Genomic DNA, 56,995 nt, shown 5'->3' with positions numbered 1-56,995 from the left:
TGGCGTCCGGGGATGACTCTTGAGAAAATCAAAGAGGAATTAAAAGCTCGTTTGCAATTACCGGGGCTATCCAATGCTTGGGTGATGCCGATTCGTACCCGTATTGATATGTTGGCAACTGGTATTAAAACGCCTGTGGGAATTAAGGTTGCAGGTCCTGACTTAAATACTATTCAGACCCTAGGTGAGCAAATAGAGCGTATTCTTAAAACAGTTCCAGGAACGGCTTCAGTTTTTGCTGAGCGGGTTTCTTCCAGTCGTTATGTGACCATTGATATTAATCGACTTAAAGCAGCACGCTATGGATTAAACATTGCCGACGTGCAGGAGCTCGTTGAAACCGCAGTAGGGGGGCTTAATGTGTCGCAGACGGTGGAAGGACGAGAGCGCTACCCAGTTAATTTGCGCTACCCACGAGAGATTCGTGATTCATTACAAAAATTACGCCAGCTACCCATTGTGACAGCAACCGGTGCAACGATTCTTCTAAATGAAATTGCACGTGTCGACATCACGGAAGGTCCCGATATGATTCGAAGCGAAAATGCACGTTTAAATGGCTGGGTTTATGTGGATATTGCAGGACGGGATTTAACTTCTTATGTCGATGAGGCGAAACAAATCTTAGGGGAAAAGCTTAAATTGCCGGCAGGATATTCCTTAAGTTGGTCAGGACAGTATGAATATTTGGAGCGGGCCAAAGAGCGTTTGAGTTTCGTTGCTCCACTGACTCTTTTTATCATTGCCTTGTTGCTTTATCTTAATTTTAGACGTTTAGCCGAGGTATTGATTATTCTTGCAACCTTACCCTTTGCCTTAATCGGGGGGATTTGGTTATTGTACTTATTAGGCTATCATTTATCCGTTGCGGTTGGTGTAGGATTTATAGCTCTTGCAGGGGTGGCTGCAGAAACCGCCGTGGTGATGCTCGTTTTTCTAAATCACGCACTGTTGCGTTATGAAGCGTTAGCCGCCCAAGAACAACGTAAACTCAACATCAAAGACCTACATGATGCAGTGATTGAAGGAGCCTTGTTGCGTTTACGACCTAAACTCATGACCGTGTTTGCGATTATTGGGGGTTTGTTACCCATCATGTTCTTTGGCGGGACAGGTTCTGAAGTCATGCGGCGTATTGCAGCGCCAATGATTGGGGGTATGGTCAGTGCGACGATATTGACCTTAATTCTTATTCCGGCGGTGTATATATTATGGCAAGAACATCGACTTTCAAAAAATCATTAATTAATAAAAAACATTGTTGATGCAGGGCTATGAATTATCTGAATAAAAAATCAAGGTCTATGTAATTGATGCAAATTAAGTTAGATTTAAAGGGTGGTTTTAAATACGGAATGTTTAAAAGGGAAGAGATGTATTATTTTTTAAGATTAATTAGTGTAGTGCTCATGCCATTTGTTTTTAACGCTGGGCAAGCTGCCACAGCACTTACTTTTAAGCAAGCGCTGGCGATTGCCTATCGCAATAATCCTGAACTGCAGGCAGAGATGGATAAGGCGCAAGCCATGAGAGGAGCTTTTATTCAAAGTGGACTTTATCCTAATCCGCAACTGACTTTAACGGGTGAAAATTTTGGTGGTTCTGGCAGTTACTCAGGCTATGAATCTGCAGAAACCACCGCTTCTGTAACCCAGCCTATTCCTTTAGGCGGTCGTCTTAAGTATTTAAAAAGAGCAACCTATGCGGATTATTTAGCATCTCTAGCACAGATTAACGTTCAGAAAGCAAAACTTTATATGACGGTTGGAGCTGCTTACGTTGATGCTCTTTATGCCGGACAATGGCACCAAGTGACCAAAAAACTCATTTTCTTGAATCAAGATATAGTATCGGCGATTGAGCGCCGGGTTAAAGCAGGTGCTGGCGCGGAATTGGATTTACGGTTAGCGCAAGTGCGATTAGGCGAAGCACGTATTCAGGAAAAAAAAGCGCAGCGAGATGCCTTATCTCAACGCGCGAAACTTGCGCGTTTATTAGGTGATGGTTTAAGGGTTGAGCAGCCTTTAATCGACCAGGGCTTACCTGGCCTCACGCTAAATTGGTCTGATTTATTAAAAAAACTACCGCAAAGCCCACCGCTGATGCAGCTGCAACTGCAATTACAGGCCAAGCGTGCAACCATCACAGCCGTTAAAAAGTCTGTCTGGCCTGATTTAAACATTCAGCTGGGTGGACGCCATTTTTCTGATGATGACAGTAATGCCGCGGTGATGTCTGCTTTTGCAGAAGTTCCCGTGTATAACCGCAATCAAGGGAAAATCCTGACCGCAGAGGCACAATACACGCAGACGGCTCATGAATTTCAGGGCACTCGTTTTGATGTGCGCCAAAATGCCTATAATGCCTTTTTGCAAGCCCAACAAAGTAATTACGAGGCGAATTTAGTCACGAACTCCTTATTGCCTTTGGCACGAAAATCCATCAAATTAGCTCAAGAGGGCTATCAAATGGGACGTTACACCTATGTTGAATTATCCACCGCACTTAATAGTTTGTATGAAGAAGAGCGGCACTATCAACAAGCTCACGCGGATTATCATAAATCGTTAATTCAACTCATAGGGCTATTGGGATTACATCCTTCCAAGGAGAGTAAATGAGATTACTAAAATCAGTTTTTTCTATAATTCCATTGATTATTCTTTTATTGGGATTCAATTGTTCTTCTCTCTGGGCCAGTGACGCGTCATACGCTACAGAAGAAGAGGGGCATCAAGAAATGATTGCCAAAGGCCCTCAAGGTGGGCGATTATTAAAAGACAGCGATATTGCCCTGGAACTTTTAATTTTTGAAAGAGCCATGTCACCTCATTTTCGCGCCATTCTTTATAAGAATGGCGCGATTATTTCGCCACAAACAGCCCGATTAACGGTGCAATTGACTCGATTTAACGGGAAAAAAGAGACGATTACGTTTAACCGAATTGAAGATTTTTTACAAAGCAATCAAATCATTCAAGAACCTCATTCATTTGATGTGAGCATTCAATTGGAGTTTCAGGGAAAACAATATCAATGGCATTACTCAACTTATGAGGGGCGGGTAAAAATTGTGGCGGGTATTCTTAAATCGGCTGATATTCAAGTGGCAACAGCCCAAAGCCAAACGATAAAAACTCAATTAAAAGTGGTTGGAAAAATTGCACCAAATCGTGACACCTTGGCACCCATTTATGCACGTTATTCAGGTCTCATTAAATCGATGACCAAAAACCTAGGCGAAGAAGTCACTAAAGGGGAGGTATTAGCCACCATTGAAAGTAATGAAAGTCTGCAAAATTACACCATCACAGCCCCTATGACTGGAACCATTGTGCAAAAGTACGCAACCAATGGGGAACTTGCGCAAAATAATAAACCGATTTATGAGGTGGCTAATTTGGCTACTGTTTGGTCTGACTTTACCCTATATCGCAAAGAAGTACCCCTTGTAAAACAAGGCATGGAAGTCATTGTGACTGGCGATGAGGGAAAACCAGCGTCAATGAGTACTATTTCTTATATTGCACCTCTAGGTATCGAGGACAGTCAAACCACTTTGGCACGTGCAGTTCTATCCAATGCCAATCGTATTTGGCTGCCGGGGATGTACGTGAATGGCTCAATCGTCATTAAAGAGGAAAAAGTACCTGTAGCCGTATTAATTTCTGCGATTCAGAGGATGGACGATAAGGATGTTGTCTTTGTCCAACAAGGGGATTACTTTGAAGCAACCCCTGTTATTTTAGGGCAAAAGGATGACCAATGGGTCGAGGTGGTTTCAGGCCTTGATGCGGGTCAGCGTTATGTGAGTAAAAACAGCTTTTTTATGAAAGCGGAGCTTGGTAAAGAAGGGGCGAGCCATGAGGATTAAGGAATAGAGATGCTGGAACATATTATTCGCTTTTCTTTAAAACATCGTTGGTTTGTTCTTTTATTCACGCTGATTATTGCCCTTTTAGGCGTGTATAATTATCAACGCCTCCCTATTGATGCGGTACCTGATATCACCAACGTCCAGGTACAGATTAATACCCAGGCTTCCGGATATTCTCCTTATGAAGTAGAACAGCGTATTACCTTTCCAATCGAACTGGCGATGAGTGGTTTGCCCAATTTGGATTATACTCGCTCTTTATCGCGCTATGGGTTATCGCAAGTCACTGTGGTGTTTAAAGACGGTACCAATATTTACTTTGCCCGTCAGTTGATTAATGAACGTTTGCAAGAGGTAAAAGATAAATTGCCTCCAGAAGCAGAAACTACCTTAGGACCTATTTCAACAGGTCTTGGTGAGATTTTTATGTACACAGTTACCAACAAGCCTAATGTACCTGAAAGCCAGCGCTATAATCCAACCGAACTTCGTACCATTCAAGATTGGATTATTAAACCGCAATTACGTAATGTAGAAGGCGTTGCTGAGGTCAATACCATTGGGGGTTATGAAAAACAATTTCATATTACACCAGACCCTATGAAGTTAGTGCGCTACAGTTTAAGTTTAGATAATGTGGTGGAAGCATTAAAACGCAATAATGCCAATGTAGGTGCAGGTTATATTGAGACCAATGGGGAACAAAACTTAATCCGGGTACCTGGGCAGGTGCAAAACATTCCTGATATTGAAAACATTGTCATTGCCAGTTTTGAAGGAACACCGGTTCGTATTCGTGACGTGGCGGAAGTTGCTTTAGGTAAAGAATTACGCACAGGTGCTGCTACCGAGAACAGCAAAGAAGTAGTATTGGGTACTGTCTTTATGTTGATGGGCGAAAACAGTCGTACTGTATCTCAGCGTGTCGCTGCCAAAATGAAGGAAATTAACAAATCGCTTCCCGAGGGAGTTGCGGCGGTTACGGTGTATAACCGAACTTTATTAGTCAATGCGACAATTCATACAGTGACAAAGAACCTCTTAGAGGGAGCGCTCCTCGTTTGCCTCATTTTATTTTTATTTTTGGGAAATATTCGAGCAGCGCTCATTACGGCGATGGTTATTCCCTTATCGATGCTGCTGACGATTTCAGGAATGGTGACCAATCAAATCAGCGCAAACTTAATGAGTTTGGGCGCCTTGGATTTTGGTTTGATAGTCGATGGGGCGGTGATTATTGTTGAAAATTGCATGAAGCATCTGGGTGAACAACAGCATGCGCTCAATCGTATTTTAAATCTGGAAGAGCGGTTAAAGGTCATTGCTCATGCCACGACCGAAGTGATTAGACCCAGTATTTTTGGTGTGTTTATTATTACAGTGGTTTACTTACCCATTCTCACCCTGACTGGCGTTGAGGGTAAAATGTTTTTGCCTATGGCAGAAACGGTGATTATTGCGCTATTAGCCTCCATGCTTTTTGCATTAACCTTTGTACCTGCTGCCATTGCTATTTTTTTACGTGGCCACTTACAAGAAAAAGAAAATGCGTTAGTGCATTACCTCTCCTTAGTCTATGGCAAAGTATTACGTCGATGTTTTCATGCGCGAAAAATCGTTATAAGTGCTGCTCTTGGTTTAGTTGTCTTAAGTTTATTGATTGCCTTTCGCTTAGGTGGGGAGTTTATCCCGAGTCTTGATGAAGGGGACATTGCCATGCATGCGATGCGAATTCCAGGAACGAGCTTGACGCAAGCAATTACCATGCAGGATTTAGTTGAAAAACGAGTCAGGGAATTTCCTGAGGTAAAAACTGTTTTTGCCAAATTAGGGACTGCGGAAGTGGCAACCGACCCAATGCCGCCTAATGTGGCTGATACCTTTATTATTTTAAAACCACGCAAAGATTGGCCTAACCCTAAGAAAACCAAACAGGAGTTAGTTCAGGAAATTGAAAACGCCGTAAAACAAATTCCTGGGAATAATTATGAATTTACTCAACCGATTCAAATGCGTTTTAATGAACTCATTTCGGGAGTTCGTAGTGATGTCGCCGTAAAAGTTTTTGGTGATGACATGGATACGTTACTAAAAACGGCCGAAGCAATCAGTGTCCAATTAAAAAAGATACCGGGTGCTGCCGATGTGAAAGTAGAGCAGGTGAGTGGGTTACCGCTTTTAACCGTTGACATTAATCGCAATGCTTTGGCACGGTATGGACTACAAATTGGTACGGTTCAAGATGCCATAGTCATTGCCACGGGAGGTAAGAAGGGCGGGGAGCTTTTTGAGGGGGATAAGCGTTTTGATATCGTGGTACGTCTACCCGAATCTTTGCGAACCGACCCGAATGTGCTGCGTCAAATATTCATTCCGCTACCTCTTGCCAAAGATGGCGAACAACACTTTATTCCACTCAGTGAAGTCGCCTCGATGGTGCGCAGTGAAAGCCCGAACCAAATCAGTCGAGAAATTGGAAAGCGTCGTGTAGTGGTCACTTCAAACGTTAGAAACCGAGATTTAAGCTCTTTTGTGAATGAAGCCAAGCTTCGTATTGATGAGAATGTCAAAATCCCCCCTGGCTATTGGATCACCTGGGGCGGTCAATTTGAACAACTCCAGTCAGCATCACAACGATTACAAATCGTTGTACCCATCACGCTTTTAGGCATTTTCTTATTGCTTTTTATGAGTTTTGGCAGAGTTAGGGATGCGCTCTTGGTGTTTAGCGGAATTCCTCTTGCCTTAACCGGTGGTGTTTTTGCTTTGTGGTTGCGTGGAATTCCCTTATCTATTTCTGCAGGTGTGGGATTTATTGCCTTATCAGGAGTCGCCGTACTCAATGGATTGGTCATGATTACCTTTATTAATAAGCTTCATGAGCAGAAAAAATTCTATTTAAAAGATGCGGTGTTGCAAGGATCCCTCGCCCGTCTAAGACCCGTATTGATGACTGCCTTAGTTGCATCATTAGGTTTTGTGCCGATGGCGCTTGCGACAGGAACCGGCTCTGAAGTTCAAAGGCCTCTTGCTACAGTGGTTATTGGCGGAATTATTTCCTCCACCTTTTTGACTTTGTTGGTTTTACCCGGTTTGTATTATATCTTTCATGAGCGCCGAAAAAAGGGGGACAGAGGGTAAAAGAACAACAGGTTTAGACGCCAGAATAAAATCAACGAATTCTGGGTAAATAGCCCAGAAAAAGAATAACGGTGATTGCAATAAATCCAAAAAATGAAAACAGAAAACCCAGGGTTGCAATGAGACGTTTGTTTTTACTGCGTTCGTTCTTCATCGCTATCATTAAGAACAGTCCTAAGAAAAACGCAAAGACAGCGATTAAAAGCGGTTCATGGTCGGAGAAAAAGTTCATTAAATAATCCTTTACGTTTTAATCTCTTTAGTTTAGGCAAGTTTATTTTAAAAGCAAAGAGTATTGGCGTCTTTGAATGGAGCGTTTATTGACAAAGGAGATTTTTCTTCTATATTTATAGTTAAATACTTATTTAACTATTGAACTAATCATGATTACGCAAGACCAAATCATTGCCTTAAGTGATACATTGCATCTAATGGGTGAGGCCAATCGTTTAAAACTTCTTTTAGCCTGTCTTGAGGGGCCAAAATCAGTATCTGAATTGGCTGAGCAATTACACCTTTCAGTTCCCTTGACCAGTCATCATTTAAGCCTTTTGCGCTCGGCTCGTCTTCTTGTAGCTAAACGAGAAGGCAAGCATATTTATCACGGTATTTTTGATACGCACGTGCGTTGTATTCTCGAAGACATGCTGAAACATTTTACTGAAGATGAAGAGATGGAGAATTAACATGAGCTTTTTAAAACGAATTTTTGGGAGCGTTCTCAATGGTCACCATGGGGGTTACCGCAATTCGCATCGTGGCCAAAAGAACCATGATACGATTAATTCGCCCAATAATGAACCTCAAAGAATTCGTTGTCCCCAATGCCAAAACTATAATGCCCCAGGGGCTCGTTTTTGCGGCCAGTGCGGCCAAGGAATACAAAATACCCTATGCGCCTGTGGTGCTCTAGTTGCAGCGGGCGCTAAATTTTGTGGACAATGTGGGAAATTACTATGACAACGCCATTAACAGCAACCACCTTTTTTGTGGCTGGCCTTGATTGTCCAGCAGAAGAGCAGCTTATCAGAAAACAATTAAAAGACATGCCTGAAATTGAACATTTGGAATTTAATTTTATAGCAGAAGAAGTCACCATACATCATCGGCTTTCTGCTATTGATTCGTTGCAGCAGCACATTGAATCCTTAGGGATGAGTGTGCGTACTAAAGGCAGTGCTCATTTAACCAAAGAAGGAGAGCTGCCTGTTTCTGATTTTTCCTGGAAAATCATTTTATTAGCCGCTATTTTGGCGCTTTTTTCTGAATTGGCCTCATATTATTTGAATTCGGAACGCTCAAGCTGGACTATTATTCCTGCCTTACTGGCCATTGCATTAAGTGGGCCTCCTACTTTTAAAAAGGGCTGGTTGGCACTACGTACTAAAGCGATGAATATCAACAGCTTGATGCTGATTGCTATAGTTGGGGCGGTGTTCATTGGTGCCTGGCCAGAGGCTGCCATGGTCACTGTATTGTTTGCGCTGGCCGAGCGTATTGAGCGCTATTCTTTAGACAAAGCACGACTTGCTATTCGCAGTTTGATGCAAATTGCCCCTGAGGTTGCCCTCATAAAACAGGATAATGGGCAATGGCTTTCTCTACCTATAGCGAAAGTGCAGCCAGGGGCTGTTTTTAAAGTAAAGCCTGGTGAGCGTATACCGCTGGATGGGATGGTGGTTTCAGGACAGAGCACAGTGAATCAAGCCCCCATTACGGGTGAGTCCATGCCAGTGACGAAACAGATTGATGACGCTGTGTTTGCGGGTACTTTAAATGAGCATGGTGTGCTTGAGGTGAAAGTCACTAAAGCATCTGGAGATACACTACTTGCTAAAATCGGAAAGGCCATTGAGCAAGCCCAAGCAGAGCGCGCTCCAACGCAACGTTTTGTTGACCAATTTGCACGCTATTATACGCCGATTATGGTCCTCATCGCAGTTCTTATTGCGTTGATTCCTCCTTTGGTTTTTGGTTATCCTTTTTATGATTGGCTCTATAAGGCGCTCACTTTGTTGGTGATTGCATGCCCCTGCGCTTTGGTCATTTCAACTCCTGTCACGGTGGTGAGTGGATTAGCTTCTGCTGCGAAACACGGGCTTTTGATTAAGGGGGGAAGCTATTTAGAGACGGGATATCGCTTAAAATTAATTGCTTTGGATAAAACCGGTACCCTAACCGAAGGCAAACCTGTGGTTACTGATTTTATTATTTATGATAAGAATGAAACTAAGGAGGAGTTACTTTTATTGGCTGCAAGCCTTGATAGTCACTCGGAACATCCTGTGGCCCATGCTTTGGTATCATATTGGCAACAAGAACAACCCAATACCACACTGTTGGAGGTGGAACAGTTCTCAGCACTACCTGGACGCGGTGTAAAAGGCTTAGTGCAACAGAAACTGTATTTTGTGGGCAACCACCAACTTGCTGAAGACAATCGAGTCTGTTCGCCTGAGATCGAACAAATTCTTAAACAATTGGAAGAAGAGGGAAAAACTACGGTTATTTTAAGTAATAATACGACCGTACTTGCCCTTTTTGCAGTAGCCGATACGCTTCGTAAGACGAGTCAATGGGCCATCTCAAAACTCCATGAGCAAGGCATAAAAACTGCGATGCTAACGGGTGATAATGCAGTAACCGCTCAAGCGATTGCCAAACAAGTGGGTATTGATGAGGTGAAAGCCAATGTGTTGCCCACTGATAAATTACAAGCCATTAATCACTTATTGGAACAATACAAAAATGTGGGGATGGTCGGGGACGGCATTAATGATGCGCCTGCGTTAGCGAAAGCAAGTATTAGCTTTGCTATGGGTAAGGGAACCGATACTGCTTTAGAAACAGCCGATGTGGCATTAATGAATGATAATTTAGCCATGCTTCCTCTATACATCGAGCTAAGCCGCAATACCGCCCGAGTTCTTCGCCAAAACATCAGCTTATCCATTGCCATCAAAGGCGTATTTTTTATTTTAGCGCTTGCGGGAGTCGCAACCCTTTGGATGGCCGTTTTTGCTGATATGGGTGCCAGTTTAATTGTGGTGGCTAATGGATTGCGCCTATTGAACTCTCATAAAGGTCATTCTGAGATTCAAGAGGACTAAGGCTGGATGGACATAGTGATTTGATTTTATAGAATAAGGTTAAACATGGCTCATTCTTTATTGTTACTCATCGTGGATGACTCATTAGGTGAGCGTATTCTTATCCGTGCTCAACTGCAGCAATTAAACCACAGTGTCGATATGGCATGGGATGCTCATTCCGGATTGGAATTAGCATTAATGAGGCGTTATGATTATATTTTAATTGATAGAAATTTGACTGACGGTTTTAATTATCGTGAGCTTATTCTGCGTATCCAAAGTGACTCAGAACTTAATAAATCAACACCCATAGTCATTCTTTCTAAGGATCTTTGCGTGGATAAAATGAATCAAGGCTCTGAAACGTATGGCGTGAAACCGATTACCCAAAATGATGCGTTAAAATTAATGGAATTATTAAAAAAATTAAAATAAAGCGAAGAGGGAGAAAACGATGAGCAATTTAAGAGTGTTCTTTTTAATAAGCATCTGTTGTTTGGGACTGGGATTAATGTCCTGTGCTTCGACCCAATCAACTTCCACAGAAAAACATCCAGAAAGAGGATATGACGGCGGTTTTGGAGGTGATGGTGGCCATAACCATCAGCCATCAGAATAAATAATCCAGCACGTTAAGGATAAGAAATGTTAATGAATTTAACGGGATTGGCAGTTCTTTGTTTGTTGCTTGGTTTCTTGTTAGGTTTAATGATTTACTTTCGAAAAAAGAAGAAAACGTTATCCTTTTTTATTGCATTAATTGTTTTCTTTGCTTTATCGGCAATTTTTTTACATGGTGTTGCGTTCTATATGCATTTGACTTAATTGTGTCCGTAGATGGCATCGATTTTTTTAAGCAATGCTCTAAGCGTGTAATTTTTTATAAAATTGGGAAATATATTAGCGGATTAGATCATGTAGGCCAAAGAATCTGGACAGAATAGGAGAAGTTCATGAACGCCAATACAAATCAACGAGGTTTTGTGATTACAATACGAACTCGATTATTTATTGGATTTATGACCCTTAGTTTACCTTTGTTGATATTGATTATGCTTTTGTTGCCAAAAATAAATTGCATAGTCAATCTAAGCTATAAAATTCATAATGAAAATCTACCCCCAATTCTTGATAGCCAAATTTATCAAGCTCAAGATATTTTGGAGCATTGGGCAATGACTGGAGATCCAAAAGATAAGATTTATTTTGTCAATATATGGCATGAAATCAATAGGGTTAGAGGTCAGTGGGATAAGGTAATGCGAGTGTTAGATAATCAAAAAATACGGCACGAATGGGATAAGCTCCAAGAGCTTTATGGATCTTTATACCAAGCTCAAGCATTAATAATAAATGCTCCCAGGAATCCCAATAACTTAGATAATGTAGAAAATAGCCGAAACAAAACAAGAACTTTTCAAAAATCAATGATAGATATCATTGATGGTCCTTATTTGGAAGCAACGGGTAAAAGAGAAGGTGGCTTATTCAGTGATTTATCCAGTGAAATTGAATCACATGTTAATAAAATAGATAACAGTCTAATTTCCTTAAAAAAAGCAGCCTTATGGTTATTCATTTTAGCAATTATTCTAACACTTATTGTACCTTATATGACTCAGCGTGCCATATCAATCCCCGTAGATTATGCACGAAATATTGCCGAACGAATTGCGGCAGGAGCACGCGACGTAGTGATTGAAATCAAAACGGCAGATAAATTAGGTAAACTGCTTTTATCACTAAAAGCCATGCAAGAGGCGATTAAGAAAAACGAAGAAATTCTTCGTAATAAAGAAGAAGAATCACGAGAATTATTTGATAAATTAGTCAGTTCGTCGAAAAAATGTGGATTACATAGCAGTAAAGTTGCTGCAGGCGATCTCAGAGCGCGTCTTGAAATAGATCAGGAAGACATATTACAGGATCTGGGTAAAGATTTAAATTCGATGACCGATGGGTTGGCATCAATCACCAAAAAAATTACGAAAGTCAGCAATGACATCGTCACTATGGTTGGAACGGTACTCACTTCAGCAAACGAACAAGCAGAAGGGATTACAGCTCAAGCATCGGCTATTAATGAAATCAGTGCGTCATTGGAAGAAATAGATAAGAGCTCAAAACATACCATGGCTAAAGCACAAGCTCTGCGGGAAGTTGCTAAAAATACCTACGAGCAAGGAAAACTAGGCACAGAGTCCGTAGAACAAAGCATTCAAGGGATTAAAGCTTCAGAAGAAAAGATGAAGCTCATAGCACAAACCATTCTTGATTTAAGTAATCACACCCAACAAATTGGCGACATTACCTCTGTAGTAAATACCCTTGCCCAACAATCAAAGATGCTGGCATTGAATGCATCGATTGAAGCATCAAAAGCAGGAGAAGCTGGAAAAGGTTTTGCTGCAGTGGCAACAGAAGTAAGAAATCTTGCGGAGCAATCAGAACAGTCAACGATACAAGTGCAAAAAATTCTTGAGGACATTCGACGTACCACTGAAAAAGCGGTCGTAGTTACAAAAGAAGGGGCAAAGACCCTTGATTCAGGAACAAAGCTCATTGAGAAAGCAGGTGAAGTGATTCAAACACTCAGTAAAATGATTAATGAAGCGTCGATTTCAAGTCAACACATTGAGATAGCCATTCGTCAAGAAGCTACTGGGATTGAGCAAATTGTTGAGAGTATGAATGAAATTAATCGCACTACCTCTACTTTTTCCAGCGGAATAAAAGAGATGATGGCATTTATTCATAATTTGGATGGTATTGCTAAGCACCTAAAAGAAGATGTGAGTATTTATAAAGTTTAAAAAATATGTGTTAGTTATTTGTGCAGTAGAGAGTGTGATCAGGTTATCAATCCTTTGATTATTAATTAATATAAACGTTGCAGTTTGCTTTTGAATTGGTTGTGGCACAGTAGATTGGCGCAGACTCAAGGATTGGCTTGCTTTAGGGTAAACCAGAGGTATTTTTATTAAATAAACAGAATAAATTATTATACTCATTTAGTAAAAATGAGTATGCTATCCTAAGTATCTTAAATCATTTTATTAATCAGCTTGTTTACTTCAAGATAAGGAAAATGTTGCTGAGTCTAAAATTTGATAAAGAAACAGAGTAATTTATTCCATCAATTGAGATGAAAACAAAAGAAAAACTATCCAAGAGTAACGTTTCTCCTCAATATACGAAGCGATGTGATGGATTAAGTTGCAATGAGTAGCTTCTAAATGGACTTTTCTTCAGACGATTTTTTGAATTCAAATAGGGAATTTTTATCAAAAATGGAGGCATTATTCATGGAACAAAGGATTGCTGTCGTCACAGGCGGAACAGGTGGAACAGGTGGAACAGGTGGAATAGGTTCTGCCATTTGGCCTGGTGTGTAGCGAATTATTTGATTTTGATGAGAAACTGGCGCGAGCGTTAACTGATACAAATAATTTGTTGATTAATAGCAATCCTAACACCCCAATAGTATTCCTTCATTTATATGATCTCATTTTTCGCTCTAACTCAGATAGTAAGAAAAAACCGAACCTAAAGTTGGTTTCCATGTGACATTTTCATTTTGTTATGACACCCGCGACACCTTTCTTGAAATATAGAACTAAGTACTATATAATCACATAATATAATAAAAGAAATATGGAATGTTATTTTGCGGGTTTTTAAAAATAAATGGTTTACTAAATTTGCAAAGAAAGAGCATATTTTAGATTCTCAATTATGTAAATTAATAAAAGAGATTGAAAATGGGATAATCGATGTTGATTATGGTGGTGGAGTTATAAAGCAAAGGCTTGGCAGAGCAAACCAAGGAAAGTCTAGTGGGTATCGGTGTATTATTCTATATCGATATAAAGATCTGGCTTTTTTGGTGTATGGATTTCCAAAAAATGAACGTGACAATATAAGCCAGGAAGAAGAGCAAATATTTAAAGATTTATCTCGGCAGATGCTTAGTTTTTCTGGTGATGACATTGAGCGATTGCTCCAATCAGGCGCACTTGTGGAGGTACTATATAATGAGCACAAATAAAACATATAAAAGTGAAGTTTTTGAGGCCGTACATGAAACTGTCGTTGATATGTTTGATGCGGGTGTTATTGATAAAAAAACAATGCGGCAATTTGATCGCGCATGTTTAACCCCGATACATGAATTTTTACCTGTAGAAATAAAGGCATTGCGTGAACGAGAAAATGTGAGCCAACCCATATTTGCGTATTGTCTTAATGTATCTAAAGATCTTATTAGTCAATGGGAGAGGGGACTTAAAAAACCAGCGGGTACTTCTTTAAAATTACTTTCTTTAATTGAGAAAAAAGGACTAAACGCTATATTATAAGTGGTTGATAAAATTAAAGAAGCTTTCGGAAGGCGGATTTTTAATCACAGGTTTTTCATTGGTTAATTTAGTTTGTGATGACCTCTCATTTGTTATGAATTAGAGCCTGTCAGTTGTTTTAACAGGTATTCAAGGCCCAACTCAAAATCTCCTTTACCAAGGATGCTGTCAATAGTATTACCTTTAAATGAATTAGCTAAAGTTAAAATTTTATTATTCACCTCTGCAAGCTGATTAGTATTTTTTTCAACCTGAGCAATGAGTTTTAATTCTTCATTTGTGGGATTTTCATTGCGCCATTTTTTACATTGTTCGAAGAAGACCCAATTATCAGCATTTTGAGCGCTGTGCAGTTTAATGATTCGCTCAATGGTCTCGCTATCAAGTACATGGGGTTTCGATTGGACTTGGTTTAGATTATTGAGTTGTTCAACTGATGCTTCAAGTTGGCCTTCGCTTATCTCAATATACAAGGGCAGCATATTCAGGCCATACCAATTTGCGTCTTTATTCATGGTTCTTTTCTTGGGAACAAGGAAGTGGTGATTAAACCCTAATTAAACAGCAAAAACAATATGAGGCCTTATGCTCCATTTTTAAGGATTTCCTACAGAGCTTGTTTCATGCTGAGAATGTGCAAAGGATGAATTAATAAAAAATCCTGAAAATAAACCGTCCAAATAATTACTCTTTCTAATACAGTCATCTTAAATCCTATGTTAATCATAATGTGAATCAGAACTATTTTGCTACGAGATTTTTAGGAAAATGCACCACCTTTGGAATCTTGCCATTCGATTGAGAATAACGAAGCAAACTTCGTTCAACCTGGATGCAATCGCGTTATTCTAACAAAATTGTTGGCTTTTAGAAATTGTAGTGGCTCTGGAGTATGCAGAAATATAATATATATTATTTCTGTATCTTGTCTTTATTTCTCATCCAACGAGGTATAAATGCAGGTGTTTTATCAGCATAACGTTTGTATTCCTCTCCAAACTGAGCTAAAACTTCTTTTTCTTCTTGACGTGCAAGTTTAACATAGATGAAGACAAGAATAGGAAACATCACTAACGTTAAAAGGGTGGGCCATTGTAATAGAAAACCTATCATAATGAGGATGAACCCATCATATTGAGGATGGCGCACTCTGGCATAGAGTCCGCTTGTAGCCAATTGATTTCTTTGTTGCGCTTTGTACAGTATGTTCCACGCTGAAGCCACAATCAGAAAGCCAATCACAATCAAAACATTACTGGCAATATGAAATGGGTCGAAGTGAGGGTCTCCTTTTAAGCCAAAAAGAGTATGCAATAAGTGTCCATTTTCATGGGAATAAAAATTAACACCTGGATAGTATTTAGAAAGCCACCCGGAAAGGAGATAAATCGTTAAGGGAAAGCCATACATTTCGGTAAAATAAGCAATAACAAAAGCTGAAAAAGTTCCCCATGTTCTCCAGTTCGTTTTTGTCTTATATTGAGTAAAGCTGTAGGCAAATAAAATAAAAATAGCTGAATTGATGATGACTAATAACCAAAGTCCATAGGCATAAGATGAGTGTTCCATAAACGATTAGTCCTTTTCTTCCTGAGATTTTTCATTATGATGGTGATGATGTGTTCCATGCATAAAAAAATGCATCAGTGGGCAAAGCAATAATAGAACCAATGGCAATACATTAAAGAGATGGGCTCTATGTTTCTCAAATAGATAATAACCGATTGCGATAAGAACAATAAAAATGACGAACCCACGTAAAGAGAGCCACCAACTTTTTTCATGATTCGTGTTATGTTGGGTAATAAGATGTTCGCGATCCTGTGACATCATTCCTCCATTGTGCTTTCACAGTATAGCACATGGATTAATGCCTCATTGTCTTTGGGCGCTTGAAATTAATGTAATTGCAAGGTGGGCCACACTCATTTTTCTTTTTGGTGGACTTTTTTCTAAGAACCTGAAAACATAATCAATAGATTACCTATAAAATGGTTTAATAAGTGACAAGAACTTTTTATTATAACTTACTTTGAGTTCATGAACTTGTTGATGATTCAATGGAATAAAAAAAGGATGCAGTAAAGCTACATCAAGCAGATCTAGGTGATGTGGCGATTTTGCTTAAGAAAGTGAAGCAATGAATGGAGGCAACATGCAACTGACGTTTTTAGGTGCAACCCAAACCGTCACCGGATCTAAATATCTATTGACCTCTGATTCGAGAAAAGTGCTTATCGATTGTGGTCTTTTCCAAGGTTATAAAGAATTACGATTACGTAACTGGAATAAATTTCCCATCAATCCTCAAGAAATCGATGCGGTGATCGTGACCCATGCTCACATCGATCATACGGGTTATCTTCCTTTATTAGTAAAAAATGGGTTTAAAGGCACCATTTATATGACCCCTGGTACAAAAGCCCTCTCTTCTATTTTGTTGCCAGATAGTGGTCATCTCCAGGAAGAGGATGCACGATTTGCAAATAGATATGGTTATTCCAAGCATCAATTGGCACTACCGCTTTATACAGAAGAAGATGCACAAACTGCATTATTACACTGTGTCGAAGTTGATTTTGGTGTCTCTTTTCCGCTTTTTAATGAGTTAAGTTTCGAATTTAGCCGTGCAGGACACATTATTGGCGCTGCATTTATAAAGATTAAAAAAGGGGCCGCCTCAATTTTATTTACTGGGGATATAGGCCGTCCTCACGATCGGGTGATGAACGCGCCAACACCCATGGATGAGGCGGATTATATTGTGATGGAATCGACCTATGGTGATCGATTACATGATACAACTGATCCCTTGCCGCAAATGAGCCAGATCATTAATGACACGGTTCAGCGCGGCGGCTCACTCGTTATTCCGGCATTTGCGGTAGGTCGTGCACAAAGTCTTCTTTATTATATTTATCAACTTAAAAAGAGCGGCGCCATACCCAATGCGATTCCTGTTTATTTAGATAGCCCTATGGCCATAAGCGCCACTCATATTTTATGCACTTATAAGGCAGATCATCGCTTAAGCAGGGAGGAATGTATGGGCTTATGTGATGTTGCAACCTATACCAGCACGCCTGAAGAGTCGAAACAAATTGACAGGCAACAGATACCGCAAATTATTATTTCTGCAAGTGGAATGCTGACCGGTGGTCGTATTTTGCATCATTTAAAAGTGTTCGCACCCGATCCTAAAAGTACCATTCTTCTTGCTGGATATCAGGCGGGGGGTACGCGTGGAGCGCGGTTAATGGCAGGTGAGCACGCATTAAAAATTCATGGTGACCTAGTTCCTGTGCGGGCTCAGGTGGAAGTAATGAGCAGTGCTTCTGCCCACGCTGACTATCAAGAGTTACTGGATTGGTTAAAAAACTTTAAACGCACGCCCAAAAAAGTATTTATTACTCATGGTGAGATTCAAAGTGCGCGCTCTTTTAAAGAAAAAGTCGAACAACAATTGGGTTGGCAGTGCTCTGTTCCAACTTATTTACAAACAGAGAAACTGTTATGAATTCCATTTCCAGCCATTCACTAAAGATAAAGCGCCTTGGGATTAATACCTATCATGAGGCAATTATCTATATGCGACCCGATTGTCCGATTTGTTTCTCAGAAGGATTTGAAGTTCACACACGGATTCAAATAAGCTTAGGTCACTATTCAGTTATTGCCACACTTAATGTCATTGAATCCGATCTTATTCTTCCCGGTGAAGCCGGTTTGTCCAATTATGCTTGGGACACATTGCATGCTAAAGAAGGTGATGAAATCTACTTGTCTCATCCTACGCCACTGGAATCATTAAACTTTATTCATTCTAAAATTTATGGCAAAACACTTTCACTAGAAGAGATGAGGGTGATTGTCAGTGACTTATTAAGTGGTCAGCTGTCTGATATTCAAATCGCCTCTTTTTTAACCGCATGTGCTGGTGACCGATTGAATACTACGGAAATTAAGCGGCTTACTCAAGCGATGATTCATAGTGGTGAACAATTAACCTGGTCCTCTCCTCTTGTTGTGGACAAACACTGTGTCGGTGGGTTGCCTGGTAATCGTACGACCCTTATTGTTGTACCTATTCTTGCAGCATTTGGGTTGACGGTACCTAAAACCTCATCGCGTGCCATTACATCTCCTGCAGGGACCGCGGATACCATGGAAGTGCTGGCACCGGTATCATTAAATCCTAAGCAAATGCATCAGGTAGTTGAACAAGAGCAAGGCTGTATTGTGTGGGGCGGTTCGGTTGCATTAAGCCCAGCAGACGACGTACTCATTCGCGTTGAAAAGGCTCTTGATCTGGATAGTGAGGGGCAATTGATTGCCTCCATCCTTTCCAAAAAAATTGCTGCAGGTTCAACTCATGTCGTTATTGATATCCCTATTGGGCCAACCGCAAAAATTCGCAGTTTAAAGAGTGCTTCCGAGCTTAGTCGTTCACTTACAGCAGTGGGAAAACAGTTAGGAATGACTGTTCATACTGTATTTACTGATGGTTCACAACCCGTTGGACGAGGGATTGGTCCTGCTTTGGAGGCTCGCGATGTATTGGCGGTATTGCAAGGGACTCCCCACGCACCAACCGATTTACGTGACAGAGCGTTAACCTTGGCAGGAATCGCTCTTGAGTTTTCTCCAAAAGTAAAGACAGGTACCGGCAAGGAACTCGCTAAAGAACTGTTAGATACAGGGCAAGCTTGGAAAAAATTTCAAGCCATTTGTGAGGCTCAAGGCGGCATGAGAAAGCCGACAACCGCTCGATTTACACACACCGTCGAATCGCCACATTCAGGGATAGTGGTTGCAATAGATAATCACTTATTAGCTAAAATCGGAAAACTGGCTGGAGCACCTTATGCAAAAGCAGCTGGGGTTGATTTCCTTACCCCAATTGGCACGTCCATTGAAAAAGGACAGCCACTTTTTACCATTCATGCAGAATCAGTAGGTGAATTAAATTATGCGCGACATTTCATTAGTGGGAAAAAGGACATTATCTCGATAGGAGAAGGACATTGAAACCCATTCTTTTTTCATTATTTGAGCGCTCAGAACTGAGCAAAACATTAATCGAACGTCTTGATGTTGAGGTAGGTGATGTGACAGTACATCGTTTTCCAGATCAAGAATGGTATATCAAAATCAATTCGGAAATTAAAAATCGTGACATTATTGTGGTGACCAGTTTCAATCAGCCGGATGAAAAAATTCTACTGTTATACTTTTTTGCACACACTGCAAAAGAGCTTGGAGTCGCTCAAATGGGTTTAATCGCCCCTTACTTAGCGTATTTACGACAAGATACGCAATTTCATCCGGGTGAAGGAGTAACCTCGCGTTATTTCGCCAATCTTTTATCCCAATCATTTCATTGGCTCATGACTATTGATCCCCATTTGCACCGCTATAAATCATTAAGTGACATCTATTCAATCCCCACTTTTGTGGTGCATGCAACCGATGCGATATCGGGATGGATTCAAAAACATATCAATCATCCAGTGATTATTGGACCTGATATGGAAAGTGAACAGTGGGTCGCTGAAATCGCAAAAAAAGCACATGCACCCTATACTATATTGGAAAAGGTAAGACATGGCGATAAAAAGGTAACGGTTTCAATTCCTAAGATACCCAATATTCACTCTGTTTCACCGGTGTTAGTGGATGATATCATCTCTACTGGAAGAACCATGGTTCAAACGGTACTGCATTTAAAAAATATGGGCATAAAATCGGTTACGTGCATTGGTGTACATGCTCTTTTTGCAGAAGATGCCTACACGATTTTATTAGATACTAAGATAGCGCAAATCATCACGTGTAATACGATTCATCATGAAACCAATGAGATCGACATGAGCAGTATAATTGTTGATGCATTAGTAAAAAGTAAGCTTCTTGTAGGGTTAATAAAGAAGTAGGGGTTTAGAGCAGGGCTAAAAGAATTGCTAAGGGAGGAGCGAGAGCCAACATGGAGAATAAAATGAACCCCACTAATTTCGGTGATATTGTCTCAGTGCGTGGCAGTGTTGTGGATATTCGGTTTAAGCATTATTTGCCTCCTATCTATTCTTTGTTACACGCAGGGGATGAAGGACATATTGCGATTGAAGTTTTGGCGCATCTTGATGCGCATCGTGTGCGAGGGGTAGCGCTTACCCCAACTCAGGGGCTTGCACGCGGTATGTTGGTGAAGGACACAGCAGGAACACTGAACGCGCCGACGGGTAAAGCGATTCTTGGACGCATGTTTAATGTGTTTGGCGAGACCATTGACCATCAGGAAGAACTGACCAATATCCAATGGCGCAGTATTCATCAAGCCCCACCACCTTTAGCCCATCGTTCCATTCAATCAGAAGTCTTTGAAACAGGGATTAAGATCATTGATGTGCTTGCCCCACTGGAGCGAGGTGGCAAAGCAGGATTGTTTGGTGGCGCAGGAGTTGGCAAAACCGTGTTACTGACCGAAATGATTCATAATATGATTAAGCAGCACCAAGGAGTGAGTATTTTTTGTGGGATAGGTGAACGCTGTCGTGAGGGACAGGAACTGTATCATGATATGAAGGAAGCTCAGGTTTTATCCAACATGGTGATGGTATTTGGGCAGATGAATGAATTACCAGGGAGTCGCTTTCGTGTGGGGCATGTCGCGTTGACTATGGCTGAATATTTTCGTGATGAGGAACGGCGCGATGTGTTGTTACTTATTGATAATATTTTCCGCTTTATCCAAGCAGGCTCCGAGGTTTCTGCCTTGATGGGACAGATGCCTTCCCGATTAGGTTATCAACCGACGATGAATACGGAGCTCTCGGAACTCGAGGAGCGAATCGCCAACACCGATACCGGAGCCATTACTTCAATTCAAGCGGTGTATGTGCCTGCCGATGATTTCACCGATCCTGCGGCAGTCCATACCTTTTCCCACCTTTCAGCATCGATTGTGCTGTCGCGCAAACGTGCCAGTGAAGGTTTTTTCCCCGCGGTTGATCCGTTGCAGTCGAATTCCAAAATGGCAATGCCTGGAATTGTCGGCGAACGGCATTATCATCTGGCCCAAGAGGTTCGCAGAACACTGGCGCAATATGAAGAGCTCAAGGATGTGATCGCGATGCTGGGTTTAGAGCAATTGTCCTCAGAAGACCGTAAGGTGGTGGCTCGTGCAAGACGGTTGGAGCGTTTTCTGACGCAGCCTTTTTTTACCACAGAGCAATTTACTGGACTTAAAGGAAAACTCGTGAGTCGTGAAGCGGCACTCGATGGTTGTGAGCGTATCTTACAGGATGAATTTAAAGATTATCCTGAAAGTGCACTCTATATGATTGGGGCAATGGATGAGGTCAAGAAACCCACAAAATCTCAAGTGGAGAGTTTACATGCCTGATGAATCATTGATGCGTCTTAAAATTCTTTTGCCCTTCCAAATTTTTGCACAGAAGACGGGCGTATTGCGCATCGTTGCGGAAACGGAACAAGGGGCCTTTGGACTGTTACCGCAACGACTTGATTGCATTGCTGCGTTATGCCCTGGGATCCTCACTTATGAAACTGCAGCAGAAGGTGAGGTTTATGTTGCCGTTGATGAGGGAATGTTAATTAAAACAAACAAAGAGGTCGTGGTTTCGGTACATAACGCAATCGGTGGAACAGATCTGGATACCTTATATGAATCCGTGCAAAATGAATTCTTAAATCTTAGCGAGCAAGAACAAAATGCGCGTGCAGTGCTTGGTAAGCTTGAAAGTGCTTTTGTGCGCCGCTTTGTGGAGATAGCGCATGGTTAAGAAACCATCAAAAAAGGAAATCAATTTTGTTGAGCAAATTAGCAAAAAAGTGTCGCGTAAACGTAAAGCGAAGCGTCATGCCAGGCTCATTATCTGGTCTGGATTGGGAATGATGGGATTAATTGGTTGGTCGGTAGCTGCTCCAACATTACTTGGTGTTGCATTGGGCCATATACTGGATATGCATTATCCAGGAAAGCACTCTTGGACACTGATGCTCCTCATCATTGGTCTGATTTTAGGATGTGTGAATGCTTGGTATTGGGTGGCAAAAGAGGATAAGGAAATACAAAAGGAGCAGAAAAATCATGATGATGACTGAAGGAGTTGAACTCATACAGGCCTTGCTCGTCGGTTTATTACTTGGCGCATTGTTTTTTGGGGGGCTTTTGTGGACGATACGTCAAGGTGTTGTGTCGAAGCGACCTGCACTTTGGTTTTTGAGTAGTTTTTTACTGCGCACGATCGTTACTTTAGGGGGTTTTTATTTTATTTTAACAGAAGGTCAATGGATGCGGTTGTTGATTTGTTTGCTGGGGTTTACCCTGGCACGTTTTATTCTAACACGCCGATTCGGGGAAGCAAAACAAAGACATTTAAGCGCGAGGATAAATCATGCATCTTAGTCCCGATGAGATTATGTTTTGGCACTATGGTTTTTTCAAACTGAATGCAACCATTGTCATCACTTGGGGGTTAATGCTGGTGCTCACAGTGGGTTCCTATCTGATTACGCGACGACTCTCAACGGCCCATCAGCGTTCTCGTTGGCAAAATTTTTTAGAAATGATGATTCTTACAGTAGAACAGCAAATCAAGGAGGTAGGGCTTAGTCCTCCTCATAAATATCTTGGTTTTTTAGGCACCCTTTTTCTATTCTTAGCTACCGCCAATTTGTTTACCATCATTCCGGGTTATGAACCACCGACGGGTTCGTTGTCGACTACAGCAGCACTTGCACTTTGTGTCTTTGTGGCGGTACCCTTATTTGGCATTATGGATCAAGGGCTCTTAGGCTATTTAAAATCCTACTTGGAACCTACCTGGATGATGCTACCCTTTAACCTGATTAGTGAACTTTCTCGGACATTAGCACTGGCGATTCGTTTGTTTGGGAATATGATGAGTGGGACCATGATTCTTGCGATTTTATTAACCATTGCCCCTTTTATTTTCCCCATCCTGATGAGTGCGTTAGGTCTATTAACCGGGATGGTTCAGGCCTATATTTTTACCATTTTGGCATTAGTGTATATTGCTGCAGCCACACGCACACGGGAGTTACCTGAAGAGTCAGAGACCAAGGAGAACCCTCGCGCGGGCATCAAATGAAGTAGAGGAATAATACGATTAACATCAACTTAAAGAGTATATTATGGACCAGACAACCCTTATCGGAATCGTTGCAGTTGCTTCAATCATTATTGCAGGCATCACTATTGGTATTGGTGCCATAGGCCCCGCTTTAGGTGAGGGACGCGCAGTGGCCATGGCGTTAAGTTCATTGGCGCAACAACCTGATGCGGCAGGCTCCATTACGAGAACGCTGTTTGTGGGACTTGCGATGATTGAATCTTTGGCTATTTATTGTTTTGTGGTGTCGATGATTCTCATTTTTGCAAATCCATTTTGGAATTACGTGATTACCCAAGCGGCGGGGAAATAAGCCATGTTAATTGACTGGTTTACTGTTGGTGCCCAAGTGATTAACTTCCTTATTTTGATCTGGTTGCTGAAACGCTTTTTATATCGGCCCATTCTTCATGCGATCGATGCACGAGAGACGCGCATTGCGTCCGTACTTGCAGCAGCTGATGCCAAAGAAGCTGAAGCCCAAAAAGAACGTGATACGCTGCGCCACCAGAATGAAGAATTCAATGAGCAACGTGCAACACTCTTGAAAGAGGTGACTCATGAGGCCACTGTTGAACGCAAGCGCCTTGTTGATGAAGCCCGATGTGACGCTGAAGCGTTACGTCTGCAGTGGAAAGAAGCACTGAGAAGAGAACAACTCAACTTCAGTCACGAACTAACCACGCGCATCGAACAGGAGGTTTTTTCCATTGCCAGAAAAGTATTCATGGAGCTTGCCAACACGAAGCTTGAGTCTCAGATTGTTGACGTGTTTCTTAGTCAGCAACGTAGCGCTAAAGACCAAATCGTGTCCATGACTCAAGATTTATCCCATGGGGTACTCATCCGTACTGGATTTGACCTTTCATCAGTAGAGCAGACTTCCATTGAAGAAGCAATCCAAAAACTCATTAGCGCAAGTGTTCTCGTTCAGTTTGAGACCTCAGTAAATCTCATCAGTGGGATTGAACTCATCATTAATGGACAAAAGATGGGGTGGAGTATGGCGGATTATCTAAGCGATTTGCAAAATCAAGTGGATGCGTTTTTTCAAGAACACTTCAAATCCGATTTGAAGACAATGAGTCAGTAAAAATGGAGTCAAACAATCTACACGAGATGATGAATCATGCTTTTACTGGAATAAGCCAAGTAAGAGAAGCTTTTAGGTTGCAATGCACACCACGTGAAGTGGGTACTATTAGCATGATCTCCACGGGAATTGCTAAGGTTACAGGTCTTCCTGGTGTCGGTTTTGAAGAATTGGTTCAGTTTCCGGGCGATGTATTCGGTATTGCATTCAACATCGAAGAAGATGAAGTGGGTATCGTTCTCCTTGGTGACTATGAGCACTTAAAAGCAGGGGATGAGGTCGAGCGTACTGGACGAGTGCTGGATGTTGCGGTAGGAAATGGATTAATTGGACGGGTCATTGATCCACTGGGTCGACCACTCGATGGCAAGGGACTCTTGAGCACGAGTCAACGGCTACCTATTGAGCGTCCTGCACCGTCGATTATGGACCGTGCTGCGGTTACGGTGCCCTTACAAACGGGGATTAAAGTGATTGATGCACTAATTCCCATTGGACGAGGTCAACGTGAATTGATTCTTGGTGACAGACAATCAGGTAAAACCGCAATTGCACTGGATACCATACTCAATCAGCACGATCAAAATGTAGTGTGCATCTATTGTGCTATTGGCCAACGGACCTCTGGAGTAGCCAAAGTGGTCGCCACGTTGCGTGAAAAAAAAGCGATGGATTACACGGTTGTCGTCGTTACTGAAGGCAATGAAGCACCGGGCCTTGCCTACATTGCCCCTTATGTGGCAACCAGTATTGCCGAGCATTTTATGGAGCAAGGTCGCGATGTATTGATTGTTTATGATGATCTGACGCATCATGCACGAGCTTATCGCGAACTCTCACTCTTACTGCGACGGCCTCCTGGTCGTGAAGCGTTTCCAGGTGATATCTTTTACATCCATTCACGACTTCTTGAGCGTGCAACGCACGTACATGAACGACTGGGTAACGGTTCGATTACCGCGTTACCCATTATTGAAACCGAAGCAGAGGACATGTCTGCGTACATCCCAACCAATCTTATTTCCATCACGGATGGACAAATTTATCTCTCACCATCGCTGTTTGAATTAGGCATGCTGCCTGCAGTGGATGTAGGCAAATCCGTATCACGCGTTGGCGGAAAAGCACAGCGAGCGGCGTATCATGCGGTTGCAGGTGAGCTTAAACTGGCTTATGCGCAGTTTGAGGAACTTGAGAGTTTCGCCAGATTTGGCGCTCGCTTAGATGAAGAGGCGCGCAAAACTCTGGAACATGGATGGCGAATTCGCGCATGCCTCAAACAACCCGAATCGGCTCCAGTGGCAGTCATCGTGCAAATCACGGTGTTATTGGCTTTGGTAGAGGGTTTTTTTGATTCGGTACCACTTGATAAGATGAGCGAAGCAGAGCATGCTTTGATGCATGCGGTGAGCGCAATTCCACAAGAAGTCTGCAAGCGGTTGATAACCAGTAAGACATTGACTGATGCGGATCGCAAGCTGATTTTGCACGTGGCTCACCAAGCGCTTGCTGCGTTCCAAGCTGAGTCAGAACGGGGTAAAGCGAAGGACGAACAAAAGCCCTAAGGAACGAGGATGAGCGACACCACTGCAAGTTTACGGCGAAAGATTAACGGGGCTCAAGAACTGCAATCAGTTGTTCGCACGATGAAAGCTTTAGCTGCTGCAAGCATTGGCCAATATGAGAAGTCAGCTCAGGCTTTGGCGGATTACTATCATGCGCTGGAACTTGGATTGGCTGTCTGTTTCCGAGACATGAAACCCATAGCGGGGAGTACAAAACAGCGACACACAGGAGTGGGAGCGGTAGGGGCCATTGTATTCGGTTCGGATCAAGGATTAGTGGGACAATTTAATGAATTAGTCGCAGATCATGCATTTAAGACACTGAGTGAGCGATCAGGAACACCCCATATTTGGGCTGTGGGTGAACGTGTTTATGGACGTATGAACGACATAGGTTTGCCACTGAGGGGGCTTTTTTCAGTACCCAGCTCAATCCAAGCGATTTCTCCTTTAGTGGGGCAAATTCTTATTGAAAGTGAGGCTCATGAGCAAACGGAACTCACGGAACTGTATCTCTTTTATAATCGTCATCTCACTGGAGCCGTTTATCAACCAATTGGCCAACGCTTACTTCCTTTGGATGAACCATGGCGAAGTCAATTGTCTGCATTACCTTGGCCAACCAAGAAATTGCCTCAAATCTTGGGTGAGGGGACGATGACGTTGCGCGCTTTAATTCGTGAATATCTTTTTGTTTCTATTTTTAGAGCTTGTGCTGAATCCCTGGCAAGCGAGAATGCGAGCCGTCTTGTCGCCATGCAGCGTGCGGATCAAAATATTGATGAACTATTGGGGCAGCTGAATGGCACTTTTCACCGTTTGCGTCAAAATCGAATTGATGAGGAGTTATTTGATGTGATTTCGGGTTTTGAGGCGTTATCGTTGCCTAAAAATGCGAGGTAGTTTGTAATGACTGTGATGCGTTTTTTTAAGGAAAAATTAAAGTGAAATGGATGAGGAAAATCAATGATGAAACCATTTAAAATCGTGTCGGTTACGGTTGTTTTTTTGATAATACTGGGGTTAGCTGGTGTTTTAACCTTTGTTTATTCTGGGTTTTTTAACATCTCGGCACAAGAAAAAGAATTACCCCTTTTAGATTGGCTTTTAGTCACAACACGGGAGCGCTCCATTACGGTACATGCTGGAGGAATCAAAGCGCCACCTAATTTACAGAATCCGGCGGTGATTCGGGAAGGATTTGACCATTATCGAGAAATGTGTGTTGCCTGTCATCGTGCTCCAGGATTAGGTCCTTCTGAACTGAGTCAAGGGCTTAATCCCAGCCCACCTAATTTTTCGCAAATGAAGCAGTGGGATATGACGCCTGAGGAAGTCTTTTGGGTGGTTAAAAACGGCATTCGGATGACCGGCATGCCGGCTTGGGGAGCAAGTCATGATGATGAAAAAATTTGGGCTCTTGTCGCGTTTCTTGAAACTCTACCCGGGATGACTCCAGAGCACTATCAGGCGATGGAGCAAAAAGCTGGGCCACAGACTCATGAGGAATAAGAATGAGTCAAGTAAGGGATAGATTGGGCAAAGCATGAGCTCATGCATCAAAACATCGATGCGTCATATGAAGAATTTTATCCCTTACTTGGAAGATAGAGAAATGAAATGAATGGTGCTATTCTATGCCCATTCAATGGATTCACAAGTGATTGGATGTTGCTTGATGGAGTTACGCGTGCTCAAGTCGACAGGGCTGTGGCAGAAAGGGATTAGGGGATGTGCCGCGGTGATTGCTGCGCTATGTTCTTTAAATGGCTATGCGGCGACGCGCGTAACACCCCTTTCTTTTTTTGAAGCAGGACAACGTGCCATCCAACAGGCACCCGAACTGAAACGCTTGCATACGGATATTGGGGCACTGGAGCAAAAAGCGATTGCGGATGGCCAACTTTCCGATCCCAAATTGATGGCCGGAACCCTTAATGTGCCCACCAATAATTTCAGTTTTACGCAAGATGAAATGACGATGATTATGGGTGGATTGGAGCAACGTTTCCCCAAAGGACATTCTTTAGCCATCAAATCACGGCAAACCAAAGCACAAGCGCGTGCTACCTACGAGCGCTTGCAAGAACAAGCGCTCGCCATCGTACGTACTGCCAGAGAAGCCTGGCTTGAACTTTATTATTGGGAACATGCAGCCCAAATTATTCGTACCAATCGTCAATTGTTTACTTATTTACTTAAGGTTGCCCAAGCGCAATACGCTGCAGCAAAGGCCACCCAATCCGATGTGCTGCAAGTGCAACTGGAATTATCGCATTTGGAGGACCAACAAGCCCAAATTGCAGAGCAGATTGCGCAGGTGCGTGCCAAATTAGGACGCTGGGTAGGCCAGGAACACGCCCAACGTCCGTTGAGTTCTCATTTGCCGCGTTTACCCAATCCACCTTCCTTAAATGCGTTAAAAACCAAAATTCAACAGCATCCTTTATTAAAGGCCGATTTAGGGACCATTAATGCAAGCCGTGAAGCCGTTGCTTTGGCCAAAGAGCAATTTAAACCTGGGGTGGTATTGGATGTCAGTTATGGGGTAAGACAAGGTCATATGGATAATGGACAGCCACGTTCCAATATGCTGACGGCGCAAGCAACAATTGACCTGCCGATTTTTCCTCGGTTGCGTCAAACTCCTCGTCTCAGAGAGCAATACCTTCATTTGGAAGGCGCGTTTTTAGATAGGGCGGCCCATTACCGCGATTTAAAGGAAATGCTCCTAGGCTCTTATGCAACCTGGACGCAGCTCACCCGACGCGAGGCATTATTTGCAAAACAATTAATGCCGGAAGCCACGCAAAATGCAAAAGCCGCTTTGCTCGCCTATCAAAGTGCAACCACCGACATGACCACGGTGCTGCGCGCATACACCGGACAGCTGGACATTAAGCTGGAGCAATTACGGGTTCAAGTGGAACAACGTAAGACGCGTGTGGCACTACTGTACTTACAAGGAAGAATGGGATGAAAAGAATAGGAATAGGAGTGCTTGTTGTTATTGTACTCGTCATTGGTTTTATGGTGCTTAAAAAAGTGGGTTTTTATTCAGAACAATCCACGCCCCAAGCCAGTAATGAAAAAAAGCCACTTTTTTGGATGGATCCGATGAATCCCATGGTTCGCTACAATAAACCCGGTGTCTCGACCATGGGCATGAAACTGGTTCCTGTTTATGCAGACTCTGAGCAGAAGGGTGAAGTACGGATTTCGCCTGAAATCGTTGATAATTTAGGAGTCCGTACGGCTCCTGTAGTCAAAGGACCACTTGCACGCAAAATTGAAACCGTAGGCTATGTGATGGCTGATGAGAATTTAATCAGCCACATTCATACTTATGTGGATGGTTGGATACAAAACTTGGTGGTCAAAACAACGCAAGCTTCTGTTACCAAAGGAGAACTGCTCTTTCAACTTTATTCACGGGGATTAGTCAATGCTGAAGAAGAATATTTAATTGCACTGCAAAGCAAACAACAGCCACTTATCGAGGCGTCCTATCAAAAATTACGTTCATTGGGTATGGCACCATCTCAAATTCAACAATTAAAAAAAACAGGGAAGGTCGCTCATCTTCTCGATGTGTACAGTCCTCAAAAGGGCATTGTTGCTGCCTTGAATGTGCGCGAAGGAAACCAAGTGACGCCCGAAAAAGACATTATGAGTATTGTTGATTTATCCACCATTTGGGTCATCGTGGAGGTATTTGAACAACACGCCTCTTGGGTGAACGTAGGGCAGCCCGCAGAAGCGAGTTTTCCTGCATTTCCTGGCAAAACCTGGAAGGGGTGTATTGAATTTGTTTATCCCGAGTTGAACCTAAAAACACGCACCGTAAAAGTGCGTTTACGCTTCGCGAATCCGGATAATCGCCTGCAACCCAACATGTATGCGATGATTACTTTACCGGTTGAACCCATGCAGAATGTATTGAGTATTCCTAAAGAAGCGCTGATTCAAACAGAAGAAGGGATTCGAGTGGTGGTATCATTAGGGAAGGGGCGTTTTAGGGTGCAACCGGTGGTACCCGGTATTGAATCCGGTTCCCGAGTTGAAATTCTATCGGGCTTGCACGAAGGGGAGCGCGTGGTGAGCTCAGGTGAGTTTTTAATTGACTCTGAGGCCAGTATTAAAGCGAGCCTGCAGCGCTTAAATGATGAGAAGGGTAACTAGATGCGCGACCTCATTCAAATTATCCTTTTTAAGGAGGATCATCCATGATTGCGGCGATTATTCGCTGGTCCATAAAGAATCGGCCTTTTGTCCTCCTTATGACGCTGTTACTGGTTCTTTCAGGCCTTTATGTTTTAAAGCAAACGCCTTTGGATGCCATTCCGGACTTATCCGATGTGCAAGTCATTGTGAAATCATTTTATCCTGGACAAGCCCCACAGATTGTGGAAGATCAAGTGACTTATCCTTTAACCACAAAGCTTATTGTTGTGCCCGGAGCTGAGACGGTGAGAGGTCAGTCTGCATTTGATGATTCCTACGTGTATTTGATTTTTAAAGACGGGACTGATTTGTATTGGGCCCGTTCTCGTGTTCTTGAATATTTAAGCCAGGTACAAGGCCGTTTACCGCCGAATGTGACCACGGCCTTAGGGCCTGATGCAACGGGTGTGGGATGGGTTTATGAGTATGCTTTGGTGGATACCACCGGAAAACATGATTTATCGCAGTTAACTACCTTGCAAGATTGGTTTTTGAAGTTTCAATTACAGAAAGTACCGGGTGTTTCTGAAGTAGCGCGGATTGGGGGGATGGTTCGTCGTTATGAAGTGGTTCTTGATCCGAGCAAATTACGTGCTTTTGACATGGCATTACCCCAAGTGATTTCCGCCATTCGCGATGCCAACCAGGAAGTAGGCGGCTCCACCATTGAAATGGGCGAAGCCGATTATATGGTGCGGGCACGTGGCTATTTAAAAAAACTCGCTGATTTTAAAAACATTCCCTTAGGTGTTTCAAAACAAGGAACACCGATTCTTTTGTCTGATGTAGCAACCATCCGACTCGGACCTGAAAATCGTCGCGGTATCGCAGAACTCAACGGTCAAGGCGAAGTGGTAGGTGGTGTCATTATCATGCGTTTTGGCGCAAATGCCAAGAAAACCATTGAGGCAGTGAAAGCCAAATTGGCTGAATTAAAAGACAGTTTGCCACCTGGGGTGAAACTTGTTGAAACCTACGATCGCTCAAGCCTCATTCAACGAGCGGTCAATACGCTCAATGATCGGTTGATTGAAGAGTTTATCTTAGTGTCCCTGATTTGTTTTATCTTTTTATTTCATTTACGCTCGGCACTCGTCATTATTATCACGCTCCCTATTGGCATCTTAGCCTCCTTTATTATTATGTATTGGCAGGGCATTACCGCCAACATCATGTCCTTAGGAGGGATTGCCATTGCCATTGGGGTGATGGTGGATGCGGCCATTGTGATGATTGAAAACGTGCACAAGCATTTTGAGCAGACGACGGTTACCAAGGAAAATCGATGGCAAATTATTGAAGAAGCCACGTTGCAGGTTGGTCCCTCATTGTTTTTTTCTTTGCTGATTATTATGTTCAGTTTCCTACCTATTTTTACCTTACAAGCGCAGGAAGGACGTCTTTTTGCGCCCTTAGCATTTACCAAAACCTATGCCATGGCCTGTGCTGCTGCCTTGTCGATTACCTTGGTTCCTGTGTTGATGGGCTATTTGATTCGCGGACGTATCCGACCGGAGACTGAAAATCCCTTAAATCGAGTCTTACAAGCGGTTTATCATCCGGTGATTCAGGCCGTACTTAAAGCGCCAAAGGCAATTTTAGCCGGTGCTTTTATTCTGGTTCTGATTGGGTTTTGGCCGGTGACCCGTTTAGGTTCGGAATTTATGCCTCCCTTAAATGAGGGCGATCTTCTTTATATGCCCACGACATTTCCCGCCATTTCCGTGGGTAAAGCGCAACAACTCATTCAGCAAATCGATAAACTCATCCTCACGGTACCGGAAGTGAAATCTGCGTTTGGAAAAATTGGTCGTGCGGAAACCGCCACCGATCCGGCATCCATGTCGATGATTGAAACCACCATTCAATTTAAGCCACAAAGTGAGTGGCGGCAGGGCATGACTTTTGAAAAAATCAGAGAGGAACTGGATCGCCACGTGCAAATCCCTGGAGTAACTAATGTGTGGGTCATGCCGATTCGCAATCGGATTGATATGCTTGCCACCGGGATTAAAACACCCTTAGGAATCAAAGTCATTGGTCCTGATTTGAATGTCATTCAAAAGATTGGGCAGCAAATTGAAGGGGTATTAAAGCCCTTGCCAGGAACCGCCTCGGTATTTGCCGAACGGGTAGTGAGTGCACGGTATGTGAATGTGGATATTGACCGACTCAAAGCCTCTCGTTACGCCTTAAACATTCGCGACGTACACGAGATGATTGAAAATGCGGTGGGTGGGATGAACATTACCCAAACCGTCGAAGGACTTGAACGCTATCCCGTGAATATCCGCTATCCCCAGCTGGTGCGTGATTCCGTGGCGCAATTACGCCAGTTACCCATTGTGACCCCGACTGGCGCCCACATTCCTTTAGAAGCAGTAGCGAAGTTATCCATAGTGAATGGCCCTGATATGATTCGAACAGAAAATACACGTCCTTCCGGTTGGATTTATGTCGATATCGCCGGACGTGATTTGGGATCGTATACCAAAGAAGCCCAACAGGTGGTGAAACAAAACATCAAGTTACCGCCTGGCTATACGCTTTTATGGACTGGGCAATACCAATATATGGAGCGCGCTGAGGCACGGCTTATGATTGTGATACCGCTGACACTTCTGATTATTATCGTGTTGCTTTATTTGAATTTTGGCCGTTTTTCAGAAGTGTTCATTATACTGGGTACGCTCCCTTTAGCACTGGTGGGTGGGGTATGGTTTATTTATTTACTCGGCTATTATATGTCCATTGCGGTTGGGGTTGGGTTTATTGGGTTGGCCGGGGTTTCTGCGGAAACCGGCGTGGTCATGTTAATCTATCTTGATCAAGCGCTTAAAAAGAGACAGCAACTGGCGCGCCAAGAGCAACGTGAACTCACGCAAACCGATATTCAAAATGCGGTTGTTGAGGGAGCTGTTCTTCGGTTAAGGCCTAAGATGATGACCGTATTGGCAATTATCGGTGGTTTATTACCAATTATGATTGGTGGTGGAACAGGTTCTGAAATTATGCGTCGGATTGCAGCTCCAATGGTTGGAGGAATGATTACCGCAACCCTCCTTACGCTGATTGTGATCCCGGCTGTTTTTCTCGTTTGGCAAGAAGCAAAACTCACTAAAAAGAAGCATAACGAGGCATAAGTTGTTTAATAAAAGATGGATTCACTACGATAGGGACGTGCACTATGAATAGACCCGAGAAGGAATGTTGTGCTGAAGAAAAAGAAATGACCGATTCCGAGTGCGAGCAGGTTTGCGGCGCTCAAGTTGTTCCTCATCCTTTTTTTAAACGTCTTGATAGCCTGTTTCAGGCCCATCTCGCGAAGCTGACTACTGGGATAAGTCCTGCTGCTTTGGAGACTTCCTATTGTTCATGGCTTTCGCAATTAAGGCAATCACCTGGGCGTTTGTTGGAATTGGCCTTTTATCCTATGGTGCATGTGGACGATTGTGTGAATAAAGTCATGTGCAGTCATGAGCATCCCGGCGATGGCGATGATGTTCGCTTTCATAAAGAAAGTTGGCAATATTTGCCTTGGCGCGGGTTCGCTGAAGGTTTTCTCTTAACGGAAAATTGGTGGCGATTGGCAACGACGGATATTTCTGGATTGCCAAAACCTGTTGAACGCACGATTTCTTTTGCGGTGCGCCAAATGTTGGATGCATTCTCGCCTTCTAATTTCTTTTTAACGAATCCCGATCTGTTTCATGAGACCCTACGCACAGGGGGTTTGAATTTAATTTCTGGGACAGAAATCGCAATAAAAGACATTGCTGAGCGGATAACCGGTACGCCACCTGCGGGTGTCGAGCACTTTATTCCCGGAAAAGATGTGGCGGTGACACCGGGTCGTGTCGTGTATCGTAACCATCTTATTGAATTGATCCAATATGAGCCCCAGACCAAAACCGTGTTTAAAGAGCCTATTTTGATCGTGCCGGCATGGATTATGAAATATTATATTCTTGACTTATCGCCGGAAAACTCGATGGTGAAGTGGCTTATAGCACAAGGACACACCGTGTTTATCATTTCCTGGCGTAATCCAGAGAGCCAGGATAGGGATTTGGGGATGGATGACTACTATCGACATGGGGCGATGGCAGCCCTTGATGCGATTGCAAGCCAGCTACCTAAAATAAAAATTCATTTAATGGGGTATTGTCTTGGCGGCACCTTGGCAATGATTACCGCAGCAGCCATGGCAGGAGCTCACGATAAGCGCGTGAAAAGTCTCTCCCTTTTAGCTGCACAAGGTGATTTTACCGATGCCGGTGAATTGATGTTATTCATTACCGAAAGTCAGGTTGCTTTTCTCAAAAACATGATGCAGGACCAGGGGTATTTGGATACCAAGCAAATGGCCGGTTCCTTTCAGATGTTGCGCTCTTACGATCTCATTTGGTCGAAGATGATTCAAGATTACATGCAAGGGAAACAACGTGGGCTCATTGATTTGCTTGCCTGGAACGCCGATGCTACCCGCATGCCCTATAAAATGCACAGTGAATACCTTGAAAAGCTGTTCTTAAATAATGATTTTGCTGAAGGACGTTTTAGTGTCGAGGGAAACCCTGTGGCCGCAGAAAATATTCATGTGCCTGCTTTTGTGGTGAGTACGGAAAAAGATCATGTGGCCCCTTGGCAATCGGTGTATAAAATCCACATTATGATCGACAGTACCATTACTTTTGTGCTCGCCAATGGCGGCCATAATGCAGGGATTGTCAGTGAACCAGGCCATCGAGGACGCTCGTACCGTATTCATGAACACAAAAAGCATGATGTTTATCTGAACACTGAGAATTGGCTTAAGGTCGCAGAACAACGCGAGGGTTCCTGGTGGTTGGCTTGGCATGACTGGTTGGTGGAACAATCAACACCCGAACGTGTTGCTCCACCTGCTGTTGATACGTCTTTGCCTGCCGCTCCTGGAGCTTATGTGATGCAGAAATAAAGGGGGATGAATGATGGATAAGGAATTCCTGGAGAATATTACATTTGACGAACTCACATTGGGGCGTCAGGCGAGTCTTACGAGGATGCTGACTCAAGATGACATCGACCTTTTTGCGGCCATGTCTGGGGACATCAATCCCGCGCACATGGATCCAATCTTTGCTCAAAGCGATATATTTCATGGTGTCGTAGGACATGGCATGTGGTTGGGTTCGCTGATTTCAGCGCTTCTTGGAACCGTTTTACCAGGACCCGGTACGATTTATCTGAAGCAGGATATTGAATTTAAAAAGCCCGTACGGATTGGCGATAATATTACGATTACGCTTAGTGTCCGTGATAAGCGTACGGATAAACCCATGGTCACTTTGGATTGTAAAGGAGTAAATCAACGTGGAGAAACGGTGGTTGCAGGGGTAGCTGTTGTTTTGGCACCTACAAAAAAGATACGCGTCGCGCGTTCAGAGCTACCGCAAGTCACGATTCGTCGCCCTGATCCTTTTCACAGCATTATCCAATCGTGTCACTGCATTCCTGCTGCGCGTACTGCAGTGGTCCATCCTGTTCAGGCCAATGTGTTAGAGGCTGTGGCTGATGCAGTCAAAGCAGGATTAATCGCGCCTATTTTAATCGGCCCACAAGCAAAAATTAAATCGGCGGCTGCCGAGGCCGGAATTGATTTATCACCATGGGAAATCCTTGATGTAGAACATAGTGATGCAGCCGCAGCCAAAGCAGTAGAGCTGGCTGCTGCGGGGAATATCGATGCCATCATGAAGGGCTCGCTCCACACGGATGAATTAATGGCTGCTATTGTACCTGCAGCTTCAGGACTGCGCACCAAATACCGCATCAGTCATGCTTATGTGATGGATGTTCCCTCCTATCCTAAGCCACTGATTATTACCGATGCAGCAATTAATATTGCCCCTGATGCGACTATGAAAGCGGATATTTGCCAGAATGCGATTAATCTGTGGCGCATTTTACATGGCGAGGATAAAAAACCTAAAGTCGCTCTTTTGGCTGCGGTGGAACTGCTCAATCCCAAAATGCAAGCGACCGTTGATGCCGCCATTTTATGTAAAATGGCTGACAGAGGTCAAATTACGGATGGGATTTTAGATGGCCCATTGGCTTTTGATAATGCCATCAGTAAGGAGGCGGCTGCAGAGAAAGGTCTTTTATCCCCTGTTGCTGGAGATGCGGATATTCTTCTGGTCCCTGAAATCGAATCGGGGAACATCCTAGCCAAGCAATTGACTTTTTTAGAACATGCCGATGCAGCGGGTATTGTTCTGGGTGCACGTGTTCCTATTATCCTAACAAGCCGGGCTGACTCATTGCGTACCCGACTTTTATCGTGTGCTTTGGCCGTTAAACTGGCCAGAGCCAGAGGTAAAGGAAAAATCAAATGACACCCAGCAAAAAAACAAGCATTCTTGTGATTAATGCAGGTTCATCGAGTGTGAAGTTCCAGGTGTTTTCACAGGAGTCAGCTCTCCATTTATTAGCCAGTGGCAAAGTCGCGGGTTTAGGTACTCTACCTCTTTTTGTGGCAAAAGATGCGGTAGCAAATAAGGTGATTCAAAAAACATTACCTGTTCATTGTTCCCATGAAACGGCACTACGATTTATTCTTCAGTGGATTAATGCCCAAGACTTAAAAATTAGCGTTGTTGCTCATCGAGTCGTGCATGGTGGAGTGATGTTCACCAAGAGCGTATGGGTCACATCAGGGGTGATGGCTCAATTGCGTGAGTTAAATCCGCTTGCCCCTTTGCATCAACCGCATCATTTGGCGGCAATCGAACTCATCAGCACAATAAATCCAGAGCTACCGCAGATTGCCTGTTTTGATACTGCATTTCATGCGCATCATGAAGCCTTATTTACGGAGTATGCCTTACCCCAAAAACTACGTGAAGAAGGTATTCGTCGTTATGGTTTTCATGGCCTTTCCTACGAATGGGTTGCTTATACCTTACAGCAGAATGATCCCGAACTGGCAAAAGGACGAATCATTGCCGCCCATCTGGGTAATGGGGCCAGCTTGTGTGCGATGCATCATGGCATAAGCATTGATACCACCTTAGGTATGACGGCCCTTGCGGGATTACCAATGGGTACACGTTGCGGTGACTTAGATCCAGGTGTCATTATTTATTTAATTCGTGAGCTGGGTCTGTCTGCGGATGAGATTGAGCATATTTTATACCATGAGTCTGGACTTTTGGGATTGTCTGAAAAGACCAATGACGTCAAATTGCTGCAGGAGAGTAGTGATCCAAGAGCGCAATTTGCCTTAACCTATTTCTGCCTCAAAGGGGCTCAGCTGATGGGAATGATGGCAGTTGCTCTAGGTGGTGTTGATGGAATTGTCTTCACCGGTGGTATTGGGGAGAATTCGGAATGGGTGCGACGTGCCATTTTGAAGCATGTTACATTTCTTAAACCGTTTGAAACGCGTATTATTGCTGCCAATGAAGAACGAATCATGGCGATGCATACGCTGTCTCTTTTAGAAAAAAACAAAGGGAGTGAGGTCTTATGAAGGGTACAAAAGGACTTCTTGTTGGGGTTGCTAATGAGCATTCCATTGCTTGGGGCTGTGCTAAAGTATTGTATGAAGCAGGTGCAGAGCTTGCCATCACCTATCAAAATGATAAAACGAAACCTTATGTGCAACCGCTGGCAGAACAGGTTTTATCCCCCATTTTTATGCCCTTTGATGTGATGGATGAGTCCCAATCAGACCATTTGTTTGAGACAATCAAAGCGAGTTGGGGTAGGCTTGATTTTGTTATCCATGCCATTGCGTTTGCCCCGAAAGCTGATTTGCAAGGTCGCCTTGTGGATAGTTCGCGCGAAGGATTTGGGATGGCGATGGATATTTCCTGCCATTCGCTGATGAGTCATGGCGGTTCAATAATCACCATGAGCTATTATGGTGCTGAGAAAGTGGTGACCCATTACAACCTCATGGGGCCGGTCAAAGCGGCTCTTGAGGCTTCGGTGCGTTATCTGGCAGTCGAGCTTGGGCCTAAAAAGATTAGAGTGAATGCCTTGTCACCGGGCCCAATACCGACTCGTGCGGCTTCAGGTCTTGCCGATTTTGATAAGCTGATGGAAAAAGCCGCAGTTAATGCACCACTCCATCAACGGGTGACTCTTGATGCGATTGGCGAAGCAGCCGCTTTTCTTCTATCAGACAAGGCAAACTGCATTACTGGGCAGGTGATTTATGTTGATAGTGGGTACAATATCCAAGGATAACCATTATTGAATGGTATGTGGATTTGATGGTAAGGATTAGTTAATCAATAAAAAGGAGTGTTGTTTATGGAACAAAAAATCGCTGTGGTCACTGGCGGAACAGGAGGAATAGGCTCTGCAATATGCGAGCGTCTGGCGGTCGATTACCAAGTCATTGCATGTTATTTCAAGGAGGGCAAACATGAGGAAGCCAAACTCTGGCAGGCTTACAAGAAAGAGGCTGGGTATGACATGGATATTCTCTATGCGGATACCACCCAATTTGCTGACTGCGAAAAGCTGACTGATTTAGTGATGGAGCGATATGGACGTATTGATGTCTTGGTGAATAATGCAGGCATCACGTGTGATACGACACTAAAGAAAATGACTTCCGAACAATGGCAGCAGGTTCTTGATGCGAACTTAACCAGTGTGTTTAACATGACCCGCAATGTATTACCCATGATGCTTGATAAAGGCTATGGACGGATTATTAGCATTTCATCGGTTAATGGTCGTAAGGGGCAGTTTGGTCAATGCAATTACGCAGCGACTAAAGCGGCTTTGTTTGGTTTTAGCAAAAGCTTGGCATTGGAAGTTGCCAATAAAGGAATCACGGTGAATACCATCTCTCCAGGCTATATTGAAACGCCGATGCTTGCTGCCATGAAGGAAGACGTATTAAAATCGATCATTAACACCATTCCTGTTGGACGTTTAGGTAGGCCGCAAGAAATTGCTAATGCAGTGGCTTTTTTAGCAGATTCTGAGTCCGGATTTATCACCGGTGCCAATCTGGATATTAATGGCGGGCAATATATGTAAGACTTGTCCTAGTCTGGAGTTCGCCTGATATGTGAAGGAATGGGGCATTTTTAGGGACGGTTTGTACCGCAGTATGAGTGGCATGCGATTTTTCTACGCCTGTAGGTGTAACGCGATTTTTACCTACACTCCTCTAAACTCAAACAAACCGTCCATTGGGGTTGTTATCCTCAAACTACGGTTATTCTTCATCCATCTGATTTCCATTCATATTGTGCATTTTATGCATCCCCATTCCCATACCCATCATTTCCATTGTCGCACCCTTCTTCATTTCTTTAACGACCTTTTGATCCTCGGGACTTATCAAACATTGGATTACTTTCCCGTCCTGGGTTTTAAGCTTCACGGTCATTTGGTTATTTCCTGTGTCGGCTGCGTTGACCAATGAACTGACAAGGCCAAGTGACACGATCATCCCTAATAATTGAATCTTCATGATGTTCTCCTTTCCCGTATTAAAATGATTATGAGCGCTGCTAATGGTTGTGCTTAGATTATAGCTTAGCTCATTGAGCATGAATTTGGTGTTATTTGAGGCTCTCGCTCCAGAATTAAAAATTCATCCTCTGTTCTACTGCACCTCAAAGGAACATGTTTTTGAAAATTCCAATTCTTTTACTTATGTGGTGCAAGATATTGATAAAAGGGATATATTATTGAAAAATAAATTCATATTATTCTGCAAAACCTAGTGCAATTTGAAACGCATCGCAAAATTAACTGCGTGTTCTGGTGATGAGAAAGAAAAGGAACTTTATGAATACGATCATCAATAAAATAACCCAAACTTTTATTTATCCTTTAATGCTCCTTATTTGTTTCGGTAGTGCAAATGGTTTTACATCGAATCATGTCATCAATTTAGTCGTAGGATACAAAACGGTTTATTTTGCGGGCAAAGCGAGAAAAGCGATTGCCGTAAATAATCAAATTCCAGCGCCGACCTTGCATTTTAAAGAAGGGGATCGCGTGACCATTAATGTTGCCAATCATTTGGATAAAGGAACCGCCATTCATTGGCACGGGCTACTGGTACCTTGGCAAATGGATGGGGTTGAAGGCGTCACCCAAAGAGAAATTCCACCGGGCAGTTCATTTCGCTACCAATTTACCTTAGAGCAATCGGGGACTTATTGGTATCATGCGCATGCAGGATTACAAGAGCAGCAAGGTTTGTATGGTGCTTTTTTGATTGATCCACCTATGCCACCCAAATATCATTACACGAAAGATTACGTGGTTGTTTTGTCGGACTGGAGTAATACTAAGCCTGAGCAAATTCTCGCGAACCTCAAAAAAGATGGAGGCTACTATGGGCCTCGATTTCCCTTACAGCCTTCGCTTGTAAAATTTATCCACGATTACCGCAAAGCCTCGAAAGAGGAGCGCCAAAAACTGCTGGATGACTACAAAATGATGCAGCAAATGCGCATGAGTATTTATGACATCAATGATGTCGCCTATGACGCATTTTTATTAAATGGACATCCCAAATCAAATCCTTGGACTACGCCAGTAAAAGTCGGTGATACGGTACGATTACGTTTTATTGGGGCAGGCGGGAACACCATCTTTCGCGTTAAAATACCCGGTACCACGATGCAGATGGTGCATGTCCAAGGCAATGATGTAAAACCTTATACTATTAATGATTTTACCATTGCGCCAGGAGAAACCTATGATGTACTGGTAAACATACAAAAAAATGAACCCTATATTATCTATGCTGAATCAAGAGATACAGTGGGTGCTGCTTATGGTGCTTTAATCACCAAGTCACAGCAGCTGGTGAATTACAAACAGGTTGCTCCATTCCCAGAACCCTTACCAGTCACCAGAGAAATGATGTCTCTGATGATGGGAAAGATGAATGAGGGTTCATTACCGATGACGATGAAATCATCCAGTAAAGTAAAGAACGCCTCCATGAAGATGGATTCCAACATGAAAATGGATTCCAATATGAAAATGACGATGCCTACCGAGCCATCAATTATAGGAGATGCTATAGATGCACCTAATTCCTCCTACAAGACTTCAGTGGACACGAAATATCAACCAATGAGCGCGGTGGTAAAAACCAATGATCCCAATAAACCTATAGCTGGTGTGATTAACATGGAGCTCTTTGGCTATATGGATCGCTTTATTTGGATGATTAATGGAGTACCTGAATACAAAGCAAAACCCATCCCTTTAGAGCCCGGTAAACGCTACCGGATTGTTTTTACCAATACCTCAATGATGTACCACCCCATGCATATTCATGGCCATTGGTTTATTTTACGTAAAGGATGGGATGCGTACGATCCTCTATTACATACACTAAGCGTCCCACCTGGAGCGACGATGACCGCGGACATTGACACCGATGCCAGTGGACAATGGTTTTTTCACTGTCATTTGCTGTACCACATGATGGCTGGCATGGCACGTTCTTTTCAATATTCAAGCTTAATTGCTATTACCCAAGATAAAGCCAAGCCTCAGGATATCGTGAAACAAACTGCCTATCTCAATCGGCCTATTGTACGAGTGGATGAAGTACGCCCCATTGATTTATCGCTTGTGAAACATCCCATGGGCCATCATGCAGGATTTTGGCTTGCCACCTTTTTAGATATTGGCGCCGATCCCTTTCATAACGCCCAACGGCTCAATTATAAAGGGTTGTATGGTTATGATTATAACAAATTGGAGTTATTTGTTAATGATGCATAGCTTTATAAAGGGAATGTAGAAAATGCGGATATTGATATTTTTTATTGGCACTTAATCAGTCAGTTTTGGGCCATTAAAGGTGGAGCCAATTACTTTAATAAACCGGCTGTGACACCCTATTGGCAACCAGGATTAGGTATTGAAGGGTTGATGCCCTACTACATTGATACCGATGTGAGGACCTATTATTACCGCAGTAGTGTTAAATTGGATGTGGAACTCTCACGCGACACGCAAATCACCAATAACTTTTTGATACGAGTAGGGGCGCGCAGTATTTTGGCTTCTAAGACGGTTACAAAGGCGGAAATTGGAAGTGGTTTAAACCAAATGCGCTACATTGTCAGACCTTATTACCGGCTCATGCCTGGTTTGAATGCATTTATTGAATACGAACATGAGCAAGATTATGGAACATTTAAAGCAATACAAAGTAGTGCGGGCGATCCCACCACGGTGAATACAGTAACTTTCGGTCTTGTTGCATTATTTTGATGGTTATTTTGCAAATGAGGGTATTTGATGGTGGTACTGTGATGTTACCCAAGCGTTGAAACCATGATTTCTAATTGATTTATGTATTTTGCTTACAAGGAGTATAAAATGACCGTTCTTAGGAGATTTAGAATACTAATCATTTTAATTGGATTAATCGGCGTGACGGGTGCATTAAGCTCATGCAGCACCTTGGCGAAGCAGAGTTCTCAAGAGACAGAAGAAGGATATGGTGGACACAGTGGCGGACATGGTGGGCATGGAGGTGGTGGCCATTAAAACGACCTAAAGGAGATTGAGATCGTAATGAATCACAATCCATGAATGTCTCTGCTGTTATTTGGTGTTTCACAGCAATTCATAAAAGGAATTGATGATGAGTGCTCAGCAACAAGTAACGAGCTCCGATCAAAAAAGGGAAGCGCAGAAGGTAGCGGATTTATTGGCAGATGTTGCGAAGTGTCATCAGCATCAAATCGGTAGCCCCAACAAAGGTTTAGACAAGGATGTTGAATTGGATGATGAATACAGTGTGATTCGTTCAATCAATTAACTTTTTGAGCATTCATTCCTTAACTTAATCTCAGCTCTCGGTGCTATAATTAAATGATGACCTTATAAGAAACAAGGGATTGTTATGTTGCATTTTTTCGAACAACAAATGGCCTATTGTGTGGATTCATGGCAACGAAGTATTCTTTTTTTAGATGTTTTACGAGAAAGAGCAAATAATTTATTAGATCGTGAGCAAGAAGGTTTACCTCTTCTTCTTAATTTTAATTATGAAGTGCTGTTGGATGCGCGTACTTTTAAATCACCTGTAAATTATGCATTACTTAAAATTACAGCGGTTGGTGAGTGTTGTCTCGAAGAATGTCTGGATGAAAAAAAAGCGACCCATTCTCATCATTGATCCGCGGGCAGGCCATGGTCCTGGCATTGGCGGATTAAAACGAGATTCAGAGGTTGGGGTTGCGATGAAGGAAGGCCATCCTGTTTATTTTGCCTCATTTTTCCAGACCCTTGCCCAGGGCAAGATATTCTCGATGTGTTGCATGCGTTACGCCCCTTCTACAAACTGATAGCGTTCATCTTTGCTTGAGGCAACGGTAAAGGCAATCGCTTGGCTTCCGTTTAAAAATGATTCCATTTGTTCAATGGTCTTTAAATTATCTAACTTCATGGTCGTATTCATCCTGTGTAGGCTTGTCCATACTCATTTCATTTTGGAAAACTCTAATTCTTTGTTTTTAATTGGTGCTGTGATAACATTAGCCCCTAATATTTGGAGCAATTTTTGAGCTAGAAAACAAAACCCTTAGCAGTTAGAGGGCCTAAGGACTAAATGATGTGTAAAGGATTTATTTTTTGGTTGATGTTACCTGTTGTAGCTTTTACCTTCTCTGCTAACACCTTTGCCTCTGAATTTACATCCGAACAAAAAGTCACTCAAACACTTGCTGAGAAATCTAATGATCAATTTAAAACAGCTACGTCAAAAGCCTCAGGAAAGGCTATCTATTATAAAGCCTGTATTGCATGCCATGGTGCTAACGGTAAGGGAACAGCACCTTCTTTTCCTGATTTCACAAAGAAAGGAGGAGTATTATCCAAACCAACCAGTGTTTTGTTCAATAATATCAAACAGGGAATTGGCAACATGCCGGCTAAAGGAGGGTATCCCTCTTTAACTGATGAGGAGATACAAACCACTCTGAATTACATTGAAAGCACTTTTTCCTCTGAATCAACCTTAACGTCTACTCTTGAACAAAATGTCACACAAATCCCCCCATGGAAATCCAAGGGACAATTAAATAAAACGGCTGAGTCAAAATTTTTAGGAGAGGTTATCTATCATAAAACCTGTGTGGCCTGCCATGGTGCTGATGGTAAAGGGACTGCTCCTTCTTTTCCTGATTTTACAAAGAAAGGAGGAGCATTATCCAAACCAACCAGTGTTTTGTTCTATAACATCAAACAAGGTATAGGCAGTATGCCAGCTAAGGGAGGGTATCCTGCTTTAACCGATGAGGACATACAAGCTTCTTTGGATTACATTGAAAGCACTTTTGCCCCAGAATCCATCCCTGAACAGCAAAACACACAAACGCAAGAAATTCAACTGATGAGGCAGCAACTCAAAGAGTTAACTCAGAAGGTTGCAGCTCTGGAATCAACAAAATCCAAGGAACAGATAGCACAGACAAACCAGCAGAACACCAATCAAAAGTTAACTAACTCAAAGGCTCTGAATAAAAACAGTGAGCAAGTTAATTTAACAGGAAAGGTTATCTATCAAAAATCCTGTAGTGCATGCCATGGTGCTAACGGCAAAGGAATAGCCCCCTCTATTCCAGATTTTTCAAAAAAAGGAGGTGTATTATCCCAACCCTCAAATATCTTACTTAATAATATCAAACAGGGAATTGGCAGCATGCCAGCTAAGGGTGGGGATAGTGCTTTAACCGATCAGGATTTAAAAGATGTTCTGGATTACATTAAAAATACGTTTCCCGCTGAACAAAAAGGAATGACTACACAACCAACAACTCCAGTAAAGACTCAGGTTAAAAATACGAATCAAGCTAATACAATAAAAACACCTTATTTCTGGCCAAATCCTGATATCTCAGGCCTTATCACTGGAGCAGCTAGTGCAGGATACAGTATTCCAAACAATCACAGTGGGCGTTTCGATATACTTAATTTTACCCCAATGTTTCTTTTCAGATATAAAGATTTATTATTCCTGCATTCAGATGTGGATTTTTCACTAGATGATGATGGTGTCACTAATGTGGAATTGGACACTCTTAATCTTAATTTATTTCTAAATGATTATGCTGTTTTCGGAATAGGCGAGTTTGAGAGTCCGCTTGGTTATTTTACGCAAAATCTATCCCCTTCATGGGTCAACAGACTGCCAACAGCTCCTGCTGGCTTTCATAGTAATGAAGCAGCGCCGCAATCGCAACTTGGAGCACAACTTCGAGGTGGTTTCTATTTTCTATCCAGTTTAAAAGTGAACTATATTACCTTTGTTGCTAATGGTCCACGCGCTTTTGCAGATACAACAACTGGATTAATTGACTACATATCTACTGCTAGCTTCCCTAATAATTATGGAAATTTCATCGGTGGCGGAAGAATCGGTATTCTTCCAATACCTGAGTTAGAAATAGGATTTTCTGGTGCTGGAGGAAAACTGGCACTTTTTGATGTCAATACAAACATGATCCTTGGTGAAATTGGGCGTGATTATTCATCTCTAGGAGCAGATTTGTCTTTTAAATGGAAAGACTGGGATTTTAGAGCTGAAGTAATTCAGCAACAGATTGGTCCTCAGGTAACGAGCTTATTTCCTCAAAAAGAATGCTGGAAAGCCTGGTATCTTCAGGCAGCGTACTGGATCCCTGCAACAAAATTTCAACCAATAGTACGTTGGGGAGGTTATACTTCACCTGTTTCAAGTCAAAGCCTACATCAAGTTGCTCTTGGGGTGGATTATTGGGTGGCACCCAGTATTGCAGTTCAGGCTGCCTATGAAATCAATAGGGGGGAACCTTTTACAGAGAGCAATAATAATCTATTCCTGATTCAATTAGTGTTTGGATTTTAAAAATGAGGGGCAAACTGATGCTAAATCGTTTTTGGATAAACTTAGTTTTTATACTTATAGGAATTATATTTAATGGGATTTCCATGAGTTATGCCAGTAAACTTATTTCAGCATCAAACAGTCAAAATATGAATGGCCCCAAGCTATGGGCAAATAATTGCATGCGTTGTCATAATTCACGAGCACCAACCGAATACACACCTAATCAATGGAACACGATCATGCTGCATATGCGTATTCAAGGAGGATTAACAAAGCAGGAGTCAAAAGAGATTCTGGCCTATTTAACTGAAGCATCTCTTTCTGAATTTACAACGGGAACGTCTACAAATACCTCGAGCTCAAATCAACAAGGTACCCAATCAAACGAACAGACCACATCAACTCAAGAGACCACAGAAGAAAAGTCCTCAGGAATAACGGTGTACCAAAAAAACTGCAGTACATGCCATGGTGCTAATGGCAAGGGGATTACCTCTTCAATTCCAGATTTTACAAAGAAAGGAGGGGTGCTATCCCAATCGCCCAGTGTCTTGCTTAATAATATAACCAATGGAATTGGAAGCATGCCTGCCAAGGGTGGGAACTCTTCTTTAACTGATCAGGATTTGCAAGCTGTCCTGGATTATATTGAGAATACTTTTGCTAGATGAGGAGAATACATGCGCAAGATAGGGGGCATTGCACTAGTTTTTCTGATTATAATAACGGTTTTTGCAGGGAGTATTTATTATCGGATCAGTAAGAAAATGGAAAATGCAATTCCATCCTATGAGCATCCAGTCAATTTCCCCAAATACCCGAAATTGAATTTACAGGGAAAAACCACAAAGGAAATAGAACAAATTAATCGTGGAGAATACCTTGTAAAGGTAGGGGACTGCATTACTTGCCATACAAATACATTGGAAAATGGTAAATCATTTGCAGGAGGCTTACCAATAGAAACACCCTATGGGGTTATTTATTCGTCAAACATTACTCCTGATAAAAAAACAGGAATAGGACAATGGACGGACGCAGATTTCATTAAGGCGATGAGAGAAGGTATTTCACCTGACAACTCTTATTACTACCCTGCATTTCCATTTCTCTATTTCAACAAAATACCCACAGAAGATTTATTGGCAATTAAAGTTTATTTGAATAGTATTCCAGTAGTTGAGCAACCCAACCGAAGCAATGAAATGATTTGGCCATTCGGATGGCGATTTATTCAGCTTGGCTGGCGGATCTTATTTTTTAATCCTAATAACACAGGTCCTTATACAATTAATTCCGAAAAATCCTTTGAATGGAATCGTGGTAACTATTTAGTAGAAGGATTAGGGCATTGTGGCATGTGTCATACCCCTTCTTATTATTTATTCGATAAAAATCTTGTTCTTGCGGCACCTATACGCAAATATAATTTGGCCGGTGGCAGTGCAGAGGGCTATATAGCTCCTGATATTACTCATTCAGCACTTGATGACGTTCCAGAAAAAGAACTCATGAAAACATTTACTGAATATCAGTTATTAGGTGGTGGAACAATGCATGGTCCTATGGTTGAGGCCGTGCATAATAGCTTGATTTATTTTTCTGACACTGATTTATTATCCATCATTACTTATTTAAAAAGTGTACGTAGTGATACAGCTCCTAAGCCAGTACTTAAAAATATTAGCTTGGGAGAAACTCTTTATAAACAACATTGTTCTGTTTGTCATAACATGGGGATCAATGGTTCACCTAAATTAGGCGATTCTGCCAGTTGGAATGCACTGATAAAAACTGGAATTAATAAACTGTATGATGTTTCTATTAGAGGTAATGCAATAATGCCTGCAAAAGGAGGATGTGCCAGTTGTACTACTGAGGATATTAAAGCTGCAGTTAATTACATGGTTGAAAAATCAGTTAAGTAAAGCGCAAGATGCAGGTGTTCTTGTAACATTTTAAGGGGCGGGGTTTGGATGAAAGTAATTAATTCCATTATTAATTTTGATTGTTTGATTTTGATATTATTGTAATAAATTCAATAGATTGCATGCCCTTCTTTGGACTGACTAACTGATTTTGCAATGGAACTAAAAATGGTTTATAATTTACTGATTCACTGAAATTTTTCAAAAGGCTGCACGGCATGAAATCTCGGTATACGTTCGGCTAAATACACCTACTACAGAATTAGTAATAGCTCAGTCCCTATGAGCTGTTTTATTAACTCATGGCAGCTTCTGGAGAGCATAAAAAGGCGGCTTGAATGCACACTCCACTTTTTTATGCTCGTCCAGAAGACGAACCAAACAAATTGTCTCGACACTGTCGCGACAATTTAAATTTTTAAAAACAGTAAGGTAGCAGTTGTGATAAAAATTTCTAAAATTGAATCAAGCACTATCGAGCCTGAAGCATTAGCTTTCGGACCTATTGAATGTATGAAGAGCCATTTTGATGATTCCATTCCTGCCGACTACTTCTTAGTGACACCGGACGTTGAAACAGATGAAGATTGTTAAAGAACAATTAGGACGCGATGGCTTTTCACGAATGTATTGTAATTTGGGAACTGTGATAGTGATATCTCGTTGTCCTCAATGCGGATCCAAGGATATTTTTGAGGATTTTTGAGCTATTTGACCCTCCGGTTTTGGATGGGTTCTACTTGGCACTTGGCGCTCTGCTTCCCCAATTTTGGCCATGGCTTTCAGTACATCAAGGCGCGCGACGGTTTTTTTGTTTTGCAATACGTCCAGAAATAGGGAGGGCTTGACTAAAACCTGCACTGCGTGAATATTCCCCCTTCATCATTAAATAAGTGATCGCCGTTGTTTGAGAAATTCAGACTTGGATTGGGGCCAAAGACCCGCTTGTATTAAACGGGCTTTGGCAATCGCCACATTGTAGCGAGCCACTTTTAAATCTTTGTTATCCGCTAAAGCAATTTGGGTTACTTCCTGAAGAGTCCATGCCGTAGTTAAACAAGAATACAGCAACAGAAGTACCACCCAACAAGAAAAAAGCCAAACCCTATTGTTTTCCATAACCGTAAGACTTAAAAATGACTATTGCTTTGTTTTGCATTGGTAGGCTCTCCCCACCATCCAATGGTCCGCCACCAAATCATTTTTGGGGTTACCTTCATAAGTTTGCTGATGTTCGTTAACGAAAAGCGTATTTGCCCCTAAAAGGGCGGCTTTGTTTCTTAGGATATTCAGCTCATCCTGAATTAAATGCTCATGGGGCTGATAAGATTGGCTCATGCCATTGCGATCGTACTCCCTCACTTCCCCTAAAAACGTGCATTTTTTTGAGGGTTTTTCTGACTTAAGAAGGATTACTTTCTCGCCTTCTGGCGTGAGTTTGGCATTGTAAGAACAACCAATAAGAACAGCAGGAACGATGAATATTAGTGCGCGTTTCATTAGAGAGTGGGTCATAACTTAATACCTTCTTTTTTATTATTCTTTATTTCAGTATCTACTATCCCATAGGATTAAACAAGACTGGTAAATAAAGACTTAAACGATAGCCAACATAGAAAAATGACTTGATATGAAACAAATGGGCTGCTGTTATGAGATGACACACCTGGTGTACAGTAACATGTTATTTGGCAATCTGCTTGATGCAAGAAACGATGTGATTGGTGAGAATTCAGCATTTGTGCGTGATGGTATCTTACGTCATTTGGAGTTTCTAAAACCTTTTGAGACACACATTGTTTCGGCCAATGAAGAACGGATGATGGCACTGCATGCCATGTCACTACTTAAATACTAAACTGGAATTGGAAGCCTATGAGGAATAAAAAAGGACTGATTATTGGCATTGCCAATGAACACTCAATTGCCTGGGGTTGTGCCAAAGTATTGCATGAGGCCAATTGCAAATTAGCCATCACGTATCAGAATGAGAAAGCCAAGAGTTATGCTCAGCCTCTAGCAGAACAGGTTTCAGCATCCATTTTCATGCCTCTTGATGTGACGGATAAAGTCCAATTCGATGCATTATTCCAAAGGATAAAAGAGCGCTGGGGTCAGCTTGATTTTGTCATTCTTGCCATTGCTTTTGCGCCAAAAGCGGATTTACAAGGTCGGGTTGTCGATTGCTCCAAAGAGGGATTTATGGTGGCAATAGATGTTTCTTGTCATTCTCTTATTCGATTGGCAAAAGCAGCTGAGCCACTGATGGTCAATGGAGGAAGTATCATGACCATGAGTTATTATGGTGCAGAAAGAGTCGTTAAAAATTACAACCTCATGGGGCCAGTTAAGGCTGCTTTAGAAACTTCAGTTCGTTATCTTGCTATGGAACTTGGGAGCAAAAAGATTCGGGTCAATGCCATTTCTCCGGGGCCAATCAGAACGCGCGCGGCATCAGGGTTGGTCGATTTTGATAATCTGATGGAGAAGGCAGCTAATGAAGCACCCTTGCATCAGCTGGTGACCATAGAGGCGATTGGTGAGACGGTGGCGTTTTGGTGTCGGATAAAGCCGCTTCCATTACGTGACAAATTCTCTATGTGGATGGCGGCTATAACATTAGGGGCTAATCAATAAAAAGTTATTTTATTTTCCAAGATGAATTTAAGTGACTACATGTATTGCCCACCGTTGATATCAAAATTGGCGCCAGTAATAAAGCCACTTTGCTCATCGGCCAGAAAAGCAACAGCGCGAGCAATTTCTTCGGGCATGCCTAAGCGTCCGACAGGAATTTGGGCAACAATCGCTTCTAAAATATCGTCTTTCATGGAAGCGAGCATCTCTGTACTGATGTAGCCAGGGGAGATAGTATTTACAGTAATTCCTTTCTTAGCCACCTCTTGTGCGAGACTGTTATTGAATCCATACAGTGCCGATTTACTGGCAGCATAATTACATTGGCCAAATTGGCCTTTGCGCCCATTAACGGAAGAAATGGTGATAATGCGTCCATAACCATTATCCAACATATTTGATAATATATTTTTCGTCATGTTAAAGACACTAGTTAAATTAGCATGGATAACATCCTGCCATTGTTCAGGGGCCATCTTTTTCAAGGTGGTATCATTGGTGATGCCGGCGTTGTTGACTAGAGCGTCGATTTTGCCGTATTTTTCTAACACCAATTCTGTTAGTTTTTCGCAATCATTGAAGGAAGAAATATCCGCGTAAGCAATGTCGATATCAAATCCTTGATGGGCTTGTTTTTTCTGCCATTCTCTTGCCAAATCATGATTGCCGTGTTTGAAATAGCAAGCAATGACTTGATAGTCTAATCTTTGCATTTCTTGGCATATGGCGGTACCAATGCCCCCTGTGCCACCGGTAACTAAAGCAACTCGTTTGTTCACTTTTTTCCTCCTTGATTATGGTTACGCGTAAAATAGGTTGCAATCAGAGCTGTATTTGCAGAAAGACAAAATGATGGTCTTTATATTATTTAATTACTTCAACCTCTTCTGCCTGAAGTCCTTTCTGTCCTTTGCCCATTTTAAAATGAACGGTTGCCCCATCAGGAAGCGTTTTAAAGCCGCTATTTTGAATCGCACTAAAGTGGACAAAGTAATCGTTACCATTGCTTTCAATAAAGCCAAACCCCTTATCTTTGTTAAACCATTTTACTTTGCCTTGAATTTTGTTAGTCATCATTTTGATTGATTTCCTTATCATTTGAGTGCTATATAGTGTCATGCGATGACACTATATATGTCAATAGCCAGTATTTTAACTCAGCAACTCGCGGCTTTGTTTAAGTTATGAGGCTTTAATCCACTAACAGGAGTCATAAATTTGGGGGTTATTGACAGCCTATTCTCCATTGAGTGAGTCAGAGGGCTTCACTTCTATCTTTTTCAATGAAACAACTTTATCACACTGGATCTCAATTGTATTTGTTATAGGTTTCGAGACACCCCAACATCTTATTCGGCTCCCATTTTTATTGATGTATAGAACATGAATAACTAAATTTTTCCCATAAATATTATCTATTTTTATATTTTGAGCATCATTTGTTTTTGTTAGAAGTCTTCCTATTGACCGTCCATTACGATGGAACTCTATTAATAGCTCCGTGTTTGATAATGACACACTTTTCACTTTGGAGTCTTTGTGGTATTTGATGCAATAGGACTCTATATTTGCATAGGCATTTAATGCCATGAAAGATAAGATGGTTATTAAAATAATTTTAAAAAATCCATTTGATTGAGTTTCAAATAATTTGATTTGCTCTCTATTCCCCATATTGTTCTCCTCTCTCAGCATCGCATGCTCTATCGTCAAAGTCGCTCCAAATCAAATCGGAATGTATTTATATCTATTGCTCGCTACTCTCATGAATATTAGTATAGGTAATACTGCATTAATAAAAAATATGACGTCTCATTATCGAAAATAGATTTTTTCTTGAGGTCGTTGAGAATTTGGTTGATTGCCTGAGCGCTAATATAAGGCTTCATTCGATGAAATAAGCCCCTTAAAGATAGCCATATTTTTCAACATGGCCACCCCGTTTATTTTACTACTTTCGTCCTTCAAACGATTTTATACAGAATTATACCTATTTATAACAACAAATAAGTATAAACTTGTATAAGTAAGTATAAATTTAAAATATATACAAAACTTAATTATACCAATGCATGTATACTTGTCTCTATATGGATCCCATAACGGGTGGTGTTGATGCGGCTCAGTGGATAGTTGATTAATAACCGATACTTATTTTTATGGTTTCTTATTTATCTAATTGCATGGTGTAGCTTTTTAGGCTATGATTGAAGCTTAGTTGGCTTCAATATAAAAATCATGATTGATACTTCAATATTGTTTTCTGAGTACCGGCGGCGTGTGCTAGCGCTTTTATTGCTTCATCCTGATGAGCGTTATCATGTCCGAGAGATTGCACGGCTAACGAATACCACTGCAGGTACACTTCATCGAGAACTATCCAAGCTTGCTCAATCTAAAGTTCTTCTACGCGAGCAGAGCGGCAATCAAGTTTACTATCAAGCAAATCGTAATTTTTCCATTTATACGGAGCTTGCTAGCATTTTAAAAAAAACCTCTGGTTTGGTGGGTGTGTTGTTTGATTTTTTAGCGCCATTAGCTGAAAAAATTGAAGTGGCTTTTGTTTTTGGTTCGGTGGCCAAAGGAACTGAAAACCTGGGAAGTGATATTGATGTGCTTATTATTGGTGAGATTGATTTTACAGAAGTGGTTGCGGCTCTTTATGCTGCTCAAACGAGTTTAGGCCGAGAAATTAACCCCAAAATATATTCCAGGGAACAATGGAAAGCATCTTTACAAAAACAAGACCTTTTCATTCAGGAGATTTTAAATAATCCCAAACTATTTATTATGGGAGCTCTGCATGACCTTGGATAACTTAATTGGCATCAGCCTGGAAAAAATACCGTCTCATTCAGATACAATAAAACGACTTTTGCATGCGGCTGAACGTAATATTGTGGATTCAAAAATTGACTTAGTCAGCGCAGAGAATCGCTTTGATGCGGCTTATAAAGCAATTATGCAAATAGCAAATGCAGCACTTCAATCTCATGGATATCGAACCTTGACTTCTAAACCAGGACATCATCAAACGATGATTCAGTTATTGCCCCAGACTTTAGGTATTGATAAAAAAACAGTAATTATATTGGACGCTATGCGTAAACAACGCAATATTGCGGATTATTCTGGCGATATTATTCCTGAGAGTGCAGTAATAGTTTGTATCGCTCAAGCAGAAACATTGTTAAATGATTTTAAAAAATGGCTGAGTGTTAATGATGGAAAACAACCGTGACGTAAAGCAACAACTCAATGAATGTCTTGATTTACTAACACAGATTTTAGGCGCAGATCTTTTGGGTGTTTATCTTTATGGTTCTTTCCTTGTAGGTGGTTTGCAAAAATACAGTGACATTGATTTATTCGTTCTGATCAATCGTGCCATAACCTCAAAAGAAAAGAAGGAGTTGACTACCCATCTTCTCCAAATATCAGGCATTTACATGAAAAGTAAAAATGACCCTTGTGGAAAGGGCAGCAATTAATCCTTGGTATTATCGCCCTCTGTTTGATTTTCAAAACGGTGAATGGCTTCATCCATCATTTGAAATGGGAAATTTTGAACCATGGCCTGGTCGTGAAATGCCCGATCTTGCGCTGATTATCACCCAAATCTTATTGAAGAATCATACGTTGCTGGGTCAAAGACCTGAACATCTATTAGCCCCTGTCCCATATAGCGACTTTATAAAGCCATGCTTCATGATCTTGAGAGACTTTCAGCTGGGCTTGAGCATGATATTCGAAATGTATTACTAACCTATGCACGGATTTGGAGTACGTTAGAAACTAATCAGATTCGATCTAAACCTGATGCAGCCGATTGGGTGATTGAGCGTTTACCTAAAATGTACCAACCTGTGATGAACAGAGCTAAATAGGCTATTTAAGGGGTTGTAATTCGCTTTTGCCCCATTCCTGTAATTAAAGCCATTGGTGGGGAATTAAGCACTCATTCTTTAACTTAATCTCAGGATCTCGGTGCTATAATCAAATGATAATCTTATAAGAAACAAGGGATTGTTATGCTGCATTTTTTCGAACAACAAATGGCCTATTGTGTGGATTCATGGCAAAGAAGTATTCTTTTTTTAGATGCTTTACGAGAAAGAGCAAATAATTTGTTAGATCGTGAGCAAGAAGGATTACCTCTTCTTCTTAATTTTAATTATGAAGTGCTGTTGGATGCGCGTACTTTTAAATCACCTGTAAATTATGCATTACTTAAAATTACAGCGGTTGGTGAGTGTTGTCTCGAAGAATGTCTGGATGAAAAAAAGCGACCCATTCTCATCATTGATCCGCGGGCAGGCCATGGTCCTGGCATTGGCGGATTAAAACGAGATTCAGAGGTTGGGGTTGCGATGAAGGAAGGACATCCTGTTTATTTTGCCTCATTTTTCCCAGACCCGTGCCCGGAGCAAGATATTCTCGATGTAGTGCATGCCTTACACCAGTTTGTTGAAGACATTTCAAAACGTCATGGCGGTATGATGCCCGTACTTTATGGTAATTGCCAAGCGGGATGGTTGATTGCATTGCTGTCTTCAGATTGTGTGGGTCTTGCAGGACCTGCAGTATTAAATGGCTCACCACTGTCGTATTGGGCCGGTGGCGATGACATTAATCCGATGCGATTAACCGGTGGATTATGGGGCGGTAGTTGGATCGTGCATTGGTTGGCTGACATCAATAACGGCATTTTTGATGGGGCTTGGTTGGTCCAAAATTTTGAAAATCTTAATCCTGCCAATACCCTATGGGAGAAAAATTACAAGCTCTTTTTTGAAATAGATACCGAGCGCGAACGTTTTCTCGAGTTTGAACGCTGGTGGACGAGTTATTTTCAATTCAATCGCAAAGAAATTATTTCCACGGTTGAAAATTTATTCATCGGCGACCAGCTCGAAAAAGGACTCTTTCGGGTGTGTAAAGGGTGTCATGCCGATTTGAAACGAATTCGAAATCCTATGCTCATTTTTGCTTCAAGTGGGGATAATATTACACCACCCCATCAGGCACTGTATTGGATTTATACTGCCTACAAAACGACAAAAGCGCTTAAAGAGGCAAAACAGCGCATTGTTTATCTGCTTAATCCTCATGTGGGACATCTTGGTATTTTTGTTTCCGCCAATGTGGTTCGCTTTGAGCATCGAGCTATTCTTGAAAGCATCGAGGATTTAGAACGATTAAAACCTGGGCTTTATGAAATGAAAATTTCTAATGCCTCAAACGATCCCAATTGTCATAAGCCGCAATACACAGTCTCTTTTGAAGAGCGCCGGGTTGAAGATCTTCATCAAAAATATCATGATGCACCCAAGGCATTTGAAAACGTAGAAAAGGTCTCAGAACTTAACCAGGTTTTTTATGAAACCTGGATTAGGCCTTGGTTGCTTGAAGTGTACACCCCATTAAATGGTCAGCAGTCCTTCTTGAAGTGGCTTCACCCCATGCGAGTCAAGAATTATCTGTTTTCAGAGCGTATCAGCATACCAATGGCCATGCTGCCCCTATTAGCCAGTTGGGTTCAAGCCAATCGTCAACCGGTTGATGCGAACAATGGGTTTAAAGAACTGGGGCATGCGTACAGTAACTCCATTGCCGCTACTTTGGATTCGTACAAACAAATCCGCGATCACCAGCTGTCACTTCTCTTTAATTATATTTACGGTGAATAATGCTGCTGTTAATGTGATTGGGTAGCATTTGAGCATGAGGGGACTATTGAAGATAATCTGCAAGGGATCCAAAAGAAAATTATTAATTTTGGCCGCTAATGCCGTTATTCTTCATATCGTGGCCAATATGACCGTTGTGATTAATGAGATGAAAGTAGGTGGTTATAAAATTTCTCCTGAAATGCTCAACGCATTATCGCCTTATCACACAAGTCATCTTAATCGGTTTGGCGTATTTCCTCTAACAGGAAATAGGGAGAAATTGAGAGTGGGGTTTAAATTGCAATAGACCTCTTTCCAAACCCTAATTTTTGCACTCGTAGTTATAAATGCCAGAGATCAAATTAAACCTCAATCCGAATCGTTT

General features: G+C 42.1%; 60 protein-coding genes and 3 pseudogenes (1 of these 63 cut by a window edge). 52 read left to right on the top strand and 11 right to left on the bottom strand.

Features of this window, described 5'->3' with window-relative positions; translation table 11 throughout:
* The 4 genes from Lani_RS14925 to Lani_RS14910 all read left to right on the top strand — a co-directional run.
* Positions 1–1,245: the final stretch of an efflux RND transporter permease subunit gene (locus Lani_RS14925; protein WP_058388665.1), read on the top strand. The gene continues 1,887 nt to the left of window position 1, outside the view; only the last 1,245 of its 3,132 coding nucleotides appear in the window; its start codon lies off the left edge, out of view; the stop codon is at positions 1,243–1,245.
* Between the two features lie 164 nt (positions 1,246–1,409).
* Positions 1,410–2,621 (top strand): TolC family protein, encoded by a 1,212-nt coding sequence (locus Lani_RS14920; RefSeq protein WP_396426829.1) that lies wholly within the window; start codon positions 1,410–1,412, stop codon positions 2,619–2,621.
* Entirely contained in the window at positions 2,618–3,874 is a 1,257-nt protein-coding gene (locus Lani_RS14915) for an efflux RND transporter periplasmic adaptor subunit (protein WP_058388664.1), read from the top strand. The genes Lani_RS14920 and Lani_RS14915 overlap by 4 nt, the downstream gene beginning before the upstream one ends.
* Positions 3,875–3,883: 9 nt before the next feature.
* Entirely contained in the window at positions 3,884–7,018 is a 3,135-nt protein-coding gene (locus Lani_RS14910) for a CusA/CzcA family heavy metal efflux RND transporter (RefSeq protein ID WP_058388663.1), read from the top strand.
* A gap of 31 nt (positions 7,019–7,049) precedes the next feature.
* On the opposite strand, the gene Lani_RS14905 is transcribed toward Lani_RS14910, so the two are convergent.
* Positions 7,050–7,250: a hypothetical protein gene (locus Lani_RS14905; protein ID WP_058388662.1), complete on the bottom strand. Its 201-nt coding sequence runs from the start codon at positions 7,248–7,250 to the stop codon at positions 7,050–7,052.
* A 151-nt stretch (positions 7,251–7,401) separates the two neighbouring features.
* Between Lani_RS14905 and Lani_RS14900 the strand changes: the two genes are divergently transcribed.
* The 9 genes from Lani_RS14900 to Lani_RS14865 all read left to right on the top strand — a co-directional run bounded on the left by Lani_RS14900 (position 7,402) and on the right by Lani_RS14865 (position 14,468).
* Positions 7,402–7,704 carry an ArsR/SmtB family transcription factor gene (locus Lani_RS14900; RefSeq protein WP_058388661.1) on the top strand — a complete coding sequence of 101 codons (303 nt, stop codon included), beginning with the start codon at positions 7,402–7,404 and terminating at the stop codon, positions 7,702–7,704.
* A gap of 1 nt (position 7,705) precedes the next feature.
* A complete protein-coding gene (locus Lani_RS14895; protein ID WP_058388660.1) occupies positions 7,706–7,978 on the top strand; it encodes a zinc ribbon domain-containing protein in 273 nt (90 codons plus the stop codon).
* The gene (locus tag Lani_RS14890) at positions 7,975–10,128 is read left to right on the top strand and encodes a heavy metal translocating P-type ATPase (protein ID WP_058388659.1); all 2,154 of its coding nucleotides are present in this window, start codon (positions 7,975–7,977) and stop codon (positions 10,126–10,128) included. Before Lani_RS14895 ends, Lani_RS14890 begins: the two co-directional genes overlap by 4 nt.
* Positions 10,129–10,173: 45 nt before the next feature.
* Positions 10,174–10,545, top strand: a complete 372-nt coding sequence (locus Lani_RS14885; protein ID WP_058388658.1) for a response regulator — start codon at positions 10,174–10,176, stop codon at positions 10,543–10,545.
* Between the two features lie 19 nt (positions 10,546–10,564).
* Positions 10,565–10,729 (top strand): hypothetical protein, encoded by a 165-nt coding sequence (locus Lani_RS20515; protein WP_167344756.1) that lies wholly within the window; start codon positions 10,565–10,567, stop codon positions 10,727–10,729.
* A 26-nt stretch (positions 10,730–10,755) separates the two neighbouring features.
* Complete coding sequence (locus Lani_RS14880; RefSeq protein WP_058388657.1) at positions 10,756–10,935, top strand: hypothetical protein; 180 nt, start codon at positions 10,756–10,758, stop codon at positions 10,933–10,935.
* A 128-nt stretch (positions 10,936–11,063) separates the two neighbouring features.
* Positions 11,064–12,923 carry a methyl-accepting chemotaxis protein gene (locus tag Lani_RS14875; RefSeq protein WP_058388656.1) on the top strand — a complete coding sequence of 620 codons (1,860 nt, stop codon included), beginning with the start codon at positions 11,064–11,066 and terminating at the stop codon, positions 12,921–12,923.
* An 854-nt stretch (positions 12,924–13,777) separates the two neighbouring features.
* Positions 13,778–14,158 carry a type II toxin-antitoxin system RelE/ParE family toxin gene (locus tag Lani_RS14870; protein WP_058388655.1) on the top strand — a complete coding sequence of 127 codons (381 nt, stop codon included), beginning with the start codon at positions 13,778–13,780 and terminating at the stop codon, positions 14,156–14,158.
* Positions 14,145–14,468, top strand: a complete 324-nt coding sequence (locus Lani_RS14865) for a helix-turn-helix domain-containing protein (protein WP_015444995.1) — start codon at positions 14,145–14,147, stop codon at positions 14,466–14,468. The genes Lani_RS14870 and Lani_RS14865 overlap by 14 nt, the downstream gene beginning before the upstream one ends.
* Positions 14,469–14,560: 92 nt before the next feature.
* Here Lani_RS14865 and Lani_RS14860 read toward each other — a convergent pair whose 3' ends face one another.
* The 3 genes from Lani_RS14860 to Lani_RS14850 form a co-directional block, all read right to left on the bottom strand.
* The gene (locus Lani_RS14860) at positions 14,561–14,983 is read right to left on the bottom strand and encodes a hypothetical protein (RefSeq protein ID WP_058388654.1); all 423 of its coding nucleotides are present in this window, start codon (positions 14,981–14,983) and stop codon (positions 14,561–14,563) included.
* 397 nt (positions 14,984–15,380) lie between these two features.
* Positions 15,381–16,037, bottom strand: a complete 657-nt coding sequence (locus Lani_RS14855; RefSeq protein WP_058388653.1) for a methyltransferase family protein — start codon at positions 16,035–16,037, stop codon at positions 15,381–15,383.
* A 6-nt stretch (positions 16,038–16,043) separates the two neighbouring features.
* Positions 16,044–16,301 carry a DUF2933 domain-containing protein gene (locus Lani_RS14850; RefSeq protein ID WP_223499676.1) on the bottom strand — a complete coding sequence of 86 codons (258 nt, stop codon included), beginning with the start codon at positions 16,299–16,301 and terminating at the stop codon, positions 16,044–16,046.
* A gap of 322 nt (positions 16,302–16,623) precedes the next feature.
* On the opposite strand from Lani_RS14850, the gene Lani_RS14845 reads away from it, so the two are divergent.
* The 21 genes from Lani_RS14845 (at position 16,624) to phbB (Lani_RS14745) (ending at position 39,550) form a co-directional block, all read left to right on the top strand.
* On the top strand, positions 16,624–17,985 hold the full coding sequence (locus tag Lani_RS14845; protein ID WP_058388651.1) for an MBL fold metallo-hydrolase RNA specificity domain-containing protein: 1,362 nt from the start codon (positions 16,624–16,626) through the stop codon (positions 17,983–17,985).
* Positions 17,982–19,496, top strand: coding sequence for a thymidine phosphorylase family protein (locus Lani_RS14840; RefSeq protein ID WP_058388650.1), 1,515 nt, complete (start codon positions 17,982–17,984; stop codon positions 19,494–19,496). Before Lani_RS14845 ends, Lani_RS14840 begins: the two co-directional genes overlap by 4 nt.
* The gene (locus tag Lani_RS14835) at positions 19,493–20,401 is read left to right on the top strand and encodes a ribose-phosphate pyrophosphokinase (RefSeq protein ID WP_058388649.1); all 909 of its coding nucleotides are present in this window, start codon (positions 19,493–19,495) and stop codon (positions 20,399–20,401) included. The genes Lani_RS14840 and Lani_RS14835 overlap by 4 nt, the downstream gene beginning before the upstream one ends.
* 50 nt (positions 20,402–20,451) lie before the next feature.
* On the top strand, positions 20,452–21,870 hold the full coding sequence (atpD, locus tag Lani_RS14830) for a F0F1 ATP synthase subunit beta (RefSeq protein ID WP_058388648.1): 1,419 nt from the start codon (positions 20,452–20,454) through the stop codon (positions 21,868–21,870).
* On the top strand, positions 21,863–22,270 hold the full coding sequence (locus tag Lani_RS14825) for a F0F1 ATP synthase subunit epsilon (protein ID WP_202972321.1): 408 nt from the start codon (positions 21,863–21,865) through the stop codon (positions 22,268–22,270). Before atpD ends, Lani_RS14825 begins: the two co-directional genes overlap by 8 nt.
* Positions 22,263–22,592, top strand: coding sequence for an AtpZ/AtpI family protein (locus Lani_RS14820; protein WP_058388647.1), 330 nt, complete (start codon positions 22,263–22,265; stop codon positions 22,590–22,592). Before Lani_RS14825 ends, Lani_RS14820 begins: the two co-directional genes overlap by 8 nt.
* Positions 22,579–22,896: an ATP synthase subunit I gene (locus tag Lani_RS14815; protein ID WP_202972320.1), complete on the top strand. Its 318-nt coding sequence runs from the start codon at positions 22,579–22,581 to the stop codon at positions 22,894–22,896. Before Lani_RS14820 ends, Lani_RS14815 begins: the two co-directional genes overlap by 14 nt.
* Positions 22,886–23,602, top strand: a complete 717-nt coding sequence (locus tag Lani_RS14810) for a F0F1 ATP synthase subunit A (RefSeq protein WP_058388646.1) — start codon at positions 22,886–22,888, stop codon at positions 23,600–23,602. The genes Lani_RS14815 and Lani_RS14810 overlap by 11 nt, the downstream gene beginning before the upstream one ends.
* Before the next feature lie 43 nt (positions 23,603–23,645).
* Positions 23,646–23,936, top strand: a complete 291-nt coding sequence (locus tag Lani_RS14805) for a F0F1 ATP synthase subunit C (protein ID WP_058388645.1) — start codon at positions 23,646–23,648, stop codon at positions 23,934–23,936.
* 3 nt (positions 23,937–23,939) lie between these two features.
* Positions 23,940–24,716: a F0F1 ATP synthase subunit B family protein gene (locus Lani_RS14800; protein WP_058388644.1), complete on the top strand. Its 777-nt coding sequence runs from the start codon at positions 23,940–23,942 to the stop codon at positions 24,714–24,716.
* Between the two features lie 2 nt (positions 24,717–24,718).
* Complete coding sequence (locus Lani_RS14795) at positions 24,719–26,281, top strand: alternate F1F0 ATPase, F1 subunit alpha (RefSeq protein WP_058388643.1); 1,563 nt, start codon at positions 24,719–24,721, stop codon at positions 26,279–26,281.
* A 9-nt stretch (positions 26,282–26,290) separates the two neighbouring features.
* A complete protein-coding gene (locus Lani_RS14790) occupies positions 26,291–27,184 on the top strand; it encodes a F0F1 ATP synthase subunit gamma (protein ID WP_058388642.1) in 894 nt (297 codons plus the stop codon).
* Positions 27,185–27,247: 63 nt separating this feature from the next.
* Positions 27,248–27,793 carry a c-type cytochrome gene (locus Lani_RS14785; RefSeq protein WP_082654127.1) on the top strand — a complete coding sequence of 182 codons (546 nt, stop codon included), beginning with the start codon at positions 27,248–27,250 and terminating at the stop codon, positions 27,791–27,793.
* Between the two features lie 178 nt (positions 27,794–27,971).
* Positions 27,972–29,261, top strand: a complete 1,290-nt coding sequence (locus Lani_RS14780; RefSeq protein ID WP_223499678.1) for a TolC family protein — start codon at positions 27,972–27,974, stop codon at positions 29,259–29,261.
* Positions 29,258–30,463 carry an efflux RND transporter periplasmic adaptor subunit gene (locus tag Lani_RS14775; protein WP_058388640.1) on the top strand — a complete coding sequence of 402 codons (1,206 nt, stop codon included), beginning with the start codon at positions 29,258–29,260 and terminating at the stop codon, positions 30,461–30,463. Before Lani_RS14780 ends, Lani_RS14775 begins: the two co-directional genes overlap by 4 nt.
* Positions 30,464–30,507: 44 nt before the next feature.
* Positions 30,508–33,648, top strand: a complete 3,141-nt coding sequence (locus Lani_RS14770; protein ID WP_058388639.1) for an efflux RND transporter permease subunit — start codon at positions 30,508–30,510, stop codon at positions 33,646–33,648.
* Positions 33,649–33,734: 86 nt separating this feature from the next.
* Positions 33,735–35,465: a PHA/PHB synthase family protein gene (locus Lani_RS14765; RefSeq protein ID WP_396426828.1), complete on the top strand. Its 1,731-nt coding sequence runs from the start codon at positions 33,735–33,737 to the stop codon at positions 35,463–35,465.
* A gap of 13 nt (positions 35,466–35,478) precedes the next feature.
* Complete coding sequence (locus Lani_RS14760; protein WP_058388690.1) at positions 35,479–36,885, top strand: bifunctional enoyl-CoA hydratase/phosphate acetyltransferase; 1,407 nt, start codon at positions 35,479–35,481, stop codon at positions 36,883–36,885.
* On the top strand, positions 36,882–38,021 hold the full coding sequence (locus tag Lani_RS14755; RefSeq protein WP_058388637.1) for an acetate/propionate family kinase: 1,140 nt from the start codon (positions 36,882–36,884) through the stop codon (positions 38,019–38,021). Before Lani_RS14760 ends, Lani_RS14755 begins: the two co-directional genes overlap by 4 nt.
* Complete coding sequence (gene fabI, locus Lani_RS14750; RefSeq protein WP_058388636.1) at positions 38,018–38,743, top strand: enoyl-ACP reductase FabI; 726 nt, start codon at positions 38,018–38,020, stop codon at positions 38,741–38,743. Before Lani_RS14755 ends, fabI (Lani_RS14750) begins: the two co-directional genes overlap by 4 nt.
* Before the next feature lie 66 nt (positions 38,744–38,809).
* The gene (gene phbB / locus Lani_RS14745; protein WP_058388635.1) at positions 38,810–39,550 is read left to right on the top strand and encodes an acetoacetyl-CoA reductase; all 741 of its coding nucleotides are present in this window, start codon (positions 38,810–38,812) and stop codon (positions 39,548–39,550) included.
* Between the two features lie 181 nt (positions 39,551–39,731).
* On the opposite strand, the gene Lani_RS14740 is transcribed toward phbB (Lani_RS14745), so the two are convergent.
* Positions 39,732–39,989, bottom strand: a complete 258-nt coding sequence (locus tag Lani_RS14740; RefSeq protein ID WP_058388634.1) for a hypothetical protein — start codon at positions 39,987–39,989, stop codon at positions 39,732–39,734.
* Between the two features lie 368 nt (positions 39,990–40,357).
* Between Lani_RS14740 and Lani_RS14735 the strand changes: the two are divergent.
* The 5 genes and pseudogenes from Lani_RS14735 to Lani_RS21195 all read left to right on the top strand — a co-directional run bounded on the left by Lani_RS14735 (position 40,358) and on the right by Lani_RS21195 (position 43,851).
* Positions 40,358–42,769: pseudogene (locus Lani_RS14735) on the top strand (multicopper oxidase domain-containing protein).
* A 108-nt stretch (positions 42,770–42,877) separates the two neighbouring features.
* Complete coding sequence (locus Lani_RS20510; RefSeq protein ID WP_167344755.1) at positions 42,878–43,048, top strand: hypothetical protein; 171 nt, start codon at positions 42,878–42,880, stop codon at positions 43,046–43,048.
* A 97-nt stretch (positions 43,049–43,145) separates the two neighbouring features.
* Entirely contained in the window at positions 43,146–43,322 is a 177-nt protein-coding gene (locus Lani_RS20280) for a hypothetical protein (RefSeq protein ID WP_193393262.1), read from the top strand.
* An 84-nt stretch (positions 43,323–43,406) separates the two neighbouring features.
* Positions 43,407–43,682 (top strand): DUF3141 domain-containing protein, encoded by a 276-nt coding sequence (locus Lani_RS20660; RefSeq protein WP_058388631.1) that lies wholly within the window; start codon positions 43,407–43,409, stop codon positions 43,680–43,682.
* On the top strand, positions 43,597–43,851 hold the full coding sequence (locus tag Lani_RS21195; RefSeq protein ID WP_420795182.1) for a DUF3141 domain-containing protein: 255 nt from the start codon (positions 43,597–43,599) through the stop codon (positions 43,849–43,851). Before Lani_RS20660 ends, Lani_RS21195 begins: the two co-directional genes overlap by 86 nt.
* Here Lani_RS21195 and Lani_RS21045 read toward each other — a convergent pair.
* Positions 43,830–43,952, bottom strand: coding sequence for a hypothetical protein (locus Lani_RS21045; protein WP_263291255.1), 123 nt, complete (start codon positions 43,950–43,952; stop codon positions 43,830–43,832). The genes Lani_RS21195 and Lani_RS21045 overlap by 22 nt on opposite strands.
* 162 nt (positions 43,953–44,114) lie before the next feature.
* Between Lani_RS21045 and Lani_RS14720 the strand changes: the two genes are divergently transcribed.
* The 4 genes from Lani_RS14720 to Lani_RS20275 all read left to right on the top strand — a co-directional run bounded on the left by Lani_RS14720 (position 44,115) and on the right by Lani_RS20275 (position 48,895).
* Entirely contained in the window at positions 44,115–46,391 is a 2,277-nt protein-coding gene (locus Lani_RS14720) for a c-type cytochrome (RefSeq protein ID WP_082654126.1), read from the top strand.
* 17 nt (positions 46,392–46,408) lie between these two features.
* Positions 46,409–47,044: a c-type cytochrome gene (locus Lani_RS14715; RefSeq protein ID WP_161496363.1), complete on the top strand. Its 636-nt coding sequence runs from the start codon at positions 46,409–46,411 to the stop codon at positions 47,042–47,044.
* A 9-nt stretch (positions 47,045–47,053) separates the two neighbouring features.
* Positions 47,054–48,301: a c-type cytochrome gene (locus Lani_RS14710; RefSeq protein ID WP_058388628.1), complete on the top strand. Its 1,248-nt coding sequence runs from the start codon at positions 47,054–47,056 to the stop codon at positions 48,299–48,301.
* A 441-nt stretch (positions 48,302–48,742) separates the two neighbouring features.
* Positions 48,743–48,895: a hypothetical protein gene (locus Lani_RS20275; protein WP_156415169.1), complete on the top strand. Its 153-nt coding sequence runs from the start codon at positions 48,743–48,745 to the stop codon at positions 48,893–48,895.
* 141 nt (positions 48,896–49,036) lie between these two features.
* On the opposite strand, the pseudogene Lani_RS19850 reads toward Lani_RS20275, so the two are convergent.
* A pseudogene (locus Lani_RS19850) lies at positions 49,037–49,420 on the bottom strand (TolC family protein); the annotation flags it as partial.
* A 21-nt stretch (positions 49,421–49,441) separates the two neighbouring features.
* Complete coding sequence (locus Lani_RS14695; protein WP_058388625.1) at positions 49,442–49,816, bottom strand: DUF4156 domain-containing protein; 375 nt, start codon at positions 49,814–49,816, stop codon at positions 49,442–49,444.
* A gap of 115 nt (positions 49,817–49,931) precedes the next feature.
* Here Lani_RS14695 and Lani_RS20870 point away from each other — a divergent pair, with 115 nt between their 5' ends.
* Both Lani_RS20870 and fabI (Lani_RS14690) read left to right on the top strand, forming a co-directional pair.
* Positions 49,932–50,159 (top strand): hypothetical protein, encoded by a 228-nt coding sequence (locus tag Lani_RS20870; RefSeq protein WP_223499680.1) that lies wholly within the window; start codon positions 49,932–49,934, stop codon positions 50,157–50,159.
* Positions 50,160–50,176: 17 nt separating this feature from the next.
* Positions 50,177–50,889 (top strand): annotated as a pseudogene (gene fabI, locus Lani_RS14690) (enoyl-ACP reductase FabI).
* Positions 50,890–50,973: 84 nt separating this feature from the next.
* On the opposite strand, the gene phbB (Lani_RS14685) reads toward fabI (Lani_RS14690), so the two are convergent.
* The 3 genes from phbB (Lani_RS14685) to Lani_RS14675 form a co-directional block, all read right to left on the bottom strand.
* On the bottom strand, positions 50,974–51,717 hold the full coding sequence (gene phbB, locus Lani_RS14685; RefSeq protein ID WP_058388624.1) for an acetoacetyl-CoA reductase: 744 nt from the start codon (positions 51,715–51,717) through the stop codon (positions 50,974–50,976).
* Positions 51,718–51,802: 85 nt separating this feature from the next.
* Positions 51,803–52,012, bottom strand: a complete 210-nt coding sequence (locus Lani_RS14680) for a cold-shock protein (protein ID WP_058388689.1) — start codon at positions 52,010–52,012, stop codon at positions 51,803–51,805.
* Positions 52,013–52,174: 162 nt separating this feature from the next.
* Positions 52,175–52,612, bottom strand: coding sequence for a hypothetical protein (locus Lani_RS14675; protein WP_058388623.1), 438 nt, complete (start codon positions 52,610–52,612; stop codon positions 52,175–52,177).
* Positions 52,613–53,176: 564 nt separating this feature from the next.
* On the opposite strand from Lani_RS14675, the gene Lani_RS14670 reads away from it, so the two are divergent.
* The 7 genes from Lani_RS14670 (at position 53,177) to Lani_RS14650 (ending at position 56,917) form a co-directional block, all read left to right on the top strand.
* On the top strand, positions 53,177–53,755 hold the full coding sequence (locus Lani_RS14670) for a nucleotidyltransferase domain-containing protein (protein ID WP_058388622.1): 579 nt from the start codon (positions 53,177–53,179) through the stop codon (positions 53,753–53,755).
* Entirely contained in the window at positions 53,742–54,179 is a 438-nt protein-coding gene (locus Lani_RS14665; RefSeq protein WP_058388621.1) for a hypothetical protein, read from the top strand. Before Lani_RS14670 ends, Lani_RS14665 begins: the two co-directional genes overlap by 14 nt.
* The gene (locus Lani_RS20865) at positions 54,160–54,429 is read left to right on the top strand and encodes a nucleotidyltransferase domain-containing protein (RefSeq protein ID WP_223499682.1); all 270 of its coding nucleotides are present in this window, start codon (positions 54,160–54,162) and stop codon (positions 54,427–54,429) included. Before Lani_RS14665 ends, Lani_RS20865 begins: the two co-directional genes overlap by 20 nt.
* Positions 54,401–54,703, top strand: coding sequence for a hypothetical protein (locus Lani_RS20860; protein ID WP_223499695.1), 303 nt, complete (start codon positions 54,401–54,403; stop codon positions 54,701–54,703). Before Lani_RS20865 ends, Lani_RS20860 begins: the two co-directional genes overlap by 29 nt.
* Positions 54,640–54,825: an aminoglycoside adenylyltransferase domain-containing protein gene (locus Lani_RS20855; RefSeq protein WP_223499684.1), complete on the top strand. Its 186-nt coding sequence runs from the start codon at positions 54,640–54,642 to the stop codon at positions 54,823–54,825. Before Lani_RS20860 ends, Lani_RS20855 begins: the two co-directional genes overlap by 64 nt.
* Before the next feature lie 144 nt (positions 54,826–54,969).
* Positions 54,970–56,628 (top strand): DUF3141 domain-containing protein, encoded by a 1,659-nt coding sequence (locus Lani_RS14655; protein WP_082654125.1) that lies wholly within the window; start codon positions 54,970–54,972, stop codon positions 56,626–56,628.
* A gap of 46 nt (positions 56,629–56,674) precedes the next feature.
* A complete protein-coding gene (locus Lani_RS14650) occupies positions 56,675–56,917 on the top strand; it encodes a Tn3 family transposase (protein WP_161496362.1) in 243 nt (80 codons plus the stop codon).
* The last annotated feature ends 78 nt before the right edge of the window (positions 56,918–56,995 follow it).

The sequence above is a fragment of the Legionella anisa genome (genome assembly GCF_001467525.1).
In the GTDB taxonomy this organism is placed as follows: Bacteria; Pseudomonadota; Gammaproteobacteria; order Legionellales; family Legionellaceae; genus Legionella; species Legionella anisa.
The sequence above is the reverse complement of the archived record's forward strand: the minus strand, read 5'-3'. Positions and strand labels throughout refer to the sequence as shown.

What these genes read in the sequence shown, in the direction of transcription:
- Lani_RS14885 (WP_058388658.1), top strand. Translation starts at nt 10,174, where the DNA reads ATGGCTCATTCTTTATTGTTACTCATCGTGGATGACTCATTAGGTGAG.
- Lani_RS14890 (WP_058388659.1), top strand. Translation starts at nt 7,975, where the DNA reads ATGACAACGCCATTAACAGCAACCACCTTTTTTGTGGCTGGCCTTGAT.
- Lani_RS14820 (WP_058388647.1), top strand. Translation starts at nt 22,263, where the DNA reads ATGGTTAAGAAACCATCAAAAAAGGAAATCAATTTTGTTGAGCAAATT.
- Lani_RS20855 (WP_223499684.1), top strand. Translation starts at nt 54,640, where the DNA reads ATGCTTCATGATCTTGAGAGACTTTCAGCTGGGCTTGAGCATGATATT.
- Lani_RS14865 (WP_015444995.1), top strand. Translation starts at nt 14,145, where the DNA reads ATGAGCACAAATAAAACATATAAAAGTGAAGTTTTTGAGGCCGTACAT.
- Lani_RS20515 (WP_167344756.1), top strand. Translation starts at nt 10,565, where the DNA reads ATGAGCAATTTAAGAGTGTTCTTTTTAATAAGCATCTGTTGTTTGGGA.
- Lani_RS14900 (WP_058388661.1), top strand. Translation starts at nt 7,402, where the DNA reads ATGATTACGCAAGACCAAATCATTGCCTTAAGTGATACATTGCATCTA.
- Lani_RS14760 (WP_058388690.1), top strand. Translation starts at nt 35,479, where the DNA reads ATGGATAAGGAATTCCTGGAGAATATTACATTTGACGAACTCACATTG.
- Lani_RS14915 (WP_058388664.1), top strand. Translation starts at nt 2,618, where the DNA reads ATGAGATTACTAAAATCAGTTTTTTCTATAATTCCATTGATTATTCTT.
- Lani_RS14790 (WP_058388642.1), top strand. Translation starts at nt 26,291, where the DNA reads ATGAGCGACACCACTGCAAGTTTACGGCGAAAGATTAACGGGGCTCAA.
- Lani_RS14770 (WP_058388639.1), top strand. Translation starts at nt 30,508, where the DNA reads ATGATTGCGGCGATTATTCGCTGGTCCATAAAGAATCGGCCTTTTGTC.
- Lani_RS14695 (WP_058388625.1), bottom strand. Translation starts at nt 49,816, where the DNA reads ATGACCCACTCTCTAATGAAACGCGCACTAATATTCATCGTTCCTGCT.
- Lani_RS14815 (WP_202972320.1), top strand. Translation starts at nt 22,579, where the DNA reads ATGATGATGACTGAAGGAGTTGAACTCATACAGGCCTTGCTCGTCGGT.
- Lani_RS14855 (WP_058388653.1), bottom strand. Translation starts at nt 16,037, where the DNA reads ATGGAACACTCATCTTATGCCTATGGACTTTGGTTATTAGTCATCATC.
- Lani_RS14775 (WP_058388640.1), top strand. Translation starts at nt 29,258, where the DNA reads ATGAAAAGAATAGGAATAGGAGTGCTTGTTGTTATTGTACTCGTCATT.
- Lani_RS14805 (WP_058388645.1), top strand. Translation starts at nt 23,646, where the DNA reads ATGGACCAGACAACCCTTATCGGAATCGTTGCAGTTGCTTCAATCATT.
- Lani_RS14880 (WP_058388657.1), top strand. Translation starts at nt 10,756, where the DNA reads ATGTTAATGAATTTAACGGGATTGGCAGTTCTTTGTTTGTTGCTTGGT.
- phbB (WP_058388635.1), top strand. Translation starts at nt 38,810, where the DNA reads ATGGAACAAAAAATCGCTGTGGTCACTGGCGGAACAGGAGGAATAGGC.
- Lani_RS14800 (WP_058388644.1), top strand. Translation starts at nt 23,940, where the DNA reads ATGTTAATTGACTGGTTTACTGTTGGTGCCCAAGTGATTAACTTCCTT.
- Lani_RS14860 (WP_058388654.1), bottom strand. Translation starts at nt 14,983, where the DNA reads ATGAATAAAGACGCAAATTGGTATGGCCTGAATATGCTGCCCTTGTAT.
- Lani_RS20510 (WP_167344755.1), top strand. Translation starts at nt 42,878, where the DNA reads ATGACCGTTCTTAGGAGATTTAGAATACTAATCATTTTAATTGGATTA.
- Lani_RS14680 (WP_058388689.1), bottom strand. Translation starts at nt 52,012, where the DNA reads ATGACTAACAAAATTCAAGGCAAAGTAAAATGGTTTAACAAAGATAAG.
- atpD (WP_058388648.1), top strand. Translation starts at nt 20,452, where the DNA reads ATGGAGAATAAAATGAACCCCACTAATTTCGGTGATATTGTCTCAGTG.
- fabI (WP_058388636.1), top strand. Translation starts at nt 38,018, where the DNA reads ATGAAGGGTACAAAAGGACTTCTTGTTGGGGTTGCTAATGAGCATTCC.
- Lani_RS14920 (WP_396426829.1), top strand. Translation starts at nt 1,410, where the DNA reads ATGCCATTTGTTTTTAACGCTGGGCAAGCTGCCACAGCACTTACTTTT.
- Lani_RS21045 (WP_263291255.1), bottom strand. Translation starts at nt 43,952, where the DNA reads ATGAAGTTAGATAATTTAAAGACCATTGAACAAATGGAATCATTTTTA.
- Lani_RS14670 (WP_058388622.1), top strand. Translation starts at nt 53,177, where the DNA reads ATGATTGATACTTCAATATTGTTTTCTGAGTACCGGCGGCGTGTGCTA.
- Lani_RS14795 (WP_058388643.1), top strand. Translation starts at nt 24,719, where the DNA reads ATGGAGTCAAACAATCTACACGAGATGATGAATCATGCTTTTACTGGA.
- Lani_RS14875 (WP_058388656.1), top strand. Translation starts at nt 11,064, where the DNA reads ATGAACGCCAATACAAATCAACGAGGTTTTGTGATTACAATACGAACT.
- Lani_RS14740 (WP_058388634.1), bottom strand. Translation starts at nt 39,989, where the DNA reads ATGAAGATTCAATTATTAGGGATGATCGTGTCACTTGGCCTTGTCAGT.
- Lani_RS14675 (WP_058388623.1), bottom strand. Translation starts at nt 52,612, where the DNA reads ATGGGGAATAGAGAGCAAATCAAATTATTTGAAACTCAATCAAATGGA.
- Lani_RS20280 (WP_193393262.1), top strand. Translation starts at nt 43,146, where the DNA reads ATGAGTGCTCAGCAACAAGTAACGAGCTCCGATCAAAAAAGGGAAGCG.
- Lani_RS14655 (WP_082654125.1), top strand. Translation starts at nt 54,970, where the DNA reads ATGCTGCATTTTTTCGAACAACAAATGGCCTATTGTGTGGATTCATGG.
- Lani_RS14840 (WP_058388650.1), top strand. Translation starts at nt 17,982, where the DNA reads ATGAATTCCATTTCCAGCCATTCACTAAAGATAAAGCGCCTTGGGATT.
- Lani_RS20870 (WP_223499680.1), top strand. Translation starts at nt 49,932, where the DNA reads ATGAAACAAATGGGCTGCTGTTATGAGATGACACACCTGGTGTACAGT.
- Lani_RS14905 (WP_058388662.1), bottom strand. Translation starts at nt 7,250, where the DNA reads ATGAACTTTTTCTCCGACCATGAACCGCTTTTAATCGCTGTCTTTGCG.
- Lani_RS14845 (WP_058388651.1), top strand. Translation starts at nt 16,624, where the DNA reads ATGCAACTGACGTTTTTAGGTGCAACCCAAACCGTCACCGGATCTAAA.
- Lani_RS14785 (WP_082654127.1), top strand. Translation starts at nt 27,248, where the DNA reads ATGATGAAACCATTTAAAATCGTGTCGGTTACGGTTGTTTTTTTGATA.
- Lani_RS20660 (WP_058388631.1), top strand. Translation starts at nt 43,407, where the DNA reads ATGTTGCATTTTTTCGAACAACAAATGGCCTATTGTGTGGATTCATGG.
- Lani_RS14910 (WP_058388663.1), top strand. Translation starts at nt 3,884, where the DNA reads ATGCTGGAACATATTATTCGCTTTTCTTTAAAACATCGTTGGTTTGTT.
- Lani_RS14810 (WP_058388646.1), top strand. Translation starts at nt 22,886, where the DNA reads ATGCATCTTAGTCCCGATGAGATTATGTTTTGGCACTATGGTTTTTTC.
- Lani_RS14850 (WP_223499676.1), bottom strand. Translation starts at nt 16,301, where the DNA reads ATGATGTCACAGGATCGCGAACATCTTATTACCCAACATAACACGAAT.
- Lani_RS14755 (WP_058388637.1), top strand. Translation starts at nt 36,882, where the DNA reads ATGACACCCAGCAAAAAAACAAGCATTCTTGTGATTAATGCAGGTTCA.
- Lani_RS14895 (WP_058388660.1), top strand. Translation starts at nt 7,706, where the DNA reads ATGAGCTTTTTAAAACGAATTTTTGGGAGCGTTCTCAATGGTCACCAT.
- Lani_RS20865 (WP_223499682.1), top strand. Translation starts at nt 54,160, where the DNA reads ATGATGGAAAACAACCGTGACGTAAAGCAACAACTCAATGAATGTCTT.
- Lani_RS20860 (WP_223499695.1), top strand. Translation starts at nt 54,401, where the DNA reads ATGACCCTTGTGGAAAGGGCAGCAATTAATCCTTGGTATTATCGCCCT.
- Lani_RS14715 (WP_161496363.1), top strand. Translation starts at nt 46,409, where the DNA reads ATGCTAAATCGTTTTTGGATAAACTTAGTTTTTATACTTATAGGAATT.
- Lani_RS14710 (WP_058388628.1), top strand. Translation starts at nt 47,054, where the DNA reads ATGCGCAAGATAGGGGGCATTGCACTAGTTTTTCTGATTATAATAACG.
- Lani_RS14665 (WP_058388621.1), top strand. Translation starts at nt 53,742, where the DNA reads ATGACCTTGGATAACTTAATTGGCATCAGCCTGGAAAAAATACCGTCT.
- Lani_RS14825 (WP_202972321.1), top strand. Translation starts at nt 21,863, where the DNA reads ATGCCTGATGAATCATTGATGCGTCTTAAAATTCTTTTGCCCTTCCAA.
- Lani_RS14765 (WP_396426828.1), top strand. Translation starts at nt 33,735, where the DNA reads ATGACCGATTCCGAGTGCGAGCAGGTTTGCGGCGCTCAAGTTGTTCCT.
- Lani_RS21195 (WP_420795182.1), top strand. Translation starts at nt 43,597, where the DNA reads ATGCATTACTTAAAATTACAGCGGTTGGTGAGTGTTGTCTCGAAGAAT.
- Lani_RS14720 (WP_082654126.1), top strand. Translation starts at nt 44,115, where the DNA reads ATGATGTGTAAAGGATTTATTTTTTGGTTGATGTTACCTGTTGTAGCT.